Origin of the sequence: Burkholderia sp. BCC0097 (assembly GCF_902832985.1) — a bacterium.
Lineage (GTDB): Bacteria > Pseudomonadota > Gammaproteobacteria > Burkholderiales > Burkholderiaceae > Burkholderia > Burkholderia orbicola.
This window is the reverse complement of sequence record NZ_CADFDM010000005.1, coordinates 336,034-393,305: the sequence shown is the minus strand read 5'-3', so window position 1 is coordinate 393,305 and position 57,272 is coordinate 336,034. Positions and strand designations below refer to the sequence as shown.

The 57,272-nt window shown below is 66.1% G+C and carries 50 protein-coding genes (2 of these 50 only partly in view); 18 read left to right on the top strand and 32 right to left on the bottom strand.

Going from position 1 to position 57,272, the window contains the following annotated elements; genetic code table 11:
- A protein-coding gene (locus HWX07_RS19395) for an acetyltransferase (RefSeq protein WP_175877366.1) crosses the window boundary here: on the top strand, positions 1-427 show its 3' portion. It extends 23 nt beyond the left edge of the window; the window shows 427 of its 450 coding nt (coding positions 24-450); its start codon lies off the left edge, out of view; it ends in the stop codon at positions 425-427.
- Positions 428-508: 81 nt separating this feature from the next.
- On the opposite strand, the gene HWX07_RS19390 is transcribed toward HWX07_RS19395, so the two are convergent.
- Positions 509-1,135, bottom strand: a complete 627-nt coding sequence (locus HWX07_RS19390) for a 2'-5' RNA ligase family protein (RefSeq protein WP_175877365.1) — start codon at positions 1,133-1,135, stop codon at positions 509-511.
- Positions 1,136-1,252: 117 nt separating this feature from the next.
- Here HWX07_RS19390 and HWX07_RS19385 point away from each other — a divergent pair, with 117 nt between their 5' ends.
- From HWX07_RS19385 to HWX07_RS19375, 3 genes are all read left to right on the top strand, one after another.
- Positions 1,253-1,870: a 3'-5' exonuclease gene (locus HWX07_RS19385; protein ID WP_175877364.1), complete on the top strand. Its 618-nt coding sequence runs from the start codon at positions 1,253-1,255 to the stop codon at positions 1,868-1,870.
- 96 nt (positions 1,871-1,966) lie between these two features.
- On the top strand, positions 1,967-3,562 hold the full coding sequence (locus tag HWX07_RS19380; protein WP_175877363.1) for a VPA1262 family N-terminal domain-containing protein: 1,596 nt from the start codon (positions 1,967-1,969) through the stop codon (positions 3,560-3,562).
- Positions 3,547-5,025, top strand: coding sequence for a hypothetical protein (locus tag HWX07_RS19375; RefSeq protein WP_175877362.1), 1,479 nt, complete (start codon positions 3,547-3,549; stop codon positions 5,023-5,025). The genes HWX07_RS19380 and HWX07_RS19375 overlap by 16 nt, the downstream gene beginning before the upstream one ends.
- 214 nt (positions 5,026-5,239) lie before the next feature.
- Here HWX07_RS19375 and guaA read toward each other — a convergent pair whose 3' ends face one another.
- From guaA to HWX07_RS19350, 5 genes are all read right to left on the bottom strand, one after another.
- Positions 5,240-6,859 (bottom strand): glutamine-hydrolyzing GMP synthase, encoded by a 1,620-nt coding sequence (guaA, locus tag HWX07_RS19370; RefSeq protein WP_011549558.1) that lies wholly within the window; start codon positions 6,857-6,859, stop codon positions 5,240-5,242.
- Between the two features lie 107 nt (positions 6,860-6,966).
- Entirely contained in the window at positions 6,967-7,575 is a 609-nt protein-coding gene (locus HWX07_RS19365) for a hypothetical protein (RefSeq protein WP_175877361.1), read from the bottom strand.
- A gap of 6 nt (positions 7,576-7,581) precedes the next feature.
- Positions 7,582-9,042, bottom strand: a complete 1,461-nt coding sequence (gene guaB, locus HWX07_RS19360; RefSeq protein WP_027784746.1) for an IMP dehydrogenase — start codon at positions 9,040-9,042, stop codon at positions 7,582-7,584.
- A gap of 278 nt (positions 9,043-9,320) precedes the next feature.
- Entirely contained in the window at positions 9,321-10,130 is an 810-nt protein-coding gene (locus HWX07_RS19355; RefSeq protein ID WP_175877360.1) for a DUF2182 domain-containing protein, read from the bottom strand.
- Between the two features lie 27 nt (positions 10,131-10,157).
- Complete coding sequence (locus HWX07_RS19350) at positions 10,158-10,922, bottom strand: DUF899 domain-containing protein (RefSeq protein ID WP_069232832.1); 765 nt, start codon at positions 10,920-10,922, stop codon at positions 10,158-10,160.
- Positions 10,923-11,036: 114 nt separating this feature from the next.
- On the opposite strand from HWX07_RS19350, the gene HWX07_RS19345 reads away from it, so the two are divergent.
- From HWX07_RS19345 to HWX07_RS19335, 3 genes are all read left to right on the top strand, one after another.
- Positions 11,037-12,257, top strand: coding sequence for a helix-turn-helix domain-containing protein (locus HWX07_RS19345; RefSeq protein ID WP_175877359.1), 1,221 nt, complete (start codon positions 11,037-11,039; stop codon positions 12,255-12,257).
- 31 nt (positions 12,258-12,288) lie between these two features.
- Positions 12,289-12,975 (top strand): glutamine cyclotransferase, encoded by a 687-nt coding sequence (locus HWX07_RS19340; protein WP_175877358.1) that lies wholly within the window; start codon positions 12,289-12,291, stop codon positions 12,973-12,975.
- A 121-nt stretch (positions 12,976-13,096) separates the two neighbouring features.
- A complete protein-coding gene (locus HWX07_RS19335) occupies positions 13,097-14,062 on the top strand; it encodes a DMT family transporter (RefSeq protein ID WP_175877357.1) in 966 nt (321 codons plus the stop codon).
- A 42-nt stretch (positions 14,063-14,104) separates the two neighbouring features.
- On the opposite strand, the gene HWX07_RS19330 is transcribed toward HWX07_RS19335, so the two are convergent.
- Positions 14,105-14,428, bottom strand: coding sequence for an RnfH family protein (locus tag HWX07_RS19330; RefSeq protein ID WP_006478513.1), 324 nt, complete (start codon positions 14,426-14,428; stop codon positions 14,105-14,107).
- A 4-nt stretch (positions 14,429-14,432) separates the two neighbouring features.
- Complete coding sequence (locus tag HWX07_RS19325) at positions 14,433-14,870, bottom strand: type II toxin-antitoxin system RatA family toxin (protein WP_006478512.1); 438 nt, start codon at positions 14,868-14,870, stop codon at positions 14,433-14,435.
- 99 nt (positions 14,871-14,969) lie between these two features.
- Between HWX07_RS19325 and smpB the strand changes: the two genes are divergently transcribed.
- Positions 14,970-15,416, top strand: a complete 447-nt coding sequence (gene smpB, locus HWX07_RS19320) for an SsrA-binding protein SmpB (RefSeq protein WP_006478511.1) — start codon at positions 14,970-14,972, stop codon at positions 15,414-15,416.
- A 149-nt stretch (positions 15,417-15,565) separates the two neighbouring features.
- On the opposite strand, the gene HWX07_RS19315 is transcribed toward smpB, so the two are convergent.
- The 3 genes from HWX07_RS19315 to ppsA all read right to left on the bottom strand — a co-directional run bounded on the left by HWX07_RS19315 (position 15,566) and on the right by ppsA (position 19,583).
- Positions 15,566-16,501: an SPFH domain-containing protein gene (locus HWX07_RS19315; RefSeq protein ID WP_175877356.1), complete on the bottom strand. Its 936-nt coding sequence runs from the start codon at positions 16,499-16,501 to the stop codon at positions 15,566-15,568.
- A 36-nt stretch (positions 16,502-16,537) separates the two neighbouring features.
- On the bottom strand, positions 16,538-16,972 hold the full coding sequence (locus HWX07_RS19310; protein WP_011549550.1) for an NfeD family protein: 435 nt from the start codon (positions 16,970-16,972) through the stop codon (positions 16,538-16,540).
- Positions 16,973-17,180: 208 nt separating this feature from the next.
- Positions 17,181-19,583: a phosphoenolpyruvate synthase gene (gene ppsA, locus HWX07_RS19305; protein ID WP_175877355.1), complete on the bottom strand. Its 2,403-nt coding sequence runs from the start codon at positions 19,581-19,583 to the stop codon at positions 17,181-17,183.
- Positions 19,584-19,959: 376 nt separating this feature from the next.
- Here ppsA and HWX07_RS19300 point away from each other — a divergent pair, with 376 nt between their 5' ends.
- Positions 19,960-20,775, top strand: a complete 816-nt coding sequence (locus tag HWX07_RS19300; protein WP_011549549.1) for a pyruvate, water dikinase regulatory protein — start codon at positions 19,960-19,962, stop codon at positions 20,773-20,775.
- A gap of 100 nt (positions 20,776-20,875) precedes the next feature.
- On the opposite strand, the gene HWX07_RS19295 is transcribed toward HWX07_RS19300, so the two are convergent.
- The 16 genes from HWX07_RS19295 to rpsB all read right to left on the bottom strand — a co-directional run bounded on the left by HWX07_RS19295 (position 20,876) and on the right by rpsB (position 36,518).
- The gene (locus tag HWX07_RS19295) at positions 20,876-21,658 is read right to left on the bottom strand and encodes an RNA methyltransferase (protein WP_175877354.1); all 783 of its coding nucleotides are present in this window, start codon (positions 21,656-21,658) and stop codon (positions 20,876-20,878) included.
- Entirely contained in the window at positions 21,655-22,302 is a 648-nt protein-coding gene (rnhB, locus tag HWX07_RS19290) for a ribonuclease HII (RefSeq protein WP_175877353.1), read from the bottom strand. The genes HWX07_RS19295 and rnhB overlap by 4 nt, the downstream gene beginning before the upstream one ends.
- Positions 22,299-23,468 carry a lipid-A-disaccharide synthase gene (lpxB, locus tag HWX07_RS19285; RefSeq protein WP_043888491.1) on the bottom strand — a complete coding sequence of 390 codons (1,170 nt, stop codon included), beginning with the start codon at positions 23,466-23,468 and terminating at the stop codon, positions 22,299-22,301. The genes rnhB and lpxB overlap by 4 nt, the downstream gene beginning before the upstream one ends.
- A gap of 3 nt (positions 23,469-23,471) precedes the next feature.
- Positions 23,472-24,260, bottom strand: coding sequence for an acyl-ACP--UDP-N-acetylglucosamine O-acyltransferase (lpxA, locus tag HWX07_RS19280; RefSeq protein ID WP_006478502.1), 789 nt, complete (start codon positions 24,258-24,260; stop codon positions 23,472-23,474).
- 67 nt (positions 24,261-24,327) lie between these two features.
- The gene (gene fabZ / locus HWX07_RS19275) at positions 24,328-24,795 is read right to left on the bottom strand and encodes a 3-hydroxyacyl-ACP dehydratase FabZ (RefSeq protein WP_006495559.1); all 468 of its coding nucleotides are present in this window, start codon (positions 24,793-24,795) and stop codon (positions 24,328-24,330) included.
- Positions 24,796-24,924: 129 nt separating this feature from the next.
- Positions 24,925-26,019 (bottom strand): UDP-3-O-(3-hydroxymyristoyl)glucosamine N-acyltransferase, encoded by a 1,095-nt coding sequence (lpxD, locus tag HWX07_RS19270; RefSeq protein WP_175877352.1) that lies wholly within the window; start codon positions 26,017-26,019, stop codon positions 24,925-24,927.
- 16 nt (positions 26,020-26,035) lie between these two features.
- A complete protein-coding gene (locus tag HWX07_RS19265; protein WP_011549544.1) occupies positions 26,036-26,533 on the bottom strand; it encodes an OmpH family outer membrane protein in 498 nt (165 codons plus the stop codon).
- 64 nt (positions 26,534-26,597) lie between these two features.
- A complete protein-coding gene (gene bamA / locus HWX07_RS19260; protein WP_006478499.1) occupies positions 26,598-28,907 on the bottom strand; it encodes an outer membrane protein assembly factor BamA in 2,310 nt (769 codons plus the stop codon).
- A 61-nt stretch (positions 28,908-28,968) separates the two neighbouring features.
- Complete coding sequence (gene rseP / locus HWX07_RS19255; RefSeq protein WP_175877351.1) at positions 28,969-30,342, bottom strand: RIP metalloprotease RseP; 1,374 nt, start codon at positions 30,340-30,342, stop codon at positions 28,969-28,971.
- A gap of 11 nt (positions 30,343-30,353) precedes the next feature.
- Positions 30,354-31,550 carry a 1-deoxy-D-xylulose-5-phosphate reductoisomerase gene (locus HWX07_RS19250; protein WP_006483824.1) on the bottom strand — a complete coding sequence of 399 codons (1,197 nt, stop codon included), beginning with the start codon at positions 31,548-31,550 and terminating at the stop codon, positions 30,354-30,356.
- 15 nt (positions 31,551-31,565) lie between these two features.
- On the bottom strand, positions 31,566-32,387 hold the full coding sequence (locus HWX07_RS19245) for a phosphatidate cytidylyltransferase (RefSeq protein WP_175877350.1): 822 nt from the start codon (positions 32,385-32,387) through the stop codon (positions 31,566-31,568).
- Positions 32,381-33,163 carry a polyprenyl diphosphate synthase gene (uppS, locus tag HWX07_RS19240; RefSeq protein ID WP_006478494.1) on the bottom strand — a complete coding sequence of 261 codons (783 nt, stop codon included), beginning with the start codon at positions 33,161-33,163 and terminating at the stop codon, positions 32,381-32,383. The genes HWX07_RS19245 and uppS overlap by 7 nt, the downstream gene beginning before the upstream one ends.
- A 49-nt stretch (positions 33,164-33,212) precedes the next feature.
- The gene (gene frr, locus HWX07_RS19235) at positions 33,213-33,773 is read right to left on the bottom strand and encodes a ribosome recycling factor (protein ID WP_089467731.1); all 561 of its coding nucleotides are present in this window, start codon (positions 33,771-33,773) and stop codon (positions 33,213-33,215) included.
- A gap of 91 nt (positions 33,774-33,864) precedes the next feature.
- A complete protein-coding gene (pyrH, locus tag HWX07_RS19230; RefSeq protein ID WP_006402648.1) occupies positions 33,865-34,578 on the bottom strand; it encodes a UMP kinase in 714 nt (237 codons plus the stop codon).
- Positions 34,579-34,733: 155 nt separating this feature from the next.
- A complete protein-coding gene (gene tsf / locus HWX07_RS19225) occupies positions 34,734-35,615 on the bottom strand; it encodes a translation elongation factor Ts (protein ID WP_027805697.1) in 882 nt (293 codons plus the stop codon).
- Positions 35,616-35,777: 162 nt separating this feature from the next.
- Complete coding sequence (gene rpsB / locus HWX07_RS19220; RefSeq protein WP_011352461.1) at positions 35,778-36,518, bottom strand: 30S ribosomal protein S2; 741 nt, start codon at positions 36,516-36,518, stop codon at positions 35,778-35,780.
- Between the two features lie 379 nt (positions 36,519-36,897).
- On the opposite strand from rpsB, the gene map reads away from it, so the two are divergent.
- Genes map through HWX07_RS19205 form a run of 3 tightly spaced genes read left to right on the top strand, consistent with a single transcriptional unit; the run spans position 36,898 to position 42,233 of the window.
- A complete protein-coding gene (gene map / locus HWX07_RS19215) occupies positions 36,898-37,713 on the top strand; it encodes a type I methionyl aminopeptidase (RefSeq protein WP_175877349.1) in 816 nt (271 codons plus the stop codon).
- A gap of 46 nt (positions 37,714-37,759) precedes the next feature.
- Complete coding sequence (locus tag HWX07_RS19210; RefSeq protein WP_175877348.1) at positions 37,760-40,336, top strand: [protein-PII] uridylyltransferase; 2,577 nt, start codon at positions 37,760-37,762, stop codon at positions 40,334-40,336.
- Between the two features lie 16 nt (positions 40,337-40,352).
- On the top strand, positions 40,353-42,233 hold the full coding sequence (locus HWX07_RS19205) for a pseudouridine synthase (RefSeq protein ID WP_175877347.1): 1,881 nt from the start codon (positions 40,353-40,355) through the stop codon (positions 42,231-42,233).
- A gap of 79 nt (positions 42,234-42,312) precedes the next feature.
- On the opposite strand, the gene def is transcribed toward HWX07_RS19205, so the two are convergent.
- From def to HWX07_RS19180, 5 genes are all read right to left on the bottom strand, one after another.
- Positions 42,313-42,846 (bottom strand): peptide deformylase, encoded by a 534-nt coding sequence (gene def / locus HWX07_RS19200; RefSeq protein ID WP_011549538.1) that lies wholly within the window; start codon positions 42,844-42,846, stop codon positions 42,313-42,315.
- Entirely contained in the window at positions 42,843-44,921 is a 2,079-nt protein-coding gene (ligA, locus tag HWX07_RS19195; RefSeq protein WP_175877346.1) for an NAD-dependent DNA ligase LigA, read from the bottom strand. Before ligA ends, def begins: the two co-directional genes overlap by 4 nt.
- Before the next feature lie 164 nt (positions 44,922-45,085).
- On the bottom strand, positions 45,086-46,375 hold the full coding sequence (locus HWX07_RS19190) for a cell division protein ZipA C-terminal FtsZ-binding domain-containing protein (RefSeq protein ID WP_175877345.1): 1,290 nt from the start codon (positions 46,373-46,375) through the stop codon (positions 45,086-45,088).
- A gap of 85 nt (positions 46,376-46,460) precedes the next feature.
- Positions 46,461-49,973, bottom strand: coding sequence for a chromosome segregation protein SMC (smc, locus tag HWX07_RS19185; RefSeq protein WP_175877344.1), 3,513 nt, complete (start codon positions 49,971-49,973; stop codon positions 46,461-46,463).
- Between the two features lie 139 nt (positions 49,974-50,112).
- Entirely contained in the window at positions 50,113-51,054 is a 942-nt protein-coding gene (locus HWX07_RS19180; protein WP_074802512.1) for a DMT family transporter, read from the bottom strand.
- A gap of 158 nt (positions 51,055-51,212) precedes the next feature.
- Here HWX07_RS19180 and dapC point away from each other — a divergent pair, with 158 nt between their 5' ends.
- The 6 genes from dapC to cls all read left to right on the top strand — a co-directional run.
- Positions 51,213-52,445, top strand: a complete 1,233-nt coding sequence (dapC, locus tag HWX07_RS19175) for a succinyldiaminopimelate transaminase (RefSeq protein WP_175877465.1) — start codon at positions 51,213-51,215, stop codon at positions 52,443-52,445.
- Between the two features lie 45 nt (positions 52,446-52,490).
- Positions 52,491-53,318 carry a 2,3,4,5-tetrahydropyridine-2,6-dicarboxylate N-succinyltransferase gene (gene dapD / locus HWX07_RS19170; RefSeq protein ID WP_006478479.1) on the top strand — a complete coding sequence of 276 codons (828 nt, stop codon included), beginning with the start codon at positions 52,491-52,493 and terminating at the stop codon, positions 53,316-53,318.
- A complete protein-coding gene (locus HWX07_RS19165; RefSeq protein ID WP_006478478.1) occupies positions 53,318-53,686 on the top strand; it encodes an ArsC family reductase in 369 nt (122 codons plus the stop codon). The genes dapD and HWX07_RS19165 overlap by 1 nt, the downstream gene beginning before the upstream one ends.
- A gap of 89 nt (positions 53,687-53,775) precedes the next feature.
- On the top strand, positions 53,776-54,915 hold the full coding sequence (gene dapE / locus HWX07_RS19160; RefSeq protein WP_175877343.1) for a succinyl-diaminopimelate desuccinylase: 1,140 nt from the start codon (positions 53,776-53,778) through the stop codon (positions 54,913-54,915).
- Between the two features lie 11 nt (positions 54,916-54,926).
- Positions 54,927-55,835 (top strand): 50S ribosomal protein L3 N(5)-glutamine methyltransferase, encoded by a 909-nt coding sequence (gene prmB / locus HWX07_RS19155; RefSeq protein WP_011549530.1) that lies wholly within the window; start codon positions 54,927-54,929, stop codon positions 55,833-55,835.
- Positions 55,836-55,965: 130 nt separating this feature from the next.
- Positions 55,966-57,272, top strand: the 5' portion of a protein-coding gene (gene cls, locus HWX07_RS19150) for a cardiolipin synthase (protein ID WP_175877342.1). It continues 133 nt past the right edge of the window; 1,307 of the gene's 1,440 nt are visible here — the first part of the coding sequence; its start codon is at positions 55,966-55,968; its stop codon lies beyond the right edge, outside the window.

The following is a 57,272-nucleotide window of genomic DNA, read 5'->3' as shown; positions in this document are numbered from 1 at the left end:
CGAGGCCGACGGCACACGCGTGCTGGATATCTGGCGCAATGCCGTCGATGCCACGCATCACTTCCTGAGCGACGACGACCGTCGCGCGATCGAATCCGAAGTCGTCGCATTTCTGCCGGGCGCGCCGCTCGATCTAGCCGTCGACGAGAGCGATCACCCTATCGGCTTCATGTTGCTCGACGGCAGCCACATGGAAGCGCTGTTCGTCGATCCCGCCCACCATCGCGCGGGTGTCGGGCGGCGGCTGGTCGAAGAAGCGCTCAAGCGCCATCCCGATTTGTCGACCGACGTCAACGAACAGAACGAGGCGGCGGCGGGATTTTACGAGCGGCTCGGATTCGAGCGCTGCGGAAGATCGGCACTGGATGGACAAGGACGGCCTTATCCGCTGATTCACCTTCGTTATCGCGGGGGTGGTTCGAATTGAGCCGGAGTCGGGGCGAGAACGGGACACTGCAACGGCCCGGTCAGGATGCGCTGAAACGGCACCGCCTTTACGGCATCGCAATCATCCCGGGGAGCGGCCAATTCCCAGCGGCCAGCGCCCCAACACGTCGTAGTGCGACTTGCCGAGCCAGCTATCGATCAGGACGAACTCGAACACGGTCCACGTAATCGGCTCGATCCTGTACTCGTCGGGCCTCTGTGCACCATACAGCAGCGTCACGTGCGGGGTGAAACCGGCAGGCAGAATGCTCAGCCCCGCCTCTCGTTTCAGCGCACGTCGCAACTGCCGTTGAAACTCGATCAAGTCTTCCAGACCGTTCCGTCCCGTCAGCACCAGCGGCTGATGATTGGGCCGCCCGTTGAAGCTGATGATCTTGTCGAACCTCACGGAGAAAGACCGCGCGTCCACGCGGTCCGCCACTGCACGGGCCCGCGCAAGCGTAGCGCCCGGCACATAAGCGAAATCGCCCAGAGACCCCAGCGTGATATGCAGGCTCTCGGTGCGCAGCACGCTCTCCTTCTTCAGCCGCATGCTTTCAGCCATGCAGGCAATGCGCGCGGCCGTGGCCGTATCCGGCATCACGGCGAAAAAGAAGCGGTGCACGGGAGCTGGCGGCGGCGCATCGAATCCGGGTAGCGTCAGTTGAGTCACGGCAGCATGTCCGACTGGCGTGGAGCGAAATTTCATTATCGTCAATCGGTAGCCTGCTCGCTCGCTGCTCGACGAATCCACCGTTCGCGCGCCTGAAGATGCTACCCTCTCGGCCAAACTCGACTCCCTCTGATGACGCCCCCGAATTCAACCATGCAAACCGTCGCGGTACTGGACTTCGAAACAACCGGCCTGTCGCCGAATCTGGGCGACCGCGCAACCGAAATTGCCGTCATCCTGCTGCGCGACGGGCAGGTCGTCGACCGCTTCCAGAGCTTGATGAATGCCGGCCGACGCATCCCGTCCGATGTCGTTGCGCTCACCGGCATCACGAACGACATGATTGCGACGGCGCCGCCGGCGTCCGAAGTCATGAAAGAAGCGGCGGCGTTCGTCGGCAAGCATGCGGTCGTCGCCCACAACGCCGGCTTCGACAAACGCTTCTGGCAGTCGGAACTCGGGATGCTCGGCATGTCGGCCGAGCATGCGTTTGCGTGCACGATGCTCGTGGCGAGGCGGATCTACCCGGACGCCCGGAGTCACCGCCTGTCGAGCCTGGCCGAGATGCTGCGGCTGCCGCAAACGGGCCGTGCGCACCGGGCGATGGTCGATGCGGAGATGGCTGGCCATCTGTGGTGCCGGTTGCAGCAGGATATTTCGCGGACTTATGGGCTGGATCGGATCGATCACGCGCTGATGTCGCGGGTTCAGGTGACGACCAAGGCGAAGGTGCCGATGTATTTGCGGTCGCTCAGGCGCGCGCATGCGTGACGTATCCGGTTCTGGAACGGAAAACACGACGCGCGCTGATTGACTGCATACGTTAACGCAAAGCGGCCTGGCAAAACACGGATCAAAGGGACTGTAATGAACCTGTACAAACGACCCGAACCTCGCTCCCCTTTGCCTGAGCTAACGCAGCTTCTCTCGCCCGGTGTGCTAGGGTTCTATACGCATGTTGAATGTACGGAGCTATTCGCCAATCGACGCGATCATGATGGTACGTTCAATGTCCTTACCGTCTTGGTTGCCGAGGAGCGATCTAATATCGAGGCACCGCGCGCCCGCTTCCTGACTCCGAAACCTATCAGGATCAAATCTCTCAAAGACTGGAGTTTCGGCATCCGTCGTTACACATTGCCGATCGCCACGCTCATTCCTGCACTCACCGCTGTGGACGCAGGGGAAGGATGGAAACTGTCGGGCGATGAACTCGAAATCGGCAAGCTTGTCCCAATGCCCGCGCAATTTGTTCCTTCCAACAATGGCCCAGCGGTCCCATGGAACAAGCTCCTGAAAAACAACTTTTGGAGCGGTTCACACCTGCTTGAGTGGACCGATCATGGCAAGGAAGTGCTGGCACCGTTCTCTGCCGACCCTCGCCGTTTGCAAGAGCTATCGGTGCAGGTCGAGAAGCATATCCCACTCCAATTGGCGGCTATGTCAGACCGGCTCGGCAATCTGGTTGTGCAACTCCCTGTCACGGTGCTGATGGCCGAATTCCAAAAGCTTCACGATGGAAATTTTCAGGTCGAACACGCCTGGCACCCAAAGGCCACTCCGCGTCCTTTGATTGCGGTCTGCGAATTGGAGCACGACGACATCCTCACGGGCTTTGCTTCGGCAAGCTTGGAGGACAGAATCACCCCACTCCCGATGCGTGCCGGCCGAGGACTGTATCGCGGCTTCATCTGGGACGAGCAAAGCAGCACACTTCTCGTCGCCTCCGGCCCAGGCTCTTTTATCTCCACCGTCTCATTCAACATAAGTTCACCCGATCCTGAGCCGCGTATCTTTTCGGTCAAGAATCCGGATGGAAGTTGGGACCCACGGCGTATCGGTCTGACTGCGTTTTCCAATCAAAGCCTCGTTGGCGATTCCCAACCGGACGACAATGGTGGGTGGACAGCGAAACGAATGTACACTGAGCAAGCCAATAGGCTGGCTGCCGAGCGTCGCTTTGTTCAATACCGTCCGGCCCCTGGAAATGGAAATGCCTGCCGTCGAAAAGCGTTGGATGACCTTCGCGCCCTGATCGTCGCTTATGGCGGAAAGGGTGCTTGGCTCTGGGATCCTTACCTGTCAGCCAACGACATACTCGAAACGCTGTTTTACTGCCCATATCAAGGAGTGGACCTCCGTGGTCTGACGACGGCCAAGGGTGGTCCTGGCGACGAAATCCGCCGAGCACTTGACGGGTGTCAGAGCAACTGGCGGGGCTTAAAACTTGAGCTTCGAGTGCAGAATGGCTCGACGGGATGGGACTTCCACGATAGGTTCCTGATCTTCCCGTCCGGCCCGGACGGGGCCATGGCTTGGTCGCTCGGCACCTCGGTGAACTCCGTGGGCACGGCGCATCACATTCTCCAGAAGGTCGACAATGCTCAGCTTGTCGTGGATGCCTTCACCGACCTCTGGGAGCTACTCAGCGAGTCGGACCATCTCATATGGAAGAAGCCGTGACGAGTGCCGCGAATATGTTCCTCTCGGCGATCGAGAAAGCTACGCAAGCTGGTCCGATCGAAGCTCCGAATGCTCTTATTGCGGCGATTGAAGCACAGTCCGATCCGTTGCAGGCCCTTTCCGATTGGGACGCCCGCAACAAGATATTTGAATCGATCAGATCTCAATTTACCTTCGTCGATTTCGTCCAAACGAGCGGCAAGCCGCCGAGCGATGAGGATTTGGACCGACTCTGCGGCCTGCTTCGGTGGGTCCTGCAAGAATGTTCCAGTTGGGACAGCGGTGTCGATCCGCGGCGTATCCGGCTGGTCACCCTCCTCGTCGTCGGAAAATTCACAACGAAGGATACGAATTTCTGGGTTGCCGTACCAAATAACTTCAGGCCCAACGATGATCTGCTTGCTGCGCTTGAGAGAGTGATCGCGGGCCTAACGACGAGCTTTACGACTCGTGGTCTATCCCCTCCCATCTGGGAGTCGGAAGCCATAGAAAGATTTGAAAAGGCAGACACCGAGGGTGATTGGGTCGGAATCGCACAAGGCTGGCGTTTGATCGAAGACAGTTTCTTCCCGGGCATTGCCATCGCGGAGGCTGCCCAGTGCCTCGAGAGATTTGCGCCCGAGCGCCTCGTACAGGCTGTCTCAGGTCTACGGCAGATGGCGTCGATCATGAGTGTCGCGCTATCGCTTCCTCCCCATGCGGCGCTACGCCTCGGGGCTAAATCGACCAATCCTCATGCTCAATTCGCGACAACTTATAGAGCTGCATCATCAAGGGCTAACCGGGAGCTGCTTGGGGACACTTGCAAAGAATTTTTGACCCAAATCTTGAGAGAAGTGTCGCAAGATATGCAGCGCTGGGCTGGTTGGATGCGCGTGTTCAACTGCTTTCCTTCGCAATTTCCGGAGTTACAGGTGCCGCTTGGCTCCGCTCTTGCCAATGCGGACACCGCCGCACTTCAACTCTACGTTGATACGATCAGCTTACACTGGTCTGGCCAGCAAACCCGATTTGCAGTTGCGAATTGCCTTCGAACCTTCCGCAACAAGGCCGGAGTCGAGAAGCGCCAGACGTTGTGGAATTTGGCTTATCAGCGTTGGACGTCGTGGGAATTTGGTCTGAAGGAGACTGGTGAGAGCCTTACCAAGATCGCTCGATGCGAATTGGATTACGCTTTGGTGGGTTATATCGTCGAATGTCTCGACGATGCCAATCGACAACACATGCTGGCCTCACTCATCAAGGAACTTCAGGCCGTGGAAGACACTTGGCACCCAGGGATCGTAGACTGCCTCTCTAAGTGGTACGCCGTGTTGTCGGAAATGCAGCCCCTTTACTTGGCAATGAGTATCATGGGCACAAAAGCTGAGTGGATCGATCAAGAACGGATGATGCGACTGCCGTTCGATCCGGGCAAGGAGGCCTATACGACCCTCAAATACGGCAGACCTCAACTCGCATAGGTGTGTGGCCAAGCCAGATACGCAATTCCAACTTAATTGCCTAGCCACGAGTTTGGCTGAACGCCCGATACCATGCCGGGGATTACAAATTCCAGGCATGGTATCCGTCGCGTTTTTCGATGGTGCGCCCCTCGCACACCACGAAAAAAACAGTTTATAAAGCGAGAGATAACGTTATTTTATCTTTTATAAAAATCAATAACGTACAACACGCTCACTCCCACTCGATCGTCGCCGGCGGCTTCCCCGAGATGTCGTACACGACCCGATTGATCCCGCGCACTTCGTTGATGATCCGGTTCGACGCGCGACCGAGCAGCGCATACGGCAGATGCGCCCAATGCGCAGTCATGAAGTCGGTCGTCTGCACCGCGCGCAGCGACGTCACGTAGTCGTACGTGCGCCCATCGCCCATCACGCCGACCGACTTGACCGGCAGGAACACCGCGAACGCCTGGCTCGTCAGGTCGTACCAGCTCTTGCCGACGTCGGCCTCGCCGCACAGGCCGGCAGCCGCATCCTGCGCGGTCGCGGTCGTGTTGCGCAGTTCCTCGATGAAGATCGCGTCCGCGCGGCGCAACAGCTCCGCGTATTCGCGCTTCACTTCGCCGAGAATCCGCACGCCGAGGCCCGGGCCCGGGAACGGATGGCGGTACACCATCTCCGGCGGCAGGCCGAGCGCGACACCCAGTTCGCGCACTTCGTCCTTGAACAGGTCGCGCAGCGGCTCGAGCAGCTTCAGGCCGAGCGTTTCCGGCAGGCCGCCGACGTTGTGGTGGCTCTTGATCGTCGTCGCCTTCTTCGTCTTCGTGCCGCCCGATTCGACCACGTCCGGGTAGATCGTGCCCTGCGCGAGCCACTTCGCCTTCGACAGCTTCTTCGCCTCGGCCTGGAACACCTCGACGAACTCGCGGCCGATGATCTTGCGCTTCGCTTCCGGATCGGTCACGCCGGCCAGATGGCCGAGGAACTGGTCGGACGCGTCGACGTGCACGACCTTCGCATGCAGGCGGCCCTCGAACATGTCGAGCACCATCTTGCCTTCGTTCAGGCGCAGCAGGCCATGGTCGACGAACACGCAGGTCAGCTGGTCGCCGATCGCGCGATGGATCAGCGCGGCCGCGACGCTCGAATCGACGCCGCCCGACAGGCCGAGAATCACTTCCTCGTCACCGACCTGCTCGCGGATCTTCGCGACGGCTTCCTCGATGTGGTTCTTCATGATCCAGTCGGGCTTCGCACCGGCGATCTGCAGCACGAAGCGCTCGATGATCTGGCGGCCCTTCACGGTATGCGTGACTTCCGGATGGAACTGCACCGCGTAGTAGCCGCGCGCCTCGTCGGCCATGCCGGCGATCGGGCAGCTCGGCGTCGACGCCATCAGCGCGAAGCCCGGCGGCAGCTCGGCCACCTTGTCGCCGTGGCTCATCCAGACCTTCAGCATCCCGTGGCCTTCGGCCGTCGTGAAATCCTCGATACCGTCGAGCAGGCGCGTATGGCCGTGCGCACGCATCTCCGCGTAGCCGAATTCGCGATGGTCGCTCCACTCGACCTTGCCGCCGAGCTGCACGGCCATCGTCTGCATGCCGTAGCAGATGCCGAGCACCGGCACGCCGAGATCCCACACGGCCTGCGGCGCACGCAGTTGATGGTCTTCGTACGTGCTCGCGTGGCTGCCCGACAGGATCACCGCCTTCGGCGCGAACTCGCGGACGAAGTCGTCGGACACATCGTTCGGATGGATTTCGCAGTAGACGTGCGCTTCACGCACGCGCCGTGCAATCAGTTGGGTGACTTGCGAACCGAAGTCGAGAATCAGGATTTTGTCGTGCATGGCTGCGGACGGGATGAAGAGAATAAGAAAAGCAGCGCACGAAGCGCTGCGTCAAAAGCATGGACAGCGGCGTCGGGCGGCAGGCGGCTCGCGCGACGCATCGCCGGTCAATCCTGCGACGGCGGGCGCGCGTCGAATGCGACGCTGCCTGACGCGCGCTCGGATGCGGCCGATGGAGCAGCCGCGACCGGCGCCGAAGGCGCCACCGGACGGCTGACGACCGGCTCGACCCGCGGCGGCTGCGTGGAGGCCGGCGCCGGTTCGACCGGACGCTTCGCGTCCCGGCCCTCGAGCGCCTTGGCCCTGTCGGCTCTTTCGCGCCGCCGCACGGCCGATGCGAGCCGCACGCCGCCGAGACCGAGCACGATCAGCGCGACCCCGGCCACCGCCGACAGCACCCGGCCGGCGGCCGCCAGCGCGGGACCGCTGCCGGTGCCGATCGACCACACGACCGTCAGCACGCCGGTCAGCCAGTTCACATGGCCGACCGCCCGTGCGACGGGCGCCGTGAGGTCGCCGTTGAACGCCGCATGAAACGCGAGCCACGCGAGCCCGAGCAGCGCGATGCCGAACGCCTGACCGAGCATCGCCGGCTGGATGTTCGCCAGTTGCAGCGCGTTGAACAGCGCCTGCCAGGGCGTCAGCACGAACAGCACGCCGAACGCCAGCAGCAGCACGGCATCGACGATCAGCACGGCTCGCAGCAGCGGTTTCATCGGCGATCAGTCCACGTGATAGTTTGGCGCTTCCTTCGTGATCTGCACGTCGTGCACGTGCGACTCGCGCATGCCCGCCGCGGTGATCTGGACGAATTCGGCCTTCTCGTGCAGCTCGTCGATCGTCTTGCAGCCGCAGTAACCCATGCTCGCGCGCACACCGCCGACCAGCTGGAACAGGATCGCGTTGACCGAGCCCTTGTACGCGACACGGCCTTCGATGCCTTCCGGCACGAGCTTGTCGATGTTCGCGGAGTTGTCCTGGAAGTAGCGGTCTGCCGCGCCGTCCTTCATCGCGCCGACCGAACCCATGCCGCGATACGACTTGTACTGGCGGCCCTGGTACAGGAACACGTCGCCCGGCGCCTCTTCGGTACCCGCGAACATGCTGCCCATCATCACCGCGTTCGCGCCGGCCGCGAGCGCCTTCGACACGTCGCCCGAGAAGCGCACGCCGCCGTCGGCGATGCACGGCACGCCGGTGCCCTTCAGCGCTTCCGACACGTTCGCGATCGCGCTGATCTGCGGCACGCCGACACCTGCGACGATCCGCGTCGTGCAGATCGAGCCCGGGCCGATGCCGACCTTGACCGCGTCCGCGCCGTATTCGACCAGCGCCTTCGCGGCGGCGGCCGTCGCGATGTTGCCGCCGATCACCTCGACGTGCGGGAAGTTCTGCTTGACCCAGCGCACGCGCTCGAGCACGCCCTTGCTGTGACCGTGCGCGGTATCGACGACGATCACGTCGACGCCGGCCTGCACCAGCAGCTCGACGCGCTCTTCGTTGTCCGGACCGACGCCGACCGCCGCGCCTGCGCGCAGCTTGCCGTGTTCGTCCTTGCACGCGTCCGGGTGCTCGGTCTGCTTCGTGATGTCCTTGACGGTCATCAGGCCGCGCAGTTCGAACGCGTCGTTGACGACCAGCACGCGCTCGAGGCGGTGGCTGTGCATCAGGGCCTTCGCTTCGGCGAGCGGCGTGCCTTCCTTGACCGTGACGAGGCGCTCGCGCGGCGTCATGATCGACTTGACCGGCTCGTCGAGGCGCGTTTCGAAACGCAGGTCGCGGTTCGTGACGATGCCGACGAGCTGCGGGCCTTCGACGACCGGGAAGCCCGAGATGCCATGCTGGCGCGACAGCGCGATCACGTCGCGCACCTTCATTTGCGGGGGCACCGTGATCGGGTCGCGGACAACGCCCGACTCGAAACGCTTGACCTTCGCGACTTCGCGGGCCTGTTCGGCCGGCGTGAGGTTCTTGTGGACGATGCCGACGCCACCCTGCTGGGCCATCGCGATCGCGAGGCGACCTTCGGTGACCGTGTCCATCGCGGCGGACACGAGCGGCATGTTCAGGGAGATGTTGCGGGTCAGCTTGGTCTTGAGGCTGGTGTCGCGCGGGAGAACGTCGGAGAAGGCGGGAACGAGGAGCACGTCATCGAAAGTGAGTGCTTTTTGGATCAGACGCATGGCAAATCCTATGGGCGCAAAAGCGAATTATACGCGAAGCGCCGTGAATTTTCACAACACGAACAACGGCTTAGCCGGTTTCGGCCGTTCGGGGGCCGAATCGTTCGGATCGCCGTTCGGTTCGTTTTCGATCGTTTTTCGTTTCACTGCTGCATCGAGCCATTCGCGCAACCGGCGGCCGGGCGGCATGTGCCCGTGTCGCGGCGGGGCCACACGGCCGCGACGGCGGCGGCCGCGCACGGCCTGGCGACCCACCGAAGCGGCTTGCCTGCCCTGCCTCACGTCAGCCCGGCCGCACGGGCGATCATCGCGATGCCGCCCGCCGCCACCCCGCAACCGACGATCCGCGCGACGCGCCGGCCGGCCGGCGCAGCGCGTTCCGCGGCGATCGCGACCGTCACGACGGTCATCACGCGCAGATCCATCATGCCGGCCGCCAACGCGACGGCCATCAGGTTCCCGCAACATGCGCCGCACCGGATCGCGGCGTGCGCGCCGTACCGCCATGCCGTGACGGCCGCTGCCCGCGGCCGATGCACGTCGTACGCCGCCGGGTGCCGGCAGCACGCGAGCCGGCGCGCCTTCCACCCGGAAAATTGCAACGCTCCCGCGGCCAGTACGACTGCGCCGGCCACGAACGGCATCGCCTGGGCGAGCGCCGGCAGACGGGCGGCGGCCGTCGTCAGTACGGCGGCGGCCGGAAACACGAGCGCGCCGAGCGCCATCCAGACCGAGAAATATCCCGCCCCCGCGACGACGACCAGCCAGGCCGATCGCGCCGCCGCCCGCGGGCCGATGCGCCGCCGGTAATGCCAGAGCTGCGGCGCGAGCACGGGCAGCATCATCGTCACCGTCATCGCGCCCCACATTCCGGCGAACGTCGCGAATGCGCGCCCGGCGCCCTGTCCGCACGGCCGCAGCCAGGCGGCCGAGGCGATCCAGCCGCCGGGCATCGGTTCGCCGCCCATCGCCACCATCGACGCGTGCTGCGCCAGCGTCGCCATCGCGGCGACTGCGAACACAATCGCGATCGCTACAGCGAATGCCCACGGACCGGGGGCCGTCTCGCCGATCGTTGTTCGCGTCATCGCGTGCTCCGCCCGTCACCGGCCCGCTCAGCCGCGCGCGTACTCGTCGTGACGGCGCCACCACGGGCCGGCCTCGTTGCGGCCGCGCGGCGCGCGATCGAGCCACTGGTACATCCCCCATAGCCCGTCGAGGCCGCGCGCGTAGGTCGAATACGTGTGATAGACGGCGCCGTCCTCGCGCACGAACGCGCTCATCCCCGGCCGGTCGAGCGAATACGTGGCCGCATCGGTGCCGCAGGTGGCCGCGAACTGCACGACGGGCGCCGGCGGCGGATCCATGTCCATCGCGTGGCCGGCCCGCGCATAGTTGTATTCGACGTCGCCCGCGCGCTGCTGCGTTTCAGTGAACGACACGTTGAAGTCGAAGTTGAAATCGCTGCCGACCGACGACGCCCACGGGAACGTCCACCCCATCCGCTGCCGGTACGCGAGCAGTTTCGCGAGCGGCGCGCGCGACACGGCCGCGAGCGTCACGTCGTGATGGGCCAGATGCACGGCAAAGCCGTCGAAGCCGTCGGCGAGCGCCGAGCACGACGGGCAGCCCGCCTTGTAGTCGGGGCCGAACATGAAGTGATAGACGAGCAATTGCGAACGGCCGCGAAACAGGTCGTCGAGCGTCGCCTGCCCTTCCTCGGTATCGAACCGGTAGGTCTTGTCGACGCGCACCCACGGCAGCGCCTGGCGCCGCCGCGCGAGTTCGTCGCTTTGCCGCGTCAGCGCCTTTTCCGCGTCGAGCAGCGCGCGACGTTCGGCCAGCCACTCGTCGCGGGTTCCGGTGAGATGAGTCGTCATTGCAGGTGCCTCCTTCCGATGGGTATCCGGGCACGGCGTACGGGGCCGTGTGCGTGGTGCTAGATTAGTGGCGGGCATCGGACCGGAGGGAGTGACAAGTGTGTCGGGATTCGGATGGATTCGCTGATCACGGCGGCCGCGCGCGCGCTCGCGGCCGGTGACGCGCTCGGCGCGCTGAACCGCGTCGCGCTGCGCGACGATGCTCCGGCGCTCGCGCTGCGCGGCATCGCGCTGGCGCAGCTCGGCGATTTCGACCGTGCGCGCGCGCTCATGCGCGCCGCCGCACGCGCATTCGGTGCGAAGGAAGCGGTCGCGCGGGCGCGCTGCGTCGTCGCGGAAGCCGAGATCGCGCTCGCGTCGCGCGACCTGCGCTGGCCGACGCGTGCGCTCGATGCGGCCTGCGCGACGCTCGACGCGCACGGCGATCGCGCGAACGCCGCGCATGCCCGCTATCTCGGCGTGCGCCGGTTGCTGCTGATCGGTCACCTCGACGAGGCGGAGCGGCTGCTTGCGCATCTCGATCCCGCGCCGCTGGCGCCCGCGGCACGCGCCACCCATGAATTGATCGCGGCCGGCATCGCGATGCGCCGCCTCCGCGCGCACGTGGCCCGGGCGGCGCTCGACCGTGCGCGGACAGCCGCCCACGCCGCCGGCATCGCCGCGCTGACGGCCGAGGTCGACACCGCGGCGCGCGTGCTCGACGCACCGGCCGCGCGACTCATCGCGCGCGGCACGTCGCGGCTCGTGCCGCTCGACGAGGTCGAGACGCTGTTCGAGTCGAATGCGCTCGTCGTCGACGCGTGCCGCCACACGGTGCGCGATGCGCGCACGACCGTGTCGCTCGCGCGGCGCCCGGTGCTGTTCGTGCTCGCCCGTGTACTGGGCCAAGCGTGGCCGGCCGACGTATCGAGAAACGCGCTCGTCGCCGCCGCGTTCCGTGCGAAACAGGCCGACGAGTCGCATCGCGCGCGGCTACGCGTCGAGATCGGCCGGCTGCGCGCGGTGCTGCGCCCGCTCGCGAACGTCGTCGCGACGCCGCGCGGCTTCGCGCTCGAACCGCTCGGCGTGCGCGAAACCGTCGTCCTCGCGCGTCCGGTCGACGATCGCCATGCGGCCGTGCTCGCGCTCCTCGCCGACGGCGAAGCGTGGTCGAGCTCCGCACTGGCGCTCGCGCTCGGCGCCAGCCAGCGCACCGTGCAGCGTGCGCTCGACGCGCTCGCGGAAACCGGCAAGGTGCAGGCGCTCGGCCGCGGACGCGCGCGCCGCTGGCTGACGCCGCCGCTGCCCGGATTCGCGACGACCTTGTTACTCCCGGTTGCGCTGCCGGGCGATTAGGATGGCCTCATCGAACGACGAGGTGACGAACATGAAACGCTCCACCGCAGAGATCCTTCACGAGTACGGCCCGTTTCCGGGCGTCGACGGCGTGCACGGCGTCACGTTCGACGGGCAGCACGTGTGGTACGCGTCCGGCGACAAGCTGAATGCGCTCGATCCCGAGCGCGGCACGACCGTCCGTTCTCTCGACGTCGCCGCGCACGCGGGCACCGCGTTCGACGGCCGCCACCTGTTCCAGATCGTCGAGGATCGCATCGAGAAGATCGACCCCGAATCGGGTCGCGTGATCGCGACGATCCCGGCGCCCGGCGGCGGCGCCGATTCGGGGCTCGCGTGGGCGGAAGGCACGCTGTGGGTCGGCCAGTACAGCGAACGCAAGATTCATCAGGTGGATCCTCAGTCGGGCGCCGTGCTGCGCACGATCGAATCGAACCGCTTCGTCACCGGCGTGACGTGGGTCGACGGCGAGCTGTGGCACGGCACGTGGGAAGCCGACCAGAGCGACCTGCGACGCATCGATCCGAGCACGGGCGAAGTGCTCGAGCAGATCGACATGCCGGCCGGCGTCGGCGTGTCGGGGCTCGAATCCGACGGCCACGACCGCTTCTACTGCGGCGGCGGCAACAGCGGCAAGCTGCGTGCCGTGCGCCGCCCGGCGCGCACGCGTACCGCCAGCGACGGCACGGACGGGATACTCGATCCCGCAGACGGCTGATCCGCCGCGTGCCCACGCTGCCCGAACGCGCCGCCGTGCCCCGAGTGCAGGAATGAACAAGACGCCGCCGCGACGGCATCGCTAAGATGCGCGCACCTCAGTCATTCGTTCGGAGCGGTCGATGCAGCGCGGCGTGGTGTACGGTGTCCTGGCAGGCGCCCTGTGGGGCATGGTGTTTCTCGTGCCGCGGCTGCTGACCGATTTCTCGCCGCTGCTGCTGAGCGCCGGCCGCTATACGATGTACGGCCTCGTGTCGCTCGCGGCCGCACTACCGGTCGCCCGCTCGCTGCTCGTGCGCTTGACCCGCGAGGATCTGGTCGCGCTGGTGAGGCTCGCCGTCATCGGCAACGTCGCGTACTACATGCTGCTGTCCGGCGCCGTGCACCTGATCGGCATCGCGCCGAGTTCGCTGATCGTCGGCGTGCTGCCCGTGACCGTCACGCTCGCGGGCCTCGGCGACCGTGGCGCCATGCCGCTGCGGCGGCTGGCCGCCCCGCTCGCGCTGGTGATCGCGGGTATCGTCTGCATCAACGTCGACCTGTTTACATCCGAAGCCGCGCACGCGACGACACTCGCCCAGAAGCTCGCGGGCATCGCCTGCGCGGCGGGCGCGCTCGCGAGCTGGACCTGGTACGCGGTGGCGAACACACGATACCTGCAGCGCCATCACCACTTCGGCGGCAACGAATGGTCGGTGCTGTGGGGAGTCGTGACGGGGTTGATCGGCGGGCTCTGCTGGATGGCGATCCTCGCGATGCCGGCCGGCACGGTGCAGGCGGCCGTCCCCGCATCGCGGTGGCAGTTGTTCTGGCTGCTGAACCTCGCGCTCGCGATCGGCGCGTCGTGGCTCGGCAACGGGCTGTGGAATGCCGCGTCGAAGCGGCTGCCGCTCACGCTGTCGGGCCAGCTGATCGTGTTCGAAACCGTGTTCGCGATGTTGTATGCGTTCGTGTACGACCAGCGGATGCCGCACGCGCTCGAGATCGCCGCGCTCGTGCTGCTGCTCGCCGGCGTATACGGCTCGGTGCGGCGGCACGGCGACACGCCGGGCAGCGCGTCGACAAACGCAAACGCCGCGGCCCATTGAGCGCCGCGGCGTTTGATCAGATCAATCGGAACGAAAAGCGCGTCAGCGCGCGTCCTTGTGCATCCACTTGCGGCCCTCGATCGAGCCTGCGCGGCGGGACTTGTCGACGCGCCGCTGGCGCGCGAGCTTCGGATCGACGATCAGCGGACGGTAGATCTCGACGCGGTCGTGATCGACGAGCGGCGCGTCGAGCGGTGCGAGCTTGCCGTACACGCCCGTCTTCGCGTGTGCGAGATCGATCTCCGGATGCAGCGCGAGCACGCCGCTCGCATCGATGGCCGAGCGCACGGTCGCCCCTTCGGGCAGCGACAGCGGAATCAGCGTCTGGCGGTCCGGCAGCGCGTAGCAGACTTCGATCGACAGCATCGCGTCACCCCTTCCCATAGCGCTGGTCCGCACGCTTCACGAACGAATCGACGAACGTGTTCGCGATGTGGCTGAACACCGGCCCGATGATCTTCTCGAGCAGGATGCTCGAAAACTCGTAGTGCAGCGCGAATTCGATCTTGCACGCATCGGCGCGCAGCGGGATGAAGCGCCACGAACCCGTGAACTTCTTGAACGGCCCGTCCGCGAACTCCATGTCGATCCGGGTCGGACGCTGCTGCGTGTTGCGGGTCGCGAAATGCTGCTTGATACCCTTGAAGTTGATGTCGATGCGCGCTTCCATCCCGCTCTCGTCCTGACGGCGAACCTCGACACCGCCACACCAGGGCAGGAAATTGGGGTAGTCGGCCACGTCGGTGACGAGGTCGAACATCTGTTCCGCCGAATGGCGGATCAATACGGTTTTCTGGACATCTGCCATAAATCGCGCGGCATCGCTTAAAGTGGGAACGCCAAGCCGGGCGATACGCGCCCCGCTTTGCTAAAATCGTGATTTTAAACGAGTTGGCCCGATCCTTTCATGAGCATCATCGACAACAGGAAAGCGCACTTCGATTATCACATCGAGGAACGCTACGAGGCGGGGCTCGTGCTGGAGGGCTGGGAAGTCAAGGCGCTGCGCGCCGGACGCGGCCAGATCAAGGAAGGCTACGTCGTGGTGAAGAACGCCGAGATCTTCCTGATCGGGACCCATATCAGCCCGCTGCCCGAAGCCTCGACGCACATCAAGCCCGACCCGGTTCGCACGCGCAAGCTGCTGCTGCACCGTGAGGAAATCAAGAAGCTGATCGGCAAGGTCGAGCAGCGCGGCTACACGCTCGTCCCGCTTAACTTCCACTACAAGGGTGGTCGCGTGAAATGCGACATCGCGCTCGCGAAGGGCAAGAAGCTGCACGACAAGCGCGAAACCGAGAAGAAGCGCGACTGGGAACGCGAGAAGGCACGCATCATGCGTGCCGGCACCTGACACACGGCGTTCATCGCAAACGACACGGCCCGCTCGAAGCGGGCCGTGTTGCTTTGGACTGCCTGAATCGCGCCGACCGGTCGCGGCTGCGCGACGATTCGCCGCAGGACGATACGCACGCGACAACTACGCGCGTATCGATTTCGGGCTCAGCCCTTCGCGCCGCCCCCCACACCCGCGCTCTTGACGATCGTCAGCGCCGACGAGATCGCGGTGCCGAGATCCGACAGGTTCGACGGCACGATCAGCGTATTGCCCTGCTTCGCGAGATTCGCGAACGCACCGACATACTGCTCGGCAACCTTCAGATTCACCGCGTCCATCCCGCCTTGCGACTGGATCGCGCTCGCGATCTTCTGGATCGCCTGCGCGTTCGCCTCGGCCACCGCCAGAATCGCGGCGGCTTCGCCCTGCGCCTGGTTGATCGCGGCCTGCCGCTCGCCTTCCGACTTCTGGATCGCGGCTTCGCGCGCACCCGACGCGAGGTTGATCTGCTCCTGCTTGCGGCCTTCGGATGCGGCGATCAGCGCACGCTTTTCGCGCTCCGCGGTGATCTGCGCCTGCATCGCATGCAGGATCTCCTTCGGCGGCGTCAGGTCCTTGATCTCGTAGCGCAGCACTTTCACGCCCCAGTTCGCCGCGGCGTCGTCGAGCGCCGACACGATGCTGTGGTTGATGAAATCGCGCTCCTCGAAGGTCTTGTCGAGCTCGAGCTTGCCGATCACCGAGCGCAGCATCGTCTGCGACAGCTGCGTGATGGCGAGCACGAAGTTGCTCGACCCGTAGGACGCCTTCATCGGGTCCATCACCTGGAAATACAGCACGCCGTCGACCTGCAACTGCGTGTTGTCGCGCGTGATACAGACCTGGCTCGGCACATCGAGCGGAATTTCCTTCAGCACGTGCCGGTACGCGATGCGATCGACGAACGGCAGCACGATGTTGAGACCGGGCGACAACGTCGCGTGGTAACGCCCGAAGCGCTCGAGCACCCATGCATGCTGCTGCGGCACGATCTTCACCGTCTTCGACACGATCACGATCGCGATGACGAGCAGGACAACCCAGATGACCAGCGAATCCATGAAGTATTTCCTCCTTGTTGTTGTATCAGCGGACGATCAGCCCGCGGGTTTCGCCACGACCACGAGGCAATTGCCGCGCACGGCGCTCACCTGGTACACACGCGCATCGTCGCGCTCGCCGTGCGCGAGCTCGACGTCCCAGTCGGCACCGCGATACTGCACGCGCGCGCGGCCGTCACGCCACGCGTCGACCGTGACGGTCGAGCCGATATCGAGATTGACGTCGGGATTCGTCGACGTGTCGCGCTTCTGCTTGCGGCCGAGCCCCGAACGGCGCAGCACGATCATCGCGACGATCGCGACCGCGGCCGCCGCGCCGAACTGCACGTGCGGCGCGAAACCGGCCAGTTGCAACAACCCGCCGGCGAGAAAGCCGAGCGCGATCATCAACAGATAGAACGTGCCGGTCAGCAACTCGGCCACGACCAGCACGCCGACTCCGACCCACCAGAACAGATGCCCCGACATCATTGTGGTCTCCAGAAAAACGTCCCCGATGCTCACTATATTCGCTGCGCTCGCGGCTGTGCGAAGCGGTCGGTACTCCTGGGGCGGTCCGGCGAGTACCGACGAAAAAAAACCCCGGTACTTACCGGGGTGTTTATAGCACGAACCTTGCATTTTGCCTTCAACGAAAGCGCGGCGGACCGCCCTTTCGCCGAAGTTGCATCACGGCTCGTTACTTGCGGTTGGCGGCGAGCGCCTGCCACGTATCGATGATCGTGTCGGGGTTCAGCGAGATCGACACGATGCCTTCGTCCGTCAGCCATTGCGCGAAGTCCGGGTGATCGGACGGGCCCTGCCCGCAGATACCGACGTACTTGCCCATCTTGCGGCAGGTATCGATCGCACGCTTCAGCAGGAACTTGACGGCCGGGTCGCGTTCGTCGAAGTCGACTGCCAGCAGTTCCATGCCCGAATCGCGGTCGAGGCCGAGCGTGAGCTGCGTGAGGTCGTTCGAGCCGATCGAGAAACCGTCGAAGTGTTCCAGGAACTCTTCGGCGAGAATCGCGTTGGTCGGGACTTCGCACATCATCACGAGGCGCAGGCCGTTTTCGCCGCGCTTCAGGCCGAACTTCTCCAGCAGGCCGACCACGCGTTCCGCCTGCTTCACGGTCCGCACGAACGGCACCATGATCTCGACGTTGGTGAGGCCCATCTCGTCACGCACGCGCTTCAGTGCACGGCATTCCATCTCGAACGCCTGCGCGAAGTCCTCGGCGATGTAGCGCGACGCGCCGCGGAAGCCCAGCATCGGGTTTTCCTCGTCCGGCTCGTAACGCGAACCGCCGATCAGCTTCTTGTACTCGTTCGACTTGAAGTCGGACAGACGCACGATCACCGGCTTCGGATAGAACGCCGCAGCGATCGTCGCGACGCCTTCCGTCAGCTTGTCGACGTAGAACTGACGCGGCGACGCGTGGCCGCGCGCAACGCTCTCGACCGCCTTCTTCAGGTCCTGGTCGATGTTCGGGTACTCGAGAATCGCCTTCGGGTGAACGCCGATGTTGTTGTTGATGATGAACTCGAGACGCGCAAGACCCACGCCACCGTTCGGCAGTTGCGAGAAGTCGAACGCGAGCTGCGGGTTGCCGACGTTCATCATGATCTTGACCGGGATTTCCGGCAGCTCGCCGCGCTGCACTTCCGTGACTTCCGTCTCGAGCAGCCCGTCGTAGATCTTGCCTTCGTCGCCTTCCGCGCACGACACGGTGACGAGCGCGCCGTCCTTCAGGATGTCGGTCGCATCGCCGCAGCCGACGACTGCCGGCACGCCGAGCTCACGCGCGATGATCGCCGCGTGGCAGGTACGGCCGCCACGGTTCGTGACGATCGCCGCCGCACGCTTCATCACCGGCTCCCAGTTCGGATCGGTCATGTCGGCCACCAGCACGTCGCCCGGCTGCACGCGTTCCATTTCCGACGGATCCTGGATCACGCGCACGGGGCCCGCGCCAATCTTCTGGCCGATCGCACGGCCCGTCGCGAGCACCTGCGACTGGCCCTTCAGCTTGAAGCGCTGCTCGGCCTTGCCGGATGCCTGGCTCTTCACCGTTTCCGGACGCGCCTGCAGGATGAAGATCTTGCCGTCGCGGCCGTCCTTGCCCCATTCGATGTCCATCGGACGCTGATAGTGCTTCTCGATGATGACCGCGTACTTCGCCAGCTCGATCACGTCGTCATCGGTGATCGAGTAGCGGTTGCGCTGCTCGTGCGGCACGTCGACCGTCTTCACGCGGCCCGGCTCGCCCGGCTGCGTGAACTCCATCTTGATCAGCTTCGAGCCGATCGAGCGGCGAATGATCGGGTACTTGTCTTGCGCGAGCGTCGTCTTGAACACGTAGAACTCGTCCGGGTTCACCGCGCCCTGCACGACGGTTTCGCCCAGGCCGTAGCTCGACGTGATGAACACGGCGTCCTTGAAGCCCGATTCGGTATCGATCGTGAACATCACGCCGGCGGCGCCGACGTCCGAGCGGACCATGCGCTGCACACCGGCCGACAGCGCGACTTCGGCGTGCGTGAAGCCCTTGTGCACGCGGTACGAGATCGCGCGGTCGTTGTACAGCGACGCGAACACGTGCTTCATGCGGTCGAGCACGTCGTCGATGCCGACGACGTTCAGATACGACTCCTGCTGGCCGGCGAACGAGGCGTCGGGCAGATCCTCCGCGGTCGCGGACGAGCGCACCGCGAACGACAGCTCGCTCGGCGAGCCGTTCTTCAGCACTTCGAACTGCGCGCGGATTTCCTGCTCGAGGCGCGGCTGCAGCGGTGCGTCGACGATCCATTTACGGATTTCGGCACCGGCTTCGGCGAGCGCCTTCACGTCGTCGATGTCGAGCGACTCGAGACGCTTGGCGATGCGATCGGTGAGGTCGTTGTGCTTGAGGAAATCGCGGAATGCGAGCGCGGTCGTGGCGAAACCGGTGGGTACGCGAACGCCTGCTTCGGAAAGCTGGCTGATCATCTCGCCGAGCGACGCATTCTTGCCGCCCACGATTTCCACATCGGTCATCCGCAACTGCTCGAACGGAATTACATACGCCTGGTCCTTTGCGACGTTTGCTGCGTTAGTCATACAAGCCCCTAAGTGTGAAAAAAATGCTCGATCGCGCAAGTGGGCTCGAACGCGGGCGCCTGCAAAAAGGCGCGGCGCGTCTTGCGCAACCTGTTAGATAAACATTCGCAGCGGCGGAAATCTTCCGACCCGATTTGCAAAAATCCCGGCAGAAGGGCGATATTTGCAGACAAATCGCCAGACTTGCCGGGAGTTTCGGAACCGCGCGGCCCAGCCACGGGGCGCCGTTCGCGCCCTGCCCCCGCAATTGCTTATCCAACAGGTTGCCGCTATTCTACCGTGCCGGCTGCCGGATGTGGCGCGACCTTGTCACTGGGTCTGGAGGCTCGCCTCCAGCCGCCCGCGCAACTGCCCTTCACGCTCGACGTCCAGATTCATGCTGCCTACCGTATTCATCGTCTCCGACGGCACCGGGATCACTGCCGAAACCTTCGCGCACTCGATCCTCTCCCAGTTCGACCAGAAATTCCGTCTCGTGCGCGTGCCGTTCGTCGACTCGCTCGACAAGGCCTATGCGACCGTCGAAAAGATCAACGAGGCCGCCGTGCACGACGGCCGTCGCGCGATCGTGTTCACGACGCTCGTCGACAGCGAGTCGAACGACATCGTCAAACGCTCGAACGCGCTCGTGCTCGACATGTTCCAGCGCTTCGTCGAACCGCTCGAGCAGGAACTCGAGCTCAAGTCGAGCCACGCGATGGGCCGCGGCCACCAGAACGCGGACACCGAGGAATACAAGACGCGGATCGAGGCGATCAACTTCTCGCTCGCGCACGACGACGGCCAGTCGAACCGCAACCTGTCGGAAGCCGACGTGATCCTCGTCGGCGTGTCGCGCAGCGGCAAAACGCCGACGAGCCTGTATCTCGCGATGCAGTACGGGGTGAAGGCGGCCAACTATCCGCTGATTCCGGAAGATTTCGAACGCGGCAAGCTGCCGTCGGCGCTGGCGCCGTACAGCGAGAAACTGTTCGGGCTGTCGATCGACCCGCAGCGCCTGTCGGAGATCCGCAACGAGCGCCGGCCGGGCAGCAAGTACGCGGCACCCGAGAACTGCCGCTACGAGATCAACGAGGCTGAAGCGATGATGCGTCGCGAAGGGATCAAATGGCTGTCGTCGACACACAAGTCGATCGAGGAAATCGCGACGACGATCCTGCAGGAAATCCGGCTCGACCGCCAGTCGTACTGAGCGCGGAAGCGCTGGCGGCCGTCAGGCCGTCGCCGAAAGCAACAAGGCCGCGTCAAACGCGGCCTTGTTTCGTTCTACGGCACATGCACCGCGCGCGGCGTCACGCCGGCCGCTGCTGCCGTACCTGTTCGAACAGGCACACCGCGGCGGCAGCCGCCACGTTCAGCGACTCCATCCCGCCCGGTTGCGGAATCGTCACGCGATGCGCGGCCGCGTCGCGCCAGAATGCCGACACGCCGGCACCTTCGTTGCCGAACACCCAAGCGACAGGCCCCGACAGGTCGCAGTCGTAGACCGCCTGCGCACCGTGCGAGTCGGTCAGCGCGACCGGGACGCCAAGGCGTTCGGCGAGTTCGCCGGCATCAACGTCCTCATGGATCGACAGCAGGAAATGCGCGCCCATGCCCGAGCGCAGCACCTTCGACGACCACGCATAGGCCGTCCCCGGCGCGCAGAACACGTGACGCACGCCGGCGGCCGCCGCGCTGCGCAGGATCGAGCCGACGTTGCCGGCATCCTGCACGCCGTCGAGCACGACCGACGTGTGCGTCACGCGTTCGGGCAGCGGTTGCGCCGGCCGGTCGACCAGCAGCAGGAAACCGACGCCGCTGACGACGTTCGACAACTGCCCGAACAGCGCGTCCGGCAGTGTGACGATCCGCTGCGCGTCGATGCGCGCGACGATCGCCTGCGCCTCGGCGTGGCCGAGCGCGCCTTCCGTCGTGACGCACAGCTCGGGCGTCGCACCCGTATCGAGGTACGCGCTTGCCAGATGGAAGCCTTCGAGCAGCGCCTGGCCGCTGCGGCGCTGATGGGGCGTCGAACCCGCGAGCGCCTTCAGGCGCTTGTACAGCGGATTGTCGCGGGAAGTGATGCTTTTCATCGAATCAGGTCAAGCGCCGCGCGAACCGGCGCGAACGAGCGCCGATGCGCTTCGCACGGGCCGTGCTCGCGGAGTGCGGCAAGGTGTTTCGCGGTGCCGTAACCCGCATGCACGTTGAAGCCGTACACCGGGAAGCGTTCGTGCAGGTCGACCAGCATCCGGTCGCGCGTGACCTTCGCGAGGATCGATGCGGCCGAGATGCTCGGCACGAGCGCGTCGCCGCTGACGATCGCCTCGGCACGCACGCTCAGCGTCGGGCACCGGTTGCCGTCGATCTGCGCAAGCGTCGGCAGTACCGACAGGCCTTCGACGGCCCGCTTCATCGCGAGCATCGTCGCATGCAGGATATTCAGCGTATCGATCTCGTCGACACTCGCCGACGCGACGCAATACGCGTGCGAACGCGTGACGATCAGGTCGTACAGTGCGTCGCGCTTCTTCGCGGACAGCACTTTCGAATCGTCGAGCCCGTCGATCGGCTGCGCCGGATCGAGGATCACCGCGGCGGCGACTACCGGCCCCGCGAGCGGGCCGCGGCCGGCTTCGTCGACGCCGCAGACGATCTCGTCCGGGCGGCTGAAGTCGAAGCCGCCCTGCAGCACGTCGCTCGACGCGCGGCGGCGCGGTGCGCGCACTGCGGTCATGCGCGCCCCTTGCGTTGCTCGAGCACACGCACGACGGCCTCGGCCGCCTTCGCGGCCGTGTTTTGGCGCAGCGAGAGATGCATTTCGGTAAACACTTCGGTCAGCGTGCGGCGGTTCGCGTCGTCGCGCAGCTGCGTGAGCGTCGCATCGGCGAGCGCCTCGGGCGTCGCGAAATGCTGCAGCAGCTCGGGCACGACGAAGCGCCCCGCCAGGATGTTCGGCAAACCCACATACGGCAAGTAGCCCTGCCGGCGCATGATCTGCCCGGTCAGCCAGGGCACCTTGTACGAGATCACCATCGGCTTCTTCAGCAGCGCGGCTTCCAGCGTGACGGTGCCGCTCTTCACGAGGATCGCGTCGGCGGCCGTCATCGCGACCTGCGAGCGGCCGTCGGTGATCGTCAACGCGAGTTGCGGATGCGCGTCGACGAGCGGCTGCAGCAATTCGCGCAGTGCGGGCGTCGCGGCCGGCATCACGAATCGCACGCCGGGTTCGCGCTGCTGCATCAGCGCCATCGCCGCGAAGAACGTCGGGCCGATCAGCGCGATCTCCGAGCGCCGGCTGCCCGGCAGCACCGCGATCACCGGGCCGTCGGCCGGCAGACCCAGCGCGATGCGCGCGCCGTGCGTGTCGGGTTCGAGCGGGATTTCGTCGGCGAGCGGATGACCGACGTAGGTCGATGCGACACCCGCCTTGTCGAGGATCGCCGGCTCGAACGGGAACAGGCACAGCATGTGGTCGACGGACTTCGCGATCTTCTTGATACGGCCGCCGCGCCACGCCCAGATCGACGGGCACACGAAGTGGATCGACGGGATGCCCGCGTCGCGCGCGGCCTGCTCGACGTTGAAGTTGAAATCGGGTGCGTCGACGCCGATGAACGCGTCCGGCCGCTCGGCGAGCAGCTGGCGCTTCAGTTCGCCGCGAATGCGCAGGATCTCGGGAATCTGGCCCAGCGCCTCGACATAGCCGCGCACGGTCAGCTTGTCCATCTGCCAGTGCGAGTCGAAGCCCTGCGCGATCATGCGCTGGCCGCCGATCCCGTAATACTGGGCCGATTCGGGCAGCCGCTCGCGCAGCCCGCCGAGCAGCGACGCCGCGAGCAGATCGCCCGACGGCTCGCCGGCCACCATCGCGAGTCGCAGCTGATTGGTCGGGAGCGGCATCGCTTAGCGGATGATGCCGCGTTGCGACGCGTCGATGAACTCGACGAGCGCCGTCACCGGTGCATCGCCGTCGCCGCCCGCTTCAGCGAGTTCGCGCAGTTGCACCTTCGCTTCTTCCAGCGACAGACCGTTCTTGTACAGCACGCGGTACGCGCTGCGCAGCGCCGAGATCGCATCGGCCGAAAAGCCGCGCCGGCGCAGCCCTTCGACGTTGATCCCGTGCGGCTCGGCCTTGTTGCCAGCGGCGATCACGAACGGGGGGATGTCCTGCACGAGCGCCGACGCGCCGCCCAGCATCGAGTGCGCGCCGATGCGCACGAACTGGTGCACGCCCGACATCCCGCCGATGATCGCGAAATCGCCGATCTCGACGTGACCGGCCATCTGCGCGTTGCTCGACAGGATCACGTTGTTGCCGACGCGGCAGTCGTGACCGATGTGCACGTAGGCCATGATCCAGTTGTCGTCGCCGAGCGTCGTCACGCCGACGTCCTGCACGGTGCCCGTGTGGATCGTCGTGAATTCGCGGATCGTGTTGCGGTTGCCAATCACGAGCTTCGTCGGCTCGTCCTTGTACTTCATGTCCTGCGGACGGCCGCCGACCGACGCGTAATGGCCGATGCGGTTGTCCTCGCCGAGCGTCGTATGGCCTTCGATCACGCTGTGCGAGCCGATCGTCGTGCGCGCGCCGATCGTGACGTGCGGGCCGACGATCGCGTACGGGCCGATCTCGACCGATTCGTCGATCTGCGCGCCCGGTTCGACGATCGCGGTAGGATGAATCCTGGTCATGCGCCGTTGCCTCTCGATATGATGTGTCGCGTTGTTCGCGTGATGTTACCCATGCGTGCCGCGTCGCTCAGGGCGCCGCGTCGGCCGTCTTGACCGTGCACATCAGTTCGGCTTCCGCCGCCACCTTGCCGTCCACTTCCGCCACTGCCTTGAACTTCCAGATGCCGCGGATGTAGCGCTCGAACGTCACGTTCAGGATCAGCTGGTCGCCCGGTTCGACCACGCGCTTGAAGCGCGCGCCGTCGATCCCGACGAAGTAATACAGCGTGTTCTCCGGGTCCTTCGGCTGCTCTTCCGCGAACGTCAGCAGCGCCGCGGCCTGGGCGAGCGCCTCGAGGATCAGCACACCCGGCATCACCGGCCGCTTCGGGAAATGCCCCTGGAAGAACGGCTCGTTGATCGACACGTTCTTCAGCGCTTTGATCCCTTTGTGCGGCTCGAGTTCGAGCACGCGATCGACGAGCAGAATCGGGTAGCGATGCGGCAGCAGCGTGAGGATCTTGTGGATGTCGAGATTGATTTTTTCAGTGCTCATGATGGTTCGTCTCACGCAGAGGCTGCGCGGTGGTGATGCAAAGGCTGAAGCGGGCCGCCGCGCGGCCCAGTCTGACAAACCGGGCCGGTTGCGCTGGCCGTGCCCGGTTCGTGGTCTCGCATGATGCGCTCAGGCGTCGGTGCCGCCCTGGGCGGCGAGCGCGGCTTCGAGCGCCTTGATGCGCTCGCGCAGCTTGTCGAGGTTGCGCACGAGCGCGGCGCTCTTGTTCCATTCGCCGTGGTCGACGGCCGGAAATGCGCTGGTATAGATGCCGGCCTTCGGCAGCGACTTCGATACGCCCGACTTCGCGGTGATGATCACATAGTCGCCGAGCGTCACGTGGCCGGCGATCCCGGCCGCGCCGCCGATCATGCAGTGGCGGCCGATCGTCGTGCTGCCCGCGATGCCGGCGCTGCCGGCGATCACCGTGTACGCGCCGATCCGGCAGTTGTGGCCGATCTGGACCTGGTTGTCGATCTTCACGCATTCCTCGATGACGGTATCCGCCATCGCGCCGCGATCGATCGTCGTGTTCGCGCCGATTTCGACGTCCGGGCCGATCGTCACGCCGCCGACCTGCGGGATCTTGACCCAGCTGCCGGTGCGCGCGTCGCCGTCGCCGACGAAATCCGGTGCGAAGCCGAAGCCGTCGGAGCCGATCACGGCGCCCGCATGGACGATCGCGCGCGGGCCGACCTTGCAGCCGTGGTACACCGATGCGTTCGGATAAAAGTGCGAGCCGGCGCCGATCGTCGTGCCGCGGCCGACGAACACGTTCGCGTCGAGCTGCACGCCGTCTTCGATCACCGCGCCGGCCTCGATCGTCACGTGCGGGCCGATCACCGCGGTTGCAGCGACCTTCGCGGCCGGATCGATCGTCGCGCTCGGATGCACGCCGGCCGCGCGCGGCGGCGTGGCGAGGTCGATGAACATCTGCGCGACGCGCGCGAAGTACGCGTACGGATTCGGCGTCACGATGAAGTTGCGGGGGCCGGCCATCCGGCCTTCAGCGGCCGCACCCAGCTTTTCCAGATCCTTCGGTGCGATCAGGACCGCACCGGCGCGGGTCGACTCGACCTGCGACAGGTACTTCGGGTTCGCGAGGAACGCGAGCTGCTGAGGGCCCGCCTGGTCGAGCGGCGCGAGCCCGCCCACCTTGCACTGTGCGTCGCCGGCGATCTCGCCGCCGAACCGTTTTACGAGTTCCTCAAGCGTCAATGCCATTCGTCGTCTGCTCCGTTCAGTTCGTCGAGCCGGACGCGAGCGCCTTGAGCACCTTGTCGGTGATGTCGATGCGCGGGCTGACGTACACGGCTTCCTGCACGATCAGGTCGTAATTCTGCTGCTCGGCGATCTGCTTGATGACCTTGTTCGCCTTTTCCAGCACGGCCGCCAGCTCTTCGTTGCGACGCTGGTTCAGGTCTTCGCGGAACTCGCGCTGCTTGCGCTGGAAGTCGGTGTCGAGCTGCGCCAGATCGCGCTGCTTCTGCGCGCGATCGGCCGCCGACAGCGACGCGCCGTTCTTGTCCAGCGAATCGGACATCGACTTCAGACGCGCCGCCAGGTCCTGCAGATCCTTGTCACGCTTCGCGAACTCGGCTTCGAGCTTCGTCTGCGCCGCCTTGGCGGGCGCCGACTCGCGCAGGATCCGATCCGAATTGACCGCCGCGATGCGGGCGACGTCCTGTGCGTGCACCGTTGCCGCGCCCAGGGCCAGCGCAACGGTCAGCGCGCACATCACTCGTTTCGAAAACTTACCGGTTAGCAAAATTACCCTCTCGTTGCTGTTGTCATGCGTTCGGTCAGAACGCCGTCCCGATCTGGAACTGGAATTTCTGGTACTGATCGCCTTCGTGCTTCTGCAGCGGGAAGCCCAGGCTCAGCTTCAGCGGGCCGATCGGCGAGATCCACGCGAGACCCACACCGTAGCCGTAACGCAGGCCGTTGGCGCCCGTACTCGTGCCGCCCGGCGCATTGCCCCACACGTTACCGCCGTCGAGGAACGTGAACACGCGCAGCGTGCGGTCGTAACCCGTGCCCGGCAGCGGGAACGTCAGCTCGATGTTGCCGACCAGCATCTTCGAACCGCCGATCGGGTCGTTCGTCTTCGTGTCGCGCGGGCCCAGCGAGCTCGGCTCGTAGCCCCGCACGGAGCCGATACCGCCCGCATAGTAGTTCTTGAAGATCGGGTACGGGTTGCCGATACCGTTACCGTAGCCGCCTTGCAGGTTCAGGCCCAGGATGAAGCCGCGCGAGAACGAATAGTAGTACTGCGCCTGCAGGTCGGCCTTGTAGTACTGGATCTTGCCGACCGGCACGCCGTACTCCATGTTCGCCTGCGTGAAGTAACCGCGGCTCGGAATCAGCGCGCTGTCACGCGCGTCGCGCGACCATGCGACCGTCAGCGGCACCGTGTTCGACACCCGGCCGAACTCGTTCACGTAATCCTGATAGCTCTGCGGCGTGTTCGAATCGACGTCCAGGCGGTTCTGCTCGAAGCCCGCGCCGAAGTAGACGGTGTCGACTTCCGAGAACGGAATGCCGAACTTCAGGTTGCCGCCCGCGCTGATGATCCGGAAGCTCGAGCTCGTCGAATAGTAGAGCGGCTGGTACGTGCGGTAGAAGACATCGGTGATCCGCTTGATGCCGTCGACCGTGAAGTACGGATCGACCTGCGTGACGGTCAGCGTGCGGTAGCTCTTCGCGGTGTTGACGTTCACCGACAGGCTCGTGCCCGAACCGAACACGTTGTCCTGCGACACGCCGGCCGACAGCACGACCTTGTCCGTCGACGAGAAGCCGGCACCCAGCGTGATCGCGCCGGTCGGCTTTTCGTCGACCTTCACGTTCACGTCGACCTGGTCGTTCGTGCCTTCGACCGGCACCGTCGTCACGTCGACGTTGGTGAAGTAGCCGAGGCGGTTCACGCGGTCCTTCGACAGCGCGAGGCGGTTCGAGTCGAACCACGAGCTTTCGAGCTGGCGCATCTCGCGGCGCACCACTTCGTCGCGCGTGCGCGTGTTGCCGACCACGTTGATGCGGCGCACGTACACACGGCGGCTCGGATCGACGACGAGGTTCAGGTTCACCTTGTGGTTCGCCTGGTCGATGTCCGGCTGCGCGTTGACGGTCGCGAATGCGTAACCGTATTCACCGAGCTTGTCGACGATCGACTTGGTGGTCTGCTGCAGCTTTTCGGCCGAAAAGCGGTCGCCCGGCTTGATCTTGATCAGCTTGTTGAGCTCGGCCTCGCGATCGAGCAGGTTGCCCGACAGCTTGATGCCCGACACCGTGTACGGCTCGCCTTCATGCAGCGTGACCGTCAGGTACATGTCCTTCTTGTCCGGCGAGATCGACACCTGGGTCGACTCGATGTTGAACTCGAGATAGCCGCGGTTCAGGTAGTACGAGCGCACGGCCTCGAGGTCGCCCGTGAGCTTTTCCTTCGAGTACAGGTCGTTCTTCGTGTACCAGGAGAACCAGTTCGGCGTCGACAGCTGCATCTCGTCGCGCAGCGTGCTGGTGCTGAACGCCTTGTTGCCGATGAAGTTGATCTGGCGGATCTTCGCGCTCGGGCCTTCGGCCACCGCGAACAGGATCGACACGCGGTTCGCGTCGACCGGCGTGATCGTCGTCTTGACCTCGGCCGCATAGAAGCCGCGCGTCAGGTACTGGCGCTTGAGCTCCTGCTCCGCCTTGTCGACGAGCGCCTTGTCGTAGTAGCGGCCATCGGCGAGGCCGACCGCGCGCAGCGCCTTCGTCAGGTTGTCCTTGTCGAATTCCTTCGTGCCGGTGAAGTCGATCGACGCGATGGCCGGACGCTCCTGCACCTGCACGATCACGACGTTGCCCTGCGTGGCGATGCGCACGTCGTTGAAAAAGCCCGTCGCGTACAACGCGCGGATTGCTTCGGATGCCTTGTCGTCCGTGAAGGTATCGCCCTGCTTGATCGGCAGATAGGCGAACACCGAACCCGCTTCGACGCGCTGCAGCCCCTCGATCTTGATGTCTTGCACCACGAACGGTGCCGCTGCATGCGCCGCGAGGCCGTGCGCGGCGAGCGCGGCCGCTGCAACTGTCTTAGGTACAAAGCGATGAGGTTTGAACAACATGCATCCCCAATATTTAGCTGCATCAAATCGGGCGGCTGGCCAGCGGCCGCCGCCTGACGCTTCAGAAATGGATTAACCGAGCCAGATCGTTGAACAGCGCGATCGCCGACAATGCGACGATGCAGATCAACCCGGCTCTTTGCAGAATCAGCTGCCAGCGCTCCGAGACGGCTTTCCCGGTCGCGGCTTCAACCGCATAATATAACAGATGCCCCCCGTCCAAAACGGGAATCGGCAACAAGTTCAGGACGCCAAGGCTAATGCTGACAAGGGCGAGGAACGACAGGAACGCCGACGGACCGAGCCGCGCGCTCTTGCCTGCGTAGTCGGCGATCGTCACCGGACCGGACAGGTTCTTCAGCGACGCGTTGCCCGTGATCATCCGCCCGAACATCTTCAGCGAATACACGGAAATGTCCCATGTGCGGTGCGCGCCGAGCCGCAGGCTCTCGATCGGCCCGTAGCGCACGTCCACCGACGGCGCGTGCATCGACAGCGCCGCGCCGATGCGGCCGACCTGCTGCCCCGATTCGTCGTCACGCTGCAGCTGCGGCACGATCGATACCGTCTGCGCGGCGCCGTCGCGCTCGATCTGCAGTTCGAGCGGCTGGCCCGCATGGTGCTTCACCGTATCGATGAAGCGCGCCGCACCGCCGATCGGCTTGCCGTCGAGCGCGACCAGCTTGTCGCCGACCTTCAGGCCGGCCCGCTCCGCCGCGCTGCCCGGCTGCACCGACGCGACCGACAACGTGCCGCCGCCGGCCTCGAAGCCCAGATGGGCCATGAAGTCGTCGTCGAGCTGGCTGTCGGGCACGTTGCGGAGGTCGACGCGGAAGTCGAACGTCGCATTGCCGTCACGCGCGCCGAGCACGACCTCGCGATGGTCGAACGCGGCCGACAGCAGTTTCCAGCGCAGGTCCGACCACGATCGCACCGGCTCGGACTCGCCGCCCTGCGCGTTGCGGATCGACACGATCGTTTCGCTGCCGTCGAAGCCCGCGCGGGCCGCCGCCGTACCGGCGGCCGGCGGCGCGACGATCGCGGTCGGCTCGGTCACGCCGGTGGCGAATACGAGGGAAAACAGTGCGATTGCCAGCAGGAAGTTTGCAATCGGCCCGGCCGCGACGATCGCGATGCGCTTGTAGACCGACTGGCGGTTGAATGCCTGGCCGAGCTCCTCCGGCGGAATGCCTCCCGGGCCCGGATCACGCTCGTCGAGCATCTTCACGTAGCCGCCGAGCGGCAGCACGGACAGCGTCCACTCGGTGCCCGTCCTGCGGCTGACCCAGCGCGCGATGGGCTGGCCGAAGCCAATCGAGAAACGCAGCACCTTCACGCCGCACCAGCGCGCGACGCGATAATGTCCGTACTCATGCACGACGACCAGTACCCCGATCGCCACCGCAAACGCGACCAGTTCGACCAGCACGTTCATGAGCACCCCATTCAGACAGTACGCTCCACGCGTGGCGCAGGCGCTTTCGCAATGATCGCGGCGGCGAGGCGGCGAGCCTCGGCATCCGCCGCGAGGACGTCGTCGAGCCCGTCGGGCGCGCGGTTCGGCAGCGTGTTGAGCACGGCGTCGACCGTCGCCGCGATCGCCATGAAGCCGATCCGGCGCTCGAGAAATGCTTCGACCGCCACTTCGTTCGCCGCGTTCAATGCGGCGCTCGCGATACCGCCTTCCTCGAGTGCCTTCAGCGCGAGCGCGAGGCACGGGAAGCGCGCGTAATCGGGCTTCTCGAACGACAGCTGGGCGATCTGCGCGAGATCGAGCTGGTCGACGCCCGCGTCGACGCGCTCGGGGAATGCGAGCGCGTGGGCGATCGGCGTGCGCATGTCGGGGTTGCCGAGCTGCGCGAGCACCGAGCCGTCGCGGTACGACACGAGCGAATGGATCACGCTCTGCGGATGGATCAGCACGTCGATCCGGTCGCCCGGCAGCCCGAAGATCCAGTGCGCCTCGATCACCTCGAGGCCCTTGTTCATCATCGTCGCGGAATCGACCGAGATCTTGCGGCCCATCACCCAGTTCGGGTGCTTGCACGCCTCGTCCGGCGTCACGTCGACGAGCGTGGCCGGTTCGCGCGTGCGGAACGGCCCGCCCGACGCGGTCAGGATGATCTTCGAGATCCCGCCGTGCTCGGCCGCGTCGCGCGGCATGCACTGGAAGATCGCGTTGTGTTCGCTGTCGACCGGCAGCAGGATCGCGCCATGGTCGCGCACGGCGTCCATGAAGATCGCGCCCGACATCACGAGCGCTTCCTTGTTCGCGAGCAGGATCCGCTTGCCGGCGCGGGCGGCCGCCAGGCTCGGCGCGAGGCCGGCCGCGCCGACGATCGCCGCGACCACCGTGTCGCAGCCGTCGCTCTTCGACACGTCGACGAGCGCCTGCGGCCCGTGCAGCACGACCGTCTTGCTGCCCGCCGCGCGCAGTTTTGCGTCGACGTGCGCGGCCGTCGCGGCATCGCCGACCACCGCCACTTCGGGCGCAAAGCGCAGACACTGCTCGACGAGCTTGTCGCCGTTGCGGTGCGCGGTCAGCGCGTAGACCGAGAAGCGCTCGGGATGGCGCGCGACCACGTCGAGCGTGCTGTCTCCGATCGAGCCCGTGGAACCGAGCAATGTCAGACGTTTTTGCATAACAGGAATAATGGTTTAACCAAGCAGCAGCATCGCGAGCGGCAGCACCGGCAGCAGCGCGTCGACACGATCGAGCACGCCGCCGTGGCCCGGCAGCAGTCCGCTCGAGTCCTTCACGCCCGCCTGCCGCTTCAGCAGCGACTCGAACAGGTCGCCGATCACGCTGTAGGCAACCAGCAGCGTCAGCGCGGCCCACGCGCCGGGCATCCCGTAGCGTGCGGCAAATGCAGAAAACAGGGTCGGTTCGAATGCATGCGCGGCCATCGCGACGCCCGCGACGACCATCACCGCGAACCAGCCGCCGATCGCGCCTTCCCAGCTCTTGCCGGGGCTGATCGTGATGGCCAGTTTACGCTTTCCGAAGGCCTTGCCCGCGAAGTATGCGCCGATATCGGCCAGCCAGACGACGAGAAGCAGCGACAGCACGAACGGCACGCCCCGCGCGCGGGCTGCGACGAGCGCGTGCCAGCAGGCGGCAAATACGACGAGGCCGGCGGCCAGCAGGAACGGGCGCCAGACGCCCCCCGCGAGTACGGGCTTGCGCCGCAGCGCGAACGGGCCGACCAGCAGCCAGAACACGCCGGCCGCCATGAAAAGGGGACGGGACGAAGCCGCATCGACGCCGAGCGGCGCGGTGGCTGCGAGCGCGAGCGCCGCGACGAGCGCATAGACGACCGGACCGACGCCGCCGAGCTTCAGCAGGCGCGCCCATTCCCACGCGGCGAACACCAGCACGACGCCGATCAGCGCGCCGAATCCGGCGAGCGGCGCGAACAGCGTCACCGGCAGCAGCACTGCCAGCATCACGATCGCCGTGATCACACGGGTTTTCAGCATGAAAGGGAGTCGGCGTTCTGCGATTGCGGTTCGAGCTGCGCACTCGTGCGCCCGAAACGGCGCTCGCGCTCGGTATACGACGCCATCGCGTCGGCCAGTGCCGCGCCGTCGAAATCCGGCCAGTACTTGTCGGTGAAATAGAATTCGGCGTACGCGAGCTGCCACAGCAGGAAGTTGCTGACGCGTTGCTCGCCGCCGGTGCGGATGAAGAGATCGGGCTCCGGCGCGTAGGCCATCGCCAGGTGCGGCGCGAATGCGTCCTCGGTCACTTCGACCTCGCGACCTTCGCGCACGGCCTGCTCGACGAGTTTCTTCGTCGCCTGCAGGATGTCCCACCGGCCGCCGTAGTTGGCCGCGATGGTGAGCGTCAGACGGGTATTGCGCGCCGTCTTGGTTTCGGCGCGGCGAATCAGCTCGCGGATGCGCGGCTCGAAACGGTCGAGATCGCCGACGACACGCAGGCGGATCCCGTTCGCATGCAGCTTGCCCACTTCGCGCTCGAGCGCGGTGATGAACAGCCGCATCAGGAACGACACTTCGTCGTTCGGGCGGCGCCAGTTTTCCGAACTGAACGCGAACAGCGTCAGGTATTCGACGCCGGCGCGCGCGCAGCCTTCGACCACCGCCCGCACGGCATCGACGCCCCGGGTGTGCCCCGCGACGCGCGGCAAGCGGCGTTCGGTCGCCCAACGGCCATTGCCGTCCATGATGATCGCGATGTGACGCGGCACGACACCGACGTCAGGCACGCGAACGGTAGAGCTGGTATAGGTCATGGCCGTTGAGACAGTAATGCGGGAAGAAGGCGGCGCGCGAGGACGGTCGTCAGACCGTCATGATCTCGGCTTCCTTGGTCTGCACGAGCTTGTCGATTTCGGCAACGTGCTTGTCGGTCAGCTTCTGCACGTCGTCGCTCGCACGGCGCTCGTCGTCTTCCGAGATTTCCTTGTCCTTCACGAGCTTCTTCAGCGCTTCGTTCGCGTCGCGGCGCAGGTTGCGGATCGCGACCTTGGCCGTTTCGCCTTCGCTCTTCACGACCTTGGTCAGCTCGCGGCGGCGCTCTTCCGTCAGCGCGGGCATCGGCACGCGGATCAGGTCGCCGGCCGTTGCCGGGTTCAGGCCCAGATCGGCTTCGCGGATGGCCTTCTCGACCTTCGCGACCATGTTCTTTTCCCACGGCTGCACGCCAATCGTGCGCGCGTCGACGAGCGTCAGGTTCGCGACCTGCGAGATCGGCACCATCGAGCCGTAGTAGTCGACCTGCACGTGATCGAGCAGACCGGTGTGTGCACGGCCCGTACGGATCTTGGCCAGATCGTTCTTGAACGCTTCGATCGAGCGCTGCATCTTTTGCTCGACGCCCTTCTTGACATCAGCGACACTCATTTCAACCTCCGAACCTTCAAACCTTCAAAGAACGCGAGCCCCGCCCGGCGCATGTCGCGCGCCGCGGCCGGTCGCCCGCATCCGCGGGAGTTTACACGTGGACGAGCGTACCTTCGTCCTCGCCCAGCACGATGCGCTTGAGCGCGCCCGGCTTGTTGATCGAAAACACGCGAATCGGCAGCTTCTGGTCGCGGCACAGCGCAAACGCCGTCGCGTCCATCACCTGCAGGTTGCGGCTGATCGCCTCGTCGAAGCTGATCGTCGTGTAACGCGTGGCCGACGGATCCTTCTTCGGATCGGCAGAATATACGCCATCGACCTTTGTCGCCTTCAGCACGACTTCGGCGCCCACTTCCGAGCCGCGCAGCGCGGCGGCGGTATCCGTCGTGAAGAACGGGTTGCCGGTGCCGGCCGCGAAGATCACGACGCGGCCTTCCTCGAGCTGACGGATCGCGCGGGGCCGGATGTACGGCTCGACGACCTGGTCCATGCGCAGCGCGGACTGCACGCGCGCCTCGATGCCGGCATGGCGCATCGCGTCCTGCAGCGCCAGCGCGTTCATCATCGTCGCCAGCATCCCCATGTAGTCGGCCGTCGCGCGGTCCATGCCGGCCGCGCCGCCCGCGACACCACGGAAAATATTACCGCCACCGATCACGACCGCGAGCTGCGTCCCGAGACGCACGACTTCGGCGATATCGGCCACCATCCGTTCGATCGTCGCGCGATTGATGCCGAAGGCATCGTCGCCCATCAGCGCTTCGCCGGAGAGTTTGAGGAGGACGCGTTTATAGGCATTGGACATAGGGGCTTCCGAGCGACGAGAGGATGACAACCACGAACTGTAGGGGCGAAATACTGATTCGGGCAAGCGCCGCCGACCGGACCGGGTTCCCGGCCGGCCGGCGGCGCCGCCGGCCGCGGCGGAGCGGACGCCCGCCGCGGATGCTGCCTGACTGCTTACTGCTGCTTTGCTGCTGCGACTTGCGCGGCCACTTCGGCGGCGAAGTCGTCCTGGCGCTTCTCGATGCCTTCGCCGACGACGAACAGCGCGAACTTCTGCACCGTCGCATTCGCTGCCTTCAGCATCTGCTCGATCGTCTGCTTGTCGTTCTTCACGAACGTCTGGTTCAGCAGCGACACTTCCTTCAGGTACTTCTGGACGCTACCGTCGACCATCTTCGCGACGATTTCGGCCGGCTTGCCCGATTCGGCAGCCTTCTGCTCGGCCACGCGGCGTTCCGTCTCGATCAGTTCCGCCGGCACGTCGGCCGACGACAGCGCGACCGGCTTCATCGCGGCGATGTGCATCGCGACGTCCTTGCCGACCTGCTCTTCCGCACCCGTGTACTCGACGATCACGCCGATACGCGCGCCGTGCAGGTACGTCGCGATCTTGTTCGCGGTTTCGAAACGGACGAAACGGCGGATCGACACGTTCTCGCCGATCTTGCCGATCAGCGCCAGACGCACTGCGTCGACGGTCGAGCCTTCGAGCGGCAGCGCCGACAGCGCGGCCACGTCGGCCGGGTTCTGCGTCGCGACGAGTTCCGCCACCGTCTTCGAGAATGCGAGGAAGTCGTCGTTCTTCGCGACGAAGTCGGTTTCGCAGTTCAGTTCGACCAGCGCGCCTGCGTTGCCGCCGACGAACGATGCGACGACGCCTTCTGCCGTCACGCGCGATGCGGCCTTGCTCGCCTTGTTGCCGAGCTTGACGCGCAGCAGTTCTTCAGCCTTGGCCAGATCGCCGTCGGCTTCCGTCAGCGCCTTCTTGCACTCCATCATCGGTGCGTCGGTCTTCGCGCGCAGTTCTGCCACCATGCTTGCGGTAATTGCCGCCATCATTCGCTCCTTGAGTCTGTATTCACAACGCCGCCCGCTTGGACGCGAACGGCCGAGATTCGTTTCCGGACCCGCGCCGATTCTGCGCGATCAGGTCCGGCGCACAAGCTTAAAAAAAGGGGGCCTGTTGAGAGCCCCCTTTTTGCGCCGGCTCGGGGCCAGTTACGCGTTTTCCTCGACGTACTCGTCGTCGCCGCGTGCGGCCTGGACCACTTCGTTGACCGCGTTCGCGCGACCTTCGAGGATCGCGTCGGCCACGCCTTCGGCGTACAGCGCGACTGCCTTGCTCGAGTCGTCGTTACCCGGGATCACGTAATCCACACCTTCCGGCGAGTGGTTCGTATCGACCACGGCGATGACCGGCACGCCCAGCTTGTTCGCTTCCGTGACGGCAATCTTGTGGTAGCCGACGTCGACGACGAAAATTGCGTCCGGAATGCCGCCCATGTCCTTCACGCCGCCGATCGACTTCTGCAGCTTGGCGATTTCGCGTTCGAACAGCAGCGCTTCCTTCTTGCTCATCTTCTCGGTTTCGCCCGATTCGACTGCCGCTTCCATGTCCTTCAGGCGCTTGATCGATACCTTCAGCGTCTTGAAGTTGGTCATCATGCCGCCGAGCCAGCGTGCGTTGACGTACGGCATGCCCGCACGTTGCGCTTCCTGGGCGATCGTGTCACGCGACTGGCGCTTCGTGCCGACGAACAGGATCGTGCCGCGGTTCGCTGCCAGCTGGCGCACGTACTTCTGTGCGTCCGTGAACATCGGCAGCGTCTTTTCGAGGTTGATGATGTGAATCTTGTTGCGGTGACCGAAAATGAACGGAGCCATCTTCGGGTTCCAGAAGCGCGTCTGGTGACCGAAGTGGACACCCGCTTCCAGCATTTGGCGCATCGTAACTGCCATGTAAATTCTCCACGAGGGTTGGGTCTTAAGCCGGCTGCCGTACCGCCGCGCGAACCCGCCTCGAAGGACGTGAATTCCGCACGAACGGCACCCTGGTTGCGCCGGCTTGCGATTCGGCACGTGCAAAACGCCCGTGCCGTAAGCCTGTCACCGCGATGCCACCCCAAAATGGGGCACAACGGCAAATTTGGATGTCGACTTAGCCAAAGAGTATAGCACGCGGATTTGTCGTCCCTCAAGTCGCGCGGCACTTTCGCCTGCCGCGCGGCAGCGGGTCGGACAATCCGCGAAAACCCGCATCCGCGCGGCCGGCAGGGGCTGCGAGGCCCGCCATAAGGTGCGATAATCCGTCAATTCACCGCATTCCAGGCATACCTCGATGGCTATTACGCTCAAAAACGAACACGATATCGCGGAGATGCGCGTCGCCTGCCGTCTCGCGAGCGAAGTGCTCGACTTCATCACGCCGCACGTCGTCGCGGGCGTCACGACCGCCGAACTCGACCGTCTCTGCCACGAGTTCATGCTCAACGAGCAAGGCACGATCCCCGCGCCGCTGAACTACCAGCCGCCCGGCTATCCGCCGTACCCGAAGGCCACCTGCATTTCGGTCAACGACGTGATCTGCCACGGCATTCCCGGCGAGAAGGTGATCAAGAACGGCGACGCGCTGAACATCGACATCACCGTGATCAAGAACGGCTACTTCGGCGACACCAGCCGGATGTTCATCGTCGGCGAGGGTTCGATCCTCGCGAAGCGCCTCGTGCAGACCACCTACGAATGCATGTGGCTCGGCATCGACCAGGTCAAGCCCGGCGCGCACCTCGGCGACATCGGCTACGCGATCCAGAAGCACGCGGAAGCACAGGGCTACAGCGTCGTGCGCGAATACTGCGGCCACGGCATCGGCACGGTGTTCCACGAGGATCCGCAGGTCGTCCACTACGGTCGCCCGGGCACCGGCATCGAACTGAAGGCCGGAATGATCTTCACGATCGAGCCGATGATCAACGCCGGCAAGCGCGACATCCGCACGATGCCCGACCAGTGGACGGTCAAGACGCGCGACCGCAGCCTGTCCGCGCAATGGGAGCACACGGTGCTCGTCACCGAAACCGGCCACGAAGTACTGACCGTGTCGGCCGGCACGCCGGCGCGCCCCGTGTTCGCGCAACCGGCCGCCGCCGTCTGAGCGCCGTCGCGCCAGCCCGCCCCACCCCGCACCTGAACGGCCGCCCATGAGCGCTCACGCTGCCCCCTCGCCCGAAGCGCTGTCGCGGCGCGCCGAATTCAAGGCCGCCAAGACGGAGATGCTGGAGCGCTTTCGCCACGCGGCGAACGTCGCGTCGCTGATGCACGCGCTGTCGAAACTCACCGACGATGCATTGAAGCGCGTGTGGGACGAATGCGGGCTGCCCGCGACGCTCGCGCTCGTCGCCGTCGGCGGGTACGGGCGCGGCGAGCTCGCGCCCTATTCCGACGTCGACATCCTCGTGCTGCTGCCGGATGCGCACGACGCGGCGCTCGACGCGCGCATCGAGCGCTTCATCGGAATGGCGTGGGATCTCGGCCTCGAGATCGGCAGCAGCGTGCGCACGGTCGCGCAGTGCATCGAGGAGGCGTCGCAGGACGTCACGGTGCAGACCTCGCTGCTGGAAGCGCGCCGCATCGTCGGCAGCACCGCGCTGTTCGAACGCTTCACCGTGCGCTACCACGAAGCGCTCGACGCCCGCGCGTTCTTCACCGCGAAGGTGCTCGAGATGCGTCAGCGCCACGCGAAGTTCCAGGACACGCCGTACAGCCTCGAACCGAACGTGAAGGAAAGCCCCGGCGGGCTGCGCGACCTGCAGACGATCCTGTGGATCGCGCGTGCGGCCGGCTTCGGCAGCAGCTGGCGCGAACTCGACACGCGCGGCCTCATCACCGACCGCGAAGCGCGCGAGCTGCGCCGCAACGAAGGCTTCCTGAAGACGCTGCGCGCACGGCTGCACGTGATCGCCGGGCGCCGCCAGGACATGCTCGTGTTCGACCTGCAGACGCAGGCCGCCGAGAGCTTCGGCTATCAGCCGACGCAGGCCAAGCGCGCGAGCGAGCAGCTGATGCGCCGCTACTACTGGGCCGCGAAAGCCGTCACGCAGCTCGCAACGATCCTGATCCAGAACATCGAGGCGCAGCTGTTCCCCGCGACGAGCGGCATCACGCGCGTGCTGTCGGCCGATCGCTTCGTCGAGAAACAGGGGATGCTCGAGATCGTCGACGACGGCGTGTTCGAGCGCCATCCCGACGCGATCCTCGAAGCGTTCCTGCTGTATGAGACGACCCGCGGCGTGAAGGGCCTGTCCGCCCGCACGCTGCGCGCGCTGTACAACTCGCGCGAAATCATGAACAACGCGTGGCGCCGCGATCCGCAGAACCGCGCCACGTTCATGCGGATCCTGCAGCAGCCCGAAGGCATCACGCACGCGTTCCGGCTGATGAACCAGACGAGCGTGCTCGGCCGCTACCTGCTGAACTTCCGCCGCATCGTCGGCCAGATGCAGCACGACCTGTATCACGTGTACACGGTCGACCAGCACATTCTGATGGTGCTGCGCAACATCCGCCGCTTCGCGGTGGCCGAACATGCGCACGAATACCCGTTCTGCAGCCAGCTGATCGGCAACTTCGAGCGCCCGTGGGTGCTGTATGTCGCGGCGCTGTTCCACGACATCGCGAAGGGCCGCGGCGGCGATCACTCGACGCTCGGGATGGCCGACGCGCGGCGCTTCTGCCGCGAGCACGGCATCGCCGGCGACGACGCGGCGCTGATCGTGTGGCTCGTCCAGCATCACCTGACGATGAGCCAGGTCGCGCAAAAACAGGACACGAGCGACCCCGAGGTCATCAAGCGCTTCGCCGAGGTCGTCGGCAATGAACGATATCTCACCGCGCTCTACCTGCTGACCGTCGCCGATATCCGCGGCACGAGCCCGAAGGTGTGGAACACGTGGAAGGGCAAGCTGCTCGAGGATCTGTACCGCATCACGCTCGCGGTGCTCGGCGGCGCGAACCCCGACGCGCATTCGGAGCTGAAGTCGCGGCAGGAGCAGGCGCTCGCGCTGCTGCGCCTGGAAACCGTGCCCGACGACGCGCACCGCGCGTTGTGGGATCAGCTCGACGTCGGCTTCTTCCTGCGTCACGACGCGGCCGACATCGCGTGGCAGACGCGCGTGCTGTACCGGCACGTGAACGCCGAAACCGCGATCGTCCGCGCGCGGCCGTCGCCGATCGGCGACGCGCTGCAGGTGCTCGTGTACGTGAAGGATCGCGCCGACCTGTTCGCGGGCATCTGCGCGTATTTCGACCGCAACGGGCTGTCGGTGCTCGATGCGCGCGTCAGCACGACGCGGCACGGCTATGCGCTCGACAACTTCATCGTCACGCAGACCGAACGCGACGTGCGTTACCGCGACATCGCGAATCTCGTCGAGCAGCAGCTCGCGACCCGGCTCGCCGAAACCGCATCGCTGCCGGAGCCGTCGAAGGGCCGCCTGTCGAGGCTGTCCCGGACGTTTCCGATCACGCCGCGCGTCGACCTGCGGGCCGACGAGCGTGGTCAGTACTACATCCTGTCCGTGTCCGCCAACGACCGGCCGGGCCTTCTTTATTCGATCGCGCGCGTACTCGCCGAACATCGGATCGGCGTCCATGCGGCGCGGATCAATACACTCGGCGAGCGCGTCGAAGACATCTTCCTGCTCGCGGGCGCCGGCCTGTCCGACAACCGCCTGCAGATCCAGCTCGAAACCGAATTGCTGCGTGCGATCGCAGTCTGAATGAATCCCAGCGTTTATGCGCACCAAATTAACCGTCAAGAATCCGAAGCCGGCGTCGCCGACTCGCGCCCCTGTCCGCTCCGGCAGCCTCGTCGCCCGCAAGGCGGTGCGCCCCGCCGCGCCGCCCGCGGGGGACAAGCCCGCCCGCCCGAAGAAGGCGCCCGCGGCCCCCGCCGCCGGCGAGCGCTCGTTCAAGCCGCGCGCTGCGGCCGGCGCCGATCGTCCGGGCGCGGATCGCGCACCGGCCAAGCGCCCACCGCGTGACGGCGGTGCCGAGCGCGGCGCGCGCGCGCCGTATCGCGACAATGCGGCCGGCGAAGGTGCGAAGCGCAGCTTCGGCGATCGGCGTACGTCGTCGGATCGCCCGCCCCGTCGTAACGATGACGATGCGCGGCCGCGTCGTGCCGGTGCCGACGATGGCAAGCGCCCTTCCTACCGCGACAACGCAACCGGCGAAGGCGCGAAGCGCAGCTTCGGCGATCGGCGTACGTCGTCGGATCGCCCGCCCCGCCGCGATGACGATGCACGTCCGCGTCGCACCGGTGGCGACGAAGGCAAGCGCCCGTCCTACCGCGACAACGCAACCGGCGAAGGTGCAAAGCGCAGTTTTGGCGATCGACGCACATCGTCCGATCGACCGGCTCGCCGCGATGACGATACGCGTCCGCGTCGCGCGGGTGGCGACGAAGGCAAGCGCCCGTCCTATCGCGACAACGCGGCCGGCGAAGGCGCGAAACGCAGCTATGGCGACCGCCGTCCGTCGTCCGATCGCCCGCCCCGCCGTGATGACGACACGCGTCCGCGCCGTGCAGCAGGCGGCGACGACAGCAAGCGTCCGTCCTACCGCGACAAGCCCGATGGCGACGGCGCGAAGCGCAGCAGTTTTGGCGATCGCCGCACGTCGTCGGACCGGCCGCCGCGCCGCAGCGACGACGATGCACGTCCGCGCCGTGCAGCAGGTGGCGACGACAGCAAGCGCCCGTCCTACCGCGACAAGCCCGCCGGCGATGGCGCGAAGCGCAGCTTCGGCGACCGTCCGGGCCGCCCCGCGCGCGACGGCGAGCGCCGTTCGTTCGGCGCGGTAAAGACCGCCCAACCCGTCAAGCGCGCGGCGGCCGACGTTGACTACGGCGACGAAACGGGCCTGATGCGCCTGTCGAAGCGGATGTCCGAACTCGGCATGTGCTCGCGCCGCGAAGCCGACGAATGGATCGAAAAGGGCTGGGTGCTCGTCGACGGCGAACGCATCGACACGCTCGGCACCAAGGTGCGCGCCGACCAGAAGATCGAGATCGACGAGCGTGCGAGCGCCGCGCAGGCCGCGCAAGTGACGATCCTGCTGCACAAGCCGGTCGGCTACGTGTCGGGCCAGGCGGAAGACGGCTACGAGCCCGCGGCCGTGCTGATCACGCGCGCGAACCGCTGGAGCGGCGACCATTCGCCGGTGCGCTTCTCGCCGCAACACCTGCATGCACTCGCACCGGCCGGCCGTCTCGACATCGACTCCACCGGCCTGCTCGTGCTGACGCAGAATGGCGTGATCGCGAAGCAGTTGATCGGCGAACAGTCGGACATCGACAAGGAATATCTGGTGCGCGTGCGCTTCGGCGAACGACTGATCGACATCGACCAGCACTTCCCGGCGGAATCGCTCGCGAAGCTGCGCCACGGCCTCGAGCTCGACGGCGTCGCGCTGAAGCCCGCGCTGGTGAGCTGGCAGAACGGCGAGCAGTTGCGCTTCGTGCTGCGCGAAGGCAAGAAGCGCCAGATCCGCCGTATGTGCGAACTGGTCGGCCTCGACGTGATCGGCCTGAAACGCGTGCGGATGGGTCGCGTGATGCTCGGCGCGCTGCCGCAAGGCCAATGGCGCTATCTGTCCGCCGACGAGACGTTCTGACCTCAGGCGCACCCGGTGCGCGAGCCAATGAAAAAGCCCGCTCAAGCGGGCTTTTTCTTTTCCGCGGAAGCGCGGACGATCAGTCGTCGTCGGCCGGATCGAGCCCGGGGAACAGCACCTCGGTGAAACCAAAGCGCGTGAAATCGGTGATCCGCATCGGATACAGCTTGCCGATCAGGTGATCGTACTCATGCTGGACCACGCGCGCGTGGAACCCCTCGGCGACGCGATCGATCTTCTGGCCGAACTGGTCGAAGCCGCTGTAGCGCACCTTCGCGTAGCGGCTGACGACGCCGCGCATGCCCGGCACCGACAGGCAGCCTTCCCAGCCCTCTTCCATGTCCGGCGGCAGGTACTCGACCTTCGGGTTGATCAGTACGGTCTCCGGCACCGGCGGTGCGTCCGGGTAGCGGTTGTTGTTGCCGAAGCCGAAGATGATGATCTGCAGCCCGATGCCGATCTGTGGCGCAGCGAGCCCGGCGCCGTTCGCGTGGTGCATCGTCTCGAACATGTCCGCGACGATCTCGTGCAGTTCGGGTGTATCGAACCGCTCGACCGGCTGGGCGATTTCGAGCAGGCGCGGATCGCCCATCTTCAGGATCTCGCGAATCATGGCGTATTGCCCTCCAGGAGTTGGTGCAGACCGTCTTCGTCCAGCACGGGGATGCCGAGTTCCTCGGCCTTCGCGAGCTTGCTGCCGGCTTCGGCGCCCGCGACCACGTAATCCGTCTTCTTCGATACCGAACCGGCCACCTTGGCGCCGGCCGCTTCGAGCATCTCCTTCGCCGCATCGCGCGTGAGATTCGGCAGCGTGCCCGTCAGCACGACCGTCTTGCCGGCCAGCACGCCCTGCGGCGCCTTCGGCGCGGGCGGCCCTTCCGGCCACGTGACCTTGCCCGGCGCGCGCAACTGCTCGATCACCGTGCGGTTGTGCTCTTCCGCGAAGAACTGGTGGATTGACTCGGCGACGATCGGCCCGACGTCGTTCACTTCGAGCAGTTCCTCGATCGACGCGTCCATGATCGGCGTCAGCGAGCCGAAATGCTTCGCGAGATCCTTCGCGGTCGATTCGCCGACGTGGCGGATGCCGAGCCCGTAGATGAAGCGCGCGAGCGTCGTATGCTTGGCCTTCTCGAGCGAGTCGAGCAGGTTCTGCGCGGACTTCTCGGCAAACCGGTCGAGCTCGGCCAGCGTCGCGAAACCGAGATTGAACAGGTCGGCCGGCGTGCGCACGAGATTCAGTTCAACCAGTTGGTCGATGATCTTCTCGCCGAGGCCGTCGATGTCGAGCGCCCGGCGCTGCGCGAAATGCCACAGCGCCTGCTTGCGCTGCGCCGGGCAGAACAGCCCGCCCGTGCAGCGAGCGATCGCCTCGTCCGGCAGGCGCTCGATCTTCGAGCCGCACACCGGGCATTCGGTCGGCATCACGAATTCGGCCGCATCCGCCGGGCGCCGGTCGAGCAGCGCGCCGACGACTTCCGGAATCACGTCGCCCGCGCGGCGCACGATCACGGTGTCGCCGATCCGGATGTCCTTGCGGCGCACTTCGTCCTCGTTGTGCAGCGTCGCATTGGTCACGGTCGCACCACCGACGAACACCGGCTCGAGACGCGCGACCGGCGTGATCGCACCGGTGCGGCCGACCTGCACGTCGATCGCGACGAGCTTCGTCAGCGCTTCCTGCGCGGGGAACTTGTGCGCAAGCGCGAAGCGCGGCGCACGCGACACGAAGCCGAGCCGCTCCTGCTCGTCGCGCCGGTTGACCTTGTAGACGACGCCGTCGATGTCGTACGGCAGCGACTCGCGCTTCTCGCCGACCTTGCGGAAGAAGTCCAGCAAGCCTTCGGCGCCGTGCACGACCGCGCGCTCGCGGTTCACCGGCAGGCCGAGCGACTCGTACCAGTCGAGCAGCGCGCTGTGCGTGTCGGGCATCGCAGCGCCTTCTAGCACACCGATCCCATATGCGAAAAACGACAACGTGCGTTTCGCAGTAACTCTCGAGTCCAGTTGCCGTAGACTTCCTGCGGCAGCATTTCGTGGGTTAACAAACTCCTTCAACCCGTCCTCACGCTGACGAGCGTTCACACGATCAAAATCCTTCTTCAGCATTAGAACTTCGCCGCGAATATCGAGGATCGCTGGAGGAGATTCACATTTGAGTTTTAGGGGAATCGAGCGAACCGTTCGGATATTGTCCGTAACATCCTCCCCCACTTCTCCATCACCACGGGTTGCTGCCTGCATGAAATAGCCATTCTCATACCGAAGAGAAATAGCTAACCCATCAAACTTTAGTTCACATGCATATTCAACAGGGTCGACAGGTGTACCTGCCAAGTCAACTGCTGCCTTTGCTAGCGTCGTAGATACACGTTTATCGAATGCGATCACGTCATCATCGGAAAATCCGTTGTTGAGTGACAACATGGGGACTTCGTGCCGAACAAATGTAGCTCCGCGAGCTACTTCCCCTCCGACCCGTCGCGTCGGCGAGTCTCGAGTAACTAACTCAGGATGGTCGGCCTCAATTTGCTGCAGCTCGCGGAACAGCCGGTCGTATTCGGCGTCGGGCAGATCCGGCTGATCGAGCACGTAATAGGCGTAGTTCGCCCGCTCGAGTTGGTCGCGCAGCCACGCGGCGCGCGCGTCGGGCTGGCTGGCTGGCGGTTCGGCTTGGGTTCGGGCCATGCTGGCGGCAGAGTCGTTCTGAAAAATCGGATGCCCGATTATCTCAGTTTGACGCCGCGGCGGGGCACGCAATGCGGGCCGGATGCCGTGCTGCAGCGCACACGAAACGGGGCGCGCCGCAGCGACGGACGACGGCGCCAACGACCGTCGCCCGCGCCATCGCGTTACTGGCTGAAGAGGCGGCGCGTGATCGGCGAACCGGCCGGGATGCCGGCTTCCTCGAGCTTCGCGTACAGCTTCATCAGTTGCTGGTCGATCGCGACCAGCGTGGACTCCGGCAGCGGTCGGCGCGAATCGTCGACGACGCGTGCGCCGATCCGCTCGGACAGCGACTTCGCGTAATCGCACATCAGCCGGAACGGCAGGATGTCCTCTTCCGCCACCGGCACGTCGAGCACCAGCGTGATCATGTTGCCGCCCTTGTACGTCAGGTCGTCGCGCAGGAAGTTGGTATCGCCGAACTGCAGCATGAATACCGGGTTCTGCTTCGCGTCGAGCTTCACGAAGCGCGTGCCGTCGCGCGACAGCAGCAGGCCGTCCTGCGACGCCACCGCCTGCACGTAGTTCGCCGACCACGGTGCACCGTCCGACATCACGTTGATCGACAGTTGCGCGTCGCACTGCGCGGCAAACGCGTCGAGCTCGCGCGCCATCGCGACCGTTTCCATCATGTCCGGGAATTCCGGCGCGCCGTCGATCGCGTCCGCGAACTGCTGGACGCCCGTCACGAACTCGGAGAATTCGAGCTCGTTCAGCGCGCCGCTGCGGTTCGCGAGCTGCGCGGCCGCGCGCAGCTCTTCGTAGCGCACGCCGTTCTGCAGCAGCTCCCACTGGCCGCCTTCCGGCTTGCCTTCGATATGCACGGGCTTGCTGCCCGCGCGGCGCAGCCGCTGCGCAACCGGCAGGATCTTGTCGCCCGGCAGCGGGCCGTTGAGGCGGATCGGCACGATGCAGTCGATCCGGCGGTCGACGATCGCAGGCGGCGCCGCCGAGACCGTCGTCGCCGCCGGCATCACCGGTTCGGTCGGCTCGGCCGGTTCGGCCGCCGCATCATGCGTGGCGGCGGGAACCGTGTCTTCACCGGCAACCGGTTCGGCCGATTCGGCCGACGTGTCGACACCCGTCGCCTCGGCCTGCAGGTCGGCCGGCGTATCGGCCGGGGCCGCGCCGCTCGCGGCCCCGCCGAACGTCGGCTCGACGCGCGCGGCATCGGCCGCAGCCGCCGTCGCAGCCGCGACCGGTGCCGCGGGCTCGCGGCGCACCGGCTGACGCACCGGTTCGATGAACGGCAACTCTTCGTCACGCTCGGGGCGGTTCATCGCCTCGGCCGCTTCCTCCGGCATCGGGCGCGGCATCCTGCGCCGCACTTTCGCCCCCTGCCATGCGTTGTAGACCACGACGCCGCCCACCACGACGGCGCCCGCGCCGATCAAACCGAGTGTCAACTCGTCCATGCACGCTCCATCAGCAATTCTTTTTCGTTGGGACCGCGAACGGGCGCTCGTGCGCCGCGCGAACGCGGTCCGGTTTCGTCAAACGTCAATTCTGGGCAAAACCCGCGGCGGTTTCCATGTCCACCGCCACGATCCGCGACACGCCCTGCTCCTGCATCGTCACGCCGATCAGCTGCTGCGCCATTTCCATCGCGATCTTGTTGTGCGAGATGAACAGGAACTGCGTCTTGTCGGACATCGCGCGCACGAGATTCGCGAAACGCTCGGTGTTCGCGTCGTCCAGCGGCGCGTCGACCTCGTCGAGCAGACAGAACGGCGCCGGGTTCAGCTGGAACATCGCGAACACGAGCGCGGTCGCGGTCAGCGCCTTCTCACCGCCCGACAGCAGGTGAATCGTCGCGTTCTTCTTGCCCGGCGGCTGCGCCATCACCTGCACGCCGGCATCGAGAATCTCGTCGCCCGTCATGATCAGCTTCGCCTGCCCGCCGCCGAACAGGCGCGGGAACAGGTCGCTGAAATGACGGTTGACCTCGTCGAAGGTGCCCTGCAGCAGCGTGCGGGTTTCCTGGTCGATCTTGTGGATCGCGTCCTCGAGCGTCGTGATCGCGTCGATCAGGTCGGCCGATTGCGCGTCGAGGAACACCTTGCGCTCGCTCGCGGCCTTCAGCTCGTCGAGCGCGGCCATGTTCACAGGGCCGAGCGCGTTGATCGCGTTGTTCAGGCGCGTGACTTCGCCCTGCAGGTACGAAGGCTTGAGATCCGGCGTCAGCTTCGCGGCCAGCGCGGTTTCGTCGACCTCGGCAGTCGCCAACTGCTCGGCGAACTGCTCGACGGCCAGGCGCGCGGCCTGCTCCTTCAGCTGCAGTTCGGTGATGCGGTCGCGCAGCGGCTGCAGCGAACGCTCGGCGACGAGCCGCTGCTCGTCCGACGCGCGCAGCTTCGCGGTCAGGTCGTCAAGCTCGATCCGCGCGGCCTGCAGCGCTTCTTCCTTCGCCGCGCGAATTTCGAGCGCGTCCTGCAGGCCCGTGTGCGCGGTCTGCTCGTTGATCGTCTCGAGTTCGGCGCGGGCGTCTTCCAGCGACGCGGCGACGCGCTCGCTCTGCTCGTGCGCGACCTGGATCGTGCGCTTGAGCTCGTCGATCCGGGTCACCGCGTTGCGTGCGGCGAAGCGCGCGTCGTTCGCGCCGCGCTCCAGGTCGCGCGCTTCCTGACGCGCCTGCGTCAGTGATTCGTCCAGCGACTCGAACGCGAGCTGGTTGTCCTCGAAGCGAGCCTGCAGTTCGGCGAGCTCGCCGTCGAAGCGCTCGAAATTCGCTTCCGACTCCGCGCGCAGCGCACGCTGCTCCTCGATCTGCGCGCCGATTTCCTCGAGTTCCTCGCGGATCTGCGTGCTGCGCTGCGTATAGCGTTCGTGCGCCTGGGCGAGCTTGAGCACGTCCATCTGCAGCGCATGCACGCGCTGCGTCGCCCGTTCGGCCTGCGCGCGCACGTCGCCGAGCGCCTGCGTGGCCTGCGTGTGCGCGGCTTCTGCCCGCACGGCAGCCGTGCGCGCCTCGTCGGCGAGCAGCGCCTGCGCGCGCACCTGGCGCGCCAGGTTTTCGATTTCCTGCTGGCGGGCCAGCATCCCGGCCTGCTCCGAATCGGCGGCGTACAGCTGCACGCCGACGCGCGTGACGATATGGCCGGCCTTGACGACGAACGCACCGCCTGCGGGCAACTGGGCGCGCGTCGCGAGCGCCTGCGCGACGTCGTCGGCCACGTACACGCTGCCGAGCCAGTCGTTCAGCACCGCGCGAATGCCCGCGTCATCGATGCGCACGAGCGACAGCACCGGCCGCAGCCCGGCCACCGCGGCGGGCGGCTCACCGGCCGCCGGCGGCGCGTAGAACGCGAGCTTCGCGGGCGGCGCATCGGTCGCGAATGCCTTCACCCAGTCGAGATTCGATACTTCGAGCGCGGCGAGACGCTCGCGCAACACGGCCTCGAGCGCCGCTTCCCAGCCGGCCTCGACGTGCAGCTTCTTCCACAGACGCGGCAGCGCGCCGAGCTCGTGCTTGTCGAGCCACGGTTGCACCTTGCCTTCGGTCTGCACGTTTTCCTGCAACTGCTTCAGCGCGGCGAGACGCGCTTCGAGCTGGTGGATCTGCGCGGCTTCGGCCTGCACGCGCTCCTGTGCGGCGCGGCGCTCGCCATCGAGGCGCGGCACCGTTTCCTGCGCGTCGGCCAGGCGGGCCTGCGCTTCGGCGAGAATCTCTTCCTGCTCGGCCAGCTGCATGCGCAGCTCTTCGAGCTGCGTTTCGTCCGGCGCGTCGAGCCCGCCCGCTTCGCTCTTCAGGCGCTCGTGGCGCTGCTGAAGCTGCTGGAGCTGCTGGTCGGCGTTGCGCTGGTGCGCGGCCTCGAGCTTCAGCGACTGCTCGGTCTGCGCGATCCGCGCGCGCTCGTCGTTGAGCTGCGCCTGCGCGTCGCGCCACTTCGCTTCGAGCGCCGGCAGCGCATCGTGCTTCGCGGCCGCGTTGTCTTCGGCGAGCGCGGCCTTCTCGTCGGCCATCGCGCGCGCCTCTTCGGCTTCCTCGAGCTCGTCCTGCGACTTCTCGGCCTGCGCGCGCCACTGCTCGCGCTGCGCGTTCAGCGCGGCGATCTGCGCCTGCACGCGATTGCGCGATTCGACGATGAACTTGATCTCGGCTTCGAGGCGGCTCACCTCGGCGTTCGCCTCGTAGAGCGCACCCTGCGCGCCCTGCATCGCGTCGCTCGCCGAATAGTGCGCGACCCGCAGCGTCTCGAGCTGCGCCTCGACTTCGCGCAGTTTCGCCGTCTGCGCCTCGAGGTCGATCTGCGCCTGCTCGATCGCGCGCTGCTGCTTCTGTTGCTCGCCGGCGGCCTCGTTCTTGCGCAGCAGCCACAACAGGCGCTGCTTCTCCTCGCCGTCGGCGACGAGTTCCTTGTACTTGGTCGCGACCACCGCCTGCGCCTCGAGCTTTTCGAGGTTCGCACCGAGTTCGCGCACGATGTCCTCGACGCGCGTCAGGTTCTCGCGCGTGTCGTGCAGGCGGTTCTCGGTTTCGCGGCGGCGTTCCTTGTACTTCGACACGCCGGCGGCTTCCTCGAGGAACACGCGCAGCTCTTCCGGCTTCGCCTCGATGATCCGCGCGATCATGCCCTGCCCGATGATCGCGTACGCGCGCGGGCCGAGGCCGGTGCCGAGGAAGATGTCCTGGATGTCGCGGCGGCGCGCCGGCAGGTTGTTGATGTAGTAGCTCGACGTGCCGTCGCGCGTCAGCACGCGCTTCACGGCGATCTCGCCGTACTGGCCCCACTGCCCGGCCGCGCGGCCGTCGGAGTTGTCGAAGATCAGTTCGACGCTGGCCCGGCTGCCGGGCTTGCGGGCGGTCGAACCGTTGAAGATCACGTCCTGCATCGATTCGCCGCGCAGCTCGGAGGCGCGCGACTCGCCGAGCACCCAGCGCACGGCATCGATGATGTTGGACTTGCCGCATCCGTTCGGGCCGACCACGCCGACAAGCTGGCCCGGAACCTGGAAATGCGTGGGATCGACGAAGGATTTGAAGCCAGCGAGTTTGATCGAGCTCAGACGCACGGCGGTATCGGATGTGAAGAAGGTGTGAAACGGACGGGGCCGCACGGCGCGGGGCCGGAGAGCCCCTGCGCGCGACGCGCCCCGGAATTCAAAAACGGGGCCGCGCGCATCCAGCGTTGGGCCCCGCAAACGGCTTCCATCATACCATCGCGCGTGCGCCGTCCCGACCGTCGCCGGGTTTGTCCGGTGCCGGCGCGGCACGATGGACCCGGCTCGACAGCAACGTCGCGAGCACGATGCACGCGCCACCCGCCCACTCGCGCGCGCTCGGCAGCTCGTTCGCGAACACCCACGCCGACAGCGCGGTGATCACGATCTCGAACAGCATGATGATCGACGCGCGGTTCGCCGGCACGCGCGCGAGACCGTACTGCACGAGCAGGTTGTTCGACGCCATCGTCACGCCGATCGCCGCGATGATCAGTGCGGCCACGCCCAGCTGGCCGCTCGCCGGCGCGGCCGGCAGCCCCTCGAACAGCGACGCGATCGCGCCGAACACGGCCGCGCCGCCGAACAGCGTCGCGGTGCGCATTTCCGCGCGCATGTCCGGCAGCTCGCGGCTCGCCTTGATCACCAGCACGTTGCTCATCGCGAAGCTCAGCCCGGCCGCGAGGCCGGCCCATTCGGCCGGGTTGGCCGGCAGCGGCAAACCGAGCGCCGGCGACCACAGCATCAGCATCGCGCCGCCGATCGACAGCGCCGCGAGCCCCGCGCCGGCCCAGGTCAGCCGTTCGCGCAGCAAAAAGTGCGCGTAGATGGCGGTCCACGCCGGCGTCAGGTAGAACAGCAGCATCACGCGCAGCACCTCGCCGTGGATCGTGCCCCATACGAACCCGAGATTCGTCACGCCGGCCGTCACCGCGATGCCCGGCAGCACCCAGTGCCAGCGCAGGGTCGCGATCGTGCGGTGCCGCGCGACGATCACGAACAGGAATGCGACGAGGCTCGTCAGCGCGCTGGCCAGCGTGCCCGTCACGCCGAGCGACGCGAGGATCCGCAGCGGATACCAGATCAGGCCCCATACCGACGCGCCGATTAGGATGGCCAGCGTCGGCAGGCTGCCGCGTACCGCGTTGTTCATTTGCTTCGATACCCTTTATTCGACCGGCCCGGCCGCCGTTCCAGCAGGCCGTGGCCGCATTCCGTCACGCTATAATCGTCCGTTGCGAGCCGCGCGCCCCGGCGCCCGTTCGCAGCCGCGCGGCGCGCCCGCCGCATCTTTCGCTCCAACCGGCCGCGATGGCCGCTTCGCCCGTGAACCCTCGACTCGACTCGCTTCAGCCCTACCCCTTCGAAAAGCTGCGCGCCCTGTTCAAGGACGTGACGCCTTCCGGCGACCTCAAACCGATCAGCTTCGGCATCGGCGAGCCCAAACACGCGACGCCGGCGCTGATCCGCGATGCCGTGGTGGCCGCGCTCGACGGCCTCGCGTCGTACCCGGCCACGGCCGGCTCGGACGCGCTGCGCACGTCGATCGCGCGCTGGCTCGAACACCGCTACGGATTGCCGGCGATCGATCCGGCCACGCAGGTGCTGCCGGTGTCGGGCTCGCGCGAAGCGCTGTTCTCGCTCGCGCAGACGGTAATCGATGCACGGCCGTCCGCGGACGGCAAGAAGGCGATCGTACTCTGTCCGAATCCTTTCTATCAAATTTACGAAGGCGCGGCGCTGCTCGCCGGTGCCGAACCCTATTTCGCGAACAGCGACCCGGCCCGCAACTTCGCGTGCGACTATGCGGCCGTGCCCGACGACGTGTGGGCGCGCACGCAGCTGCTGTACGTGTGCTCGCCGGGCAACCCGACCGGCGCCGTGCTGACGCTCGACGACTGGCGCGAGCTGTTCGCGCTGTCGGACCGCCACGATTTCGTGATCGCGTCCGACGAGTGCTATTCCGAAATCTATTTCGACGAAGCGGCGCCCCCGCTCGGCGGCCTCGAGGCCGCGCAGCGCCTGGGCCGCGGCTTCGAGCGGCTCGTGATGCTCTCCAGCCTGTCGAAGCGCTCGAACGTGCCGGGCATGCGCTCGGGATTCGTCGCCGGGGACGCCGCGCTGCTGAAGCAATTCCTGCTGTACCGCACGTATCACGGCGCCGCGCTGTCGCCGGTCTGGCAGCACGCGAGCATCGCCGCGTGGAACGACGAGGCGCACGTGCGCGAGAACCGCGCGCTGTACGTGCAGAAGTTCAACACGGTCACGCCGATGCTCGCCGACGTGATCGACGTGAAACTGCCCGACGCCGCGTTCTACCTGTGGGCCAACGTCGCGCGCACCGGTCTGTCGGACACCGAGTTCGCCCGCCGCCTGTACGCCGACTATAATGTGACGGTTCTGCCCGGCTCGTATCTGGCGCGCGATGCGCACGGCACGAACCCGGGCCGCGATTTCATCCGGATCGCGCTCGTCGCGGGCACCCCCGAATGCGTCGAGGGCGCGCAACGCATCGTCGATTTCTGCCGCGCTCTCGCGCGGTAAGACGTCCATCCCGATCAATTCCATCCATCTCCTGCGAAAACGAACATGTCGCAACAACTTCAGCAAATCATCGATACCGCCTGGGAAAACCGCGCCGAGCTGTCGCCGAAGGCCGCGCCCGCCGACGTCCGCGAAGCCGTCGCTCACGCGATCGAGCAGCTCGACAAGGGCGCACTGCGCGTCGCCGAGAAAATCGACGGCAACTGGACGGTCCACCAGTGGCTGAAGAAGGCCGTGCTGCTGTCGTTCCGCCTGGAGGACAACGCGCCGATGCCGGCCGGCGGCTATTCGCAGTTCTACGACAAGGTGCCGTCGAAGTTCGCGAACTACACGGCCGAAGACTTCGCCGCGGGCGGCTTCCGCGTCGTGCCGCCCGCCATCGCGCGCCGCGGCTCGTTCATCGCGAAGAACGTCGTGCTGATGCCGTCGTACACCAACATCGGCGCGTACGTCGACGAAGGCACGATGGTCGACACGTGGGCGACGGTCGGTTCGTGCGCGCAGATCGGCAAGAACGTGCACCTGTCGGGCGGCGTCGGCATCGGCGGCGTGCTCGAGCCGCTGCAGGCGAACCCGGTCATCATCGAGGACAACTGCTTCATCGGCGCGCGCTCGGAAGTCGTCGAAGGCGTGATCGTCGAGGAAAACTCGGTGATCTCGATGGGCGTGTACCTCGGCCAGAGCACGAAGATCTACGATCGCGAGACGGGCGAAGTCAGCTACGGCCGCATCCCGGCCGGCTCGGTCGTCGTCGCCGGCAACCTGCCGTCGAAGGACGGCTCGCACAGCCTGTACTGCGCGGTGATCGTCAAGAAGGTCGACGCGAAGACGCGTGCGAAGGTCGGCCTGAACGAGCTGCTGCGAGGCGACTGATGGCGAAGCCGCACACCGTGGTCGTCTACGGCATTCCGAACTGCGACACCGTGAAGAAGGCCCGCGTGTGGCTCGACGATCACGGCGTCGAATTCGAGTTCCACGATTTCAAGAAGCTCGGCGTCAGCGCGCCGCTGATCGAAGACTGGCTGAAGGACGTGTCGCTCGACGCGCTCGTGAACAAGCGCGGCACCACGTGGCGCGGCCTGGACGACGCGATGAAGGCGGCTGCCGAAACGAAGACCGGCGCGGTCGCGCTGATGATCCACAAGCCGTCGGTCATCAAGCGCCCCGTGCTCGTCGTCAATGGCCGCGTGAAATCGCTCGGCTTCGTGGCCGATCAATACGCGGCGCTGTTTGCCGCATAGGGTCGCCCGCGCTGCGCCTGCGGGCGTAGCCCGCGCCCTGTCGCTGCCGGCCACCGCGCCGGCATTTTTTATCGAAAGTGGTCCGAACCATGTCCGCCACCCTAGCCCTTACCGAACAGCTGATCGCCCGTGCGTCCGTGACGCCCGACGACCAGCACTGCCAGCAGATCATGACCGAGCGCCTCGCCGCGCTGGGCTTCGAATGCGAGACCATCGCGTCGCACGGCGTGACCAACCTGTGGGCCGTCAAGCGCGGCACCGACGGCCGCGACGGCAAGCTGCTCGCGTTCGCGGGCCACACCGACGTCGTGCCGACCGGCCCGCTCGAACAGTGGACCTCGCCGCCGTTCATCCCCGCCCACCGCGACGGCAAGCTATACGGCCGCGGCGCGGCCGACATGAAGACGTCGCTCGCGGCGTTCGTCGTCGCCTCCGAGGAATTCGTCGCGGCCCATCCCGACCACCGTGGCGCGATCGCGTTCCTGATCACGAGCGACGAGGAAGGCCCGGCCACCGACGGCACCGTGAAGGTCGTCGAGCTGCTGCAGGAGCGCGGCGAACGCCTCGACTACTGCATCGTCGGCGAGCCGACGTCGACGGCCGAGCTTGGCGACGTCGTCAAGAACGGCCGCCGCGGCTCAATGTCCGGCGAACTCGTCGTCAAGGGCGTGCAAGGCCACATCGCGTATCCGCACCTCGCGAAGAACCCGATCCACCTGCTCGCGCCGGCGCTCGCCGAGCTCGCCGCCGAGCAATGGGACGCCGGCAACGAATACTTCCCGCCGACCACCTGGCAGGTGTCGAACCTGCACGCCGGCACCGGCGCGACCAACGTGATCCCCGGCCACGCCGACCTGCTGTTCAACTTCCGCTTCTCGACCGCGAGCACCGTCGAAGGCCTGCAGGCCCGCGTGCACGCGATCCTCGACAAGCATGGCCTCGAATACACGCTGAAGTGGTCGGTGAGCGGCCTGCCGTTCCTCACGCCGCGCGGCGAACTGTCGGGTGCGCTGGAAAACGCGATCCGCATCGAGACCGGCATCACGACCGAGCTGTCGACGACGGGCGGTACGTCGGATGGCCGCTTCATCGCGCGCATCTGCCCGCAGGTGATCGAGTTCGGGCCGCCGAACGGCAGCATCCACAAGATCGACGAGCACATCGAGGTGCGCTTCGTCGACCCGCTGAAGAACGTGTACCGACGCGTGCTCGAACAACTGATCGCCTGACGGAGCCTCGCATGACGACACCTTTTGCCACAGTCCGCGACCTGCTGCGCTACGCAGTCACGCGCTTCTCGAAAGCGAAGCTCGCGTTCGGTCACGGTTCCGACAACGCGTACGACGAAGCGGCCTACCTCGTGCTGCATACGCTCGACCTGCCGCTCGACACGCTCGAGCCGTTCATGGACGCGCGCCTCTTGCCCGACGAAATCGCGGCCGTGCTCGCCGTGATCGAACGACGCGCGGCCGACCGCGTGCCGGCCGCGTACCTCACGCATGAAGCGTGGATGCATGGCCACCGCTTCTACGTCGACGAACGCGTGATCGTGCCGCGCTCGTTTATCGGTGAACTGCTCGACGACGGGCTGCAGCCGTATGTCGCCGATCCCGAGCAGGTCGGCGCGGTGCTCGAACTGTGCACCGGCTCCGGCTGCCTCGCGATCCTCGCGGCAAGCGCATTCCCGAACGCCGAGATCGACGCGGTCGACCTGTCGGACAAGGCGCTCGAAGTCGCGGAAATCAACGTGCGCGACTACGGCCTCGAGGACCGCATCGGGCTGCACCGCGGCGACCTCTACGCACCGCTGCCCGCGTTCCGCACCGATCCCGACTCGCGCTACGACGTGATCCTGACGAACCCGCCGTACGTGAATGCCGCGTCGATGGCCGCGCTGCCGCCCGAATATCGGCACGAACCGGAGATGGCGCTCGCTGGCGGCGACGACGGGATGGACATCGTGCGACGCATCGTGGCCGAAGCGCACCGCTGGCTGCATGACGACGGCGTGCTCGTCGTCGAGATCGGCAACGAGCGCGAGCACGTCGAAGCGGCATTCGGCGGCCTCGAGCTCACATGGCTGCCCACCAGCGCGGGCGACGACGCCGTGTTCCTGATCCAGGCGTCGGACCTGCCCCGCAAGGGCTGAGCGTTCCGGCCCGCCCGCCGTGCGGCGCACCATTGCGCCGCACGGTTGGGTAAGATGCGCGTAGGCGGCCGCCCGGCCGCACGACTTCGGGCGTCCCCTCGGGCGTCCCGCAGGAGTCCTTTAAGCGCCCATGACCCTCGACTGGCTACATCTCGGCACCCTGATCCTGACCATCCATGTGCTCGGAATCGTCGCGGCGTGCCACGCAATCATGAACACGCGCACGTCGCAAGGCGCGATCGCGTGGGCCGTCTCGCTCACGGCCATGCCGTACCTGACGCTCGTTCCATACCTGTTCCTCGGCCGCAGCAAGTTCTCCGGCTACGTCGACGCCCGGCGCCACGAGCTGGAAATGTTGCGCACGCACACACCGCGTTCGCCGTGGCGCGCGACCGACGCGACCGACGGGCCGGCTGCCGACGCGCTGGGCCAGGCTGCCGTACTCGCGCTCACGCGGCTCGGCGGCATGCCGTTCCTCGGCGGCAATTCGGTACGCACGCTCGTGAACGGCGACGCGACGTTCTCGGCCATCCTGTCGGCGATCGACGGCGCGCGCGACTACGTGCTCGTCCAGTTCTTCATCGTGCGCGACGATGCGCTCGGCCGGATGCTGCGCGACTCGCTGCTCGCACGCGCGGCCGCCGGCGTGCGCTGCTGCCTGCTGTACGACAGCATCGGCAGCTTCGACCTACCGCACAGCTACGTCGACGCACTGCGCCGGGGTGGTGTGGAAGTCCATCCGTTCGCGACCAACCGGAAATTCGTCAACCGCTTCCAGCTGAACTTCCGCAACCATCGCAAGATCGTCGTCGTCGACGGCAATCGCGCGTTCGTCGGCGGCCACAACGTCGGCGTCGAATATCTCGGCGCGAATCCGCGCCTGTCGCCATGGCGCGACACCCACATCGAGATACGCGGCCCCGTGGTGGCGAGCATCCAGTACGTGTTCGCCGAAGACTGGCACTGGGCGACGCAGAAGCTGCCGCCCATCGCGCTGCCGCCGCCCGCGCAGCCCGGCGACGGCATGCACTGCCTCGCGGTGCCGATGGGGCCGGCGGACAAGCAGGAAACCGGCTCGCTGTTCTTCGTCGAATCGATCAACGCCGCCCGCGAGCGGGTGTGGATCACCACGCCGTACCTCGTTCCAGACGAAGCCGTGGTGTCCGCGCTGAAGCTCGCCGTGATGCGCGGCGTCGACGTGCGCATCCTGATCCCGAGCCGGCGCGACCACTATGTCGTGTTCGAGGCGTCGAAGCTTTACGCGCGCGACCTCGTCGATGCGGGCGTGAAGGTGTTCCGCTACCGGCCGGGCTTCCTGCACCAGAAGGTCGTGCTGATCGACCGCGTCGCGGCGGCGATCGGCAGCGCGAATCTCGACAACCGCTCGTTCCGCCTCAATTTCGAGGTCATGGTGCTGACGGTCGACCCGGCATTCGC

Bases quoted from the DNA above. Each gene is read 5' to 3' on its own strand.
- lpxD (WP_175877352.1), bottom strand. From the start codon at position 26,019: ATGGCATTGACGCTTGAGGAACTCGTAAAACGGTTCGGCGGCGAGATC.
- HWX07_RS19335 (WP_175877357.1), top strand. From the start codon at position 13,097: ATGCAGCGCGGCGTGGTGTACGGTGTCCTGGCAGGCGCCCTGTGGGGC.
- HWX07_RS19345 (WP_175877359.1), top strand. From the start codon at position 11,037: ATGGATTCGCTGATCACGGCGGCCGCGCGCGCGCTCGCGGCCGGTGAC.
- HWX07_RS19315 (WP_175877356.1), bottom strand. From the start codon at position 16,501: ATGGATTCGCTGGTCATCTGGGTTGTCCTGCTCGTCATCGCGATCGTG.
- HWX07_RS19375 (WP_175877362.1), top strand. From the start codon at position 3,547: ATGGAAGAAGCCGTGACGAGTGCCGCGAATATGTTCCTCTCGGCGATC.
- HWX07_RS19300 (WP_011549549.1), top strand. From the start codon at position 19,960: ATGCTGCCTACCGTATTCATCGTCTCCGACGGCACCGGGATCACTGCC.
- HWX07_RS19390 (WP_175877365.1), bottom strand. From the start codon at position 1,135: ATGAAATTTCGCTCCACGCCAGTCGGACATGCTGCCGTGACTCAACTG.
- lpxB (WP_043888491.1), bottom strand. From the start codon at position 23,468: ATGCCGCTCCCGACCAATCAGCTGCGACTCGCGATGGTGGCCGGCGAG.
- HWX07_RS19385 (WP_175877364.1), top strand. From the start codon at position 1,253: ATGCAAACCGTCGCGGTACTGGACTTCGAAACAACCGGCCTGTCGCCG.
- HWX07_RS19380 (WP_175877363.1), top strand. From the start codon at position 1,967: ATGAACCTGTACAAACGACCCGAACCTCGCTCCCCTTTGCCTGAGCTA.
- smpB (WP_006478511.1), top strand. From the start codon at position 14,970: ATGAGCATCATCGACAACAGGAAAGCGCACTTCGATTATCACATCGAG.
- HWX07_RS19165 (WP_006478478.1), top strand. From the start codon at position 53,318: ATGGCGAAGCCGCACACCGTGGTCGTCTACGGCATTCCGAACTGCGAC.
- HWX07_RS19190 (WP_175877345.1), bottom strand. From the start codon at position 46,375: ATGGACGAGTTGACACTCGGTTTGATCGGCGCGGGCGCCGTCGTGGTG.
- map (WP_175877349.1), top strand. From the start codon at position 36,898: ATGGCTATTACGCTCAAAAACGAACACGATATCGCGGAGATGCGCGTC.
- HWX07_RS19295 (WP_175877354.1), bottom strand. From the start codon at position 21,658: ATGAAAAGCATCACTTCCCGCGACAATCCGCTGTACAAGCGCCTGAAG.
- dapE (WP_175877343.1), top strand. From the start codon at position 53,776: ATGTCCGCCACCCTAGCCCTTACCGAACAGCTGATCGCCCGTGCGTCC.
- bamA (WP_006478499.1), bottom strand. From the start codon at position 28,907: ATGTTGTTCAAACCTCATCGCTTTGTACCTAAGACAGTTGCAGCGGCC.
- uppS (WP_006478494.1), bottom strand. From the start codon at position 33,163: ATGACCTATACCAGCTCTACCGTTCGCGTGCCTGACGTCGGTGTCGTG.
- rpsB (WP_011352461.1), bottom strand. From the start codon at position 36,518: ATGGCAGTTACGATGCGCCAAATGCTGGAAGCGGGTGTCCACTTCGGT.
- fabZ (WP_006495559.1), bottom strand. From the start codon at position 24,795: ATGAGCACTGAAAAAATCAATCTCGACATCCACAAGATCCTCACGCTG.
- HWX07_RS19340 (WP_175877358.1), top strand. From the start codon at position 12,289: ATGAAACGCTCCACCGCAGAGATCCTTCACGAGTACGGCCCGTTTCCG.
- lpxA (WP_006478502.1), bottom strand. From the start codon at position 24,260: ATGACCAGGATTCATCCTACCGCGATCGTCGAACCGGGCGCGCAGATC.
- HWX07_RS19210 (WP_175877348.1), top strand. From the start codon at position 37,760: ATGAGCGCTCACGCTGCCCCCTCGCCCGAAGCGCTGTCGCGGCGCGCC.
- HWX07_RS19365 (WP_175877361.1), bottom strand. From the start codon at position 7,575: ATGAAACCGCTGCTGCGAGCCGTGCTGATCGTCGATGCCGTGCTGCTG.
- guaB (WP_027784746.1), bottom strand. From the start codon at position 9,042: ATGCGTCTGATCCAAAAAGCACTCACTTTCGATGACGTGCTCCTCGTT.
- HWX07_RS19265 (WP_011549544.1), bottom strand. From the start codon at position 26,533: ATGTGCGCGCTGACCGTTGCGCTGGCCCTGGGCGCGGCAACGGTGCAC.
- HWX07_RS19250 (WP_006483824.1), bottom strand. From the start codon at position 31,550: ATGCAAAAACGTCTGACATTGCTCGGTTCCACGGGCTCGATCGGAGAC.
- frr (WP_089467731.1), bottom strand. From the start codon at position 33,773: ATGAGTGTCGCTGATGTCAAGAAGGGCGTCGAGCAAAAGATGCAGCGC.
- rseP (WP_175877351.1), bottom strand. From the start codon at position 30,342: ATGAACGTGCTGGTCGAACTGGTCGCGTTTGCGGTGGCGATCGGGGTA.
- tsf (WP_027805697.1), bottom strand. From the start codon at position 35,615: ATGGCGGCAATTACCGCAAGCATGGTGGCAGAACTGCGCGCGAAGACC.
- dapC (WP_175877465.1), top strand. From the start codon at position 51,213: ATGGCCGCTTCGCCCGTGAACCCTCGACTCGACTCGCTTCAGCCCTAC.
- HWX07_RS19180 (WP_074802512.1), bottom strand. From the start codon at position 51,054: ATGAACAACGCGGTACGCGGCAGCCTGCCGACGCTGGCCATCCTAATC.
- HWX07_RS19355 (WP_175877360.1), bottom strand. From the start codon at position 10,130: ATGACGCGAACAACGATCGGCGAGACGGCCCCCGGTCCGTGGGCATTC.
- HWX07_RS19310 (WP_011549550.1), bottom strand. From the start codon at position 16,972: ATGATGTCGGGGCATCTGTTCTGGTGGGTCGGAGTCGGCGTGCTGGTC.
- def (WP_011549538.1), bottom strand. From the start codon at position 42,846: ATGATTCGCGAGATCCTGAAGATGGGCGATCCGCGCCTGCTCGAAATC.
- ligA (WP_175877346.1), bottom strand. From the start codon at position 44,921: ATGGCCCGAACCCAAGCCGAACCGCCAGCCAGCCAGCCCGACGCGCGC.
- prmB (WP_011549530.1), top strand. From the start codon at position 54,927: ATGACGACACCTTTTGCCACAGTCCGCGACCTGCTGCGCTACGCAGTC.
- HWX07_RS19330 (WP_006478513.1), bottom strand. From the start codon at position 14,428: ATGCTGTCGATCGAAGTCTGCTACGCGCTGCCGGACCGCCAGACGCTG.
- HWX07_RS19350 (WP_069232832.1), bottom strand. From the start codon at position 10,922: ATGACGACTCATCTCACCGGAACCCGCGACGAGTGGCTGGCCGAACGT.
- rnhB (WP_175877353.1), bottom strand. From the start codon at position 22,302: ATGACCGCAGTGCGCGCACCGCGCCGCCGCGCGTCGAGCGACGTGCTG.
- dapD (WP_006478479.1), top strand. From the start codon at position 52,491: ATGTCGCAACAACTTCAGCAAATCATCGATACCGCCTGGGAAAACCGC.
- ppsA (WP_175877355.1), bottom strand. From the start codon at position 19,583: ATGACTAACGCAGCAAACGTCGCAAAGGACCAGGCGTATGTAATTCCG.
- guaA (WP_011549558.1), bottom strand. From the start codon at position 6,859: ATGCACGACAAAATCCTGATTCTCGACTTCGGTTCGCAAGTCACCCAA.
- pyrH (WP_006402648.1), bottom strand. From the start codon at position 34,578: ATGTCCAATGCCTATAAACGCGTCCTCCTCAAACTCTCCGGCGAAGCG.
- HWX07_RS19325 (WP_006478512.1), bottom strand. From the start codon at position 14,870: ATGGCAGATGTCCAGAAAACCGTATTGATCCGCCATTCGGCGGAACAG.
- HWX07_RS19245 (WP_175877350.1), bottom strand. From the start codon at position 32,387: ATGCTGAAAACCCGTGTGATCACGGCGATCGTGATGCTGGCAGTGCTG.
- HWX07_RS19205 (WP_175877347.1), top strand. From the start codon at position 40,353: ATGCGCACCAAATTAACCGTCAAGAATCCGAAGCCGGCGTCGCCGACT.